The following is a 57,671-nucleotide window of genomic DNA, read 5'->3' on the forward strand; positions in this document are numbered from 1 at the left end:
ACTTCTGGTGTAGAAGGAGCATAGTTTAAATTGTTTTGATAACCGCTTTCTCTTTGAGCAATCAAAGGGATAGAAAGCAACAACATCAAATAAAACGTTAGTTTTTTCATATAAAAGTAATTAGCGACTGATTTTGTTTTTATTGTATTCCAGTAGCAATATTACGGCATCCCAGTTTCGTTTTTCGGGACTGAGAAAAAAAATGAAAGTTTTTTTAGAAAAAAATAAAAATCTGATTTTGAGGAGAGGTAAACACCAGCATAGCGAGGGTAGAATCCATACCAAAAAATAGAGCAGAGATCAATCTGCTCTATTTTAGAATTAATATTACTAATTTGCATTTGACAGGCTAATTGCCAACAATCACGCGTGCCGCCAGATATCCATTATAAAAAGTAGTATGGGTACGTTTAAACTGTTTCATCACTTTATCAATTTTGTTATTAAGCAAGGCAGAGGTTTGATCAAAAAGATCAGACAATGTAGCTGTTGCTTGTTTTTGAGCAATACGATATTGTCTGGGCTCACCGTTAAGTACCAAAAAACTATCAAAACTATTTTTTAGATCTGTGATTTGATCCTGGGTTACTCCATAATCGCCCAGAGGCGTTATGTTTTGATCTAATAATGAGATGGTCTCTGTAACTACAGTTACAAAATCCTGATTGCGAAGACTATATAGGTCAGTAAAACTTTTTGCCGCTTTTTGTTCTAATACTGCATTACCTTCTACAGCTGCATAAGCTTCTAGTGCGTCATTAAGAATGTCTCCTTTTTCTGATACAAACCGTTTTTGAATAGTTTTGTTACTACTTAGATATACTCTAGAGGCCTCCTGAGTATCTTTGTTTTCATTGATTTGTATCAATAACTCATCTAACTCATTTTTAAAAGTTACTAATATCGGTACGCTATTCCATATATTGGTATTGGTGTCCATAAACGTTTGTACGGCCTGGTACATTTCTAATCGATTGATCTGTCTTTGATCCATAAAAATTGGGTTTTAAGTGTATACTAATTTGTATGCTATACTGTATTTAAGCATATGCTCTTAGTATATTTACCTAGTTGTTGTTTTGTTACTCCTCTCCCTTATTTTTTTAGACAGCATAGCAAGTTATTTTCTATATGTAAAATGCTATTTATTAAATTGAAGTATACATTTTTTTAATGCAGATGCTTATTTGTAGAATGTAAGGGTACATTTTTTTGATGTAGATGATCATTTTTTTTAATGAAAGAAAATGTTTTTTGAATGTAGAAAGGTATTTGTTGAGTAGGAGTGTATATTTTCTTACTGTAGCTGGATGTTTTTTTAATGATTTACTGTTTTTTTAAACCTTATCAGGAAGTCCTAATACGTAATTCGGGCAATGTTGTTACGTTACGTTTTTGTATTGTCAGTCTAACATAGAGATCGTGTTTTTTATTAACATAACAATATTGATCATTTGGGTTAAAAAAAATAGCGAGGACAACCATGACATCATCCTCGCTATTACCCAAATCCTGAACTTAACCTAATACCATTTAGTGTAAACTTAAGTGCTAAATGGTATACTTTATTATCGGATTAAAAAACTGCCTTTATATTTTTGTTTGTTATCACTTCTTAAGATGTAATAGTATACACCGGGGATAAGGCTTTTGGTTTCAAAAGTTATACTGTTATTATGTAAAGCCATACGTTCTTGTCGTACTGTTCTTCCTATCATATCGATAACAACCATTTCTATGGTCTTGTGTATGCCCGGTACTCTAATCGTAGTTTTATTTCTAAAAGGATTAGGATAATTAGAAAGTGTAGTCACTACCATTTGCTCATCGGTTTCTACTTGTGCGATTTGATCATCATTATCTTCTTCCTCATCTTCTGTTGCCACAGTTGGTGTTTCTGGATCTAGTTCTGGATCTATTGTTACCGTACTGGTGAATGCCAGATCCGATACTTCTAAATGAAATGGAGTAAAGTTTTGATAATCTCCCTGTACAGAAAATACAATGCTTCTTACTTTTTTGAAGGCTTCATTTTCTTTATTTCCATTTGTAAAATCAGCAAACGAAAGGGTATGAGTTGTCTTTTTATCTGTGGCAGCAATTCTATATCTAAGTCTGTTACTCCAGTTTGTAAGGCCTTCGGTTACTAATATCACCTCGATATCTCTATCGTTATACATTTCGAACTGCACAGCATCGTAGTCAGATACAGCTAGTGTAAGTTCACCTGCCAGGATATTTCTAAAAAGATTTAGCGTTTCTTTTACTTCGCCATATACCAGTGCATTACGTTCTATAGTATATTCACTTTTCTGTGCTGCTACATCATGTGTCGTGACTTCAAAATTCTCGATCACTACGCCTTGTTCCTGGTAATCAATACCCCAGGGGCCATCTGCCAGATATAATGCATCTAATTGGGCAGAGTTTTCTCCTTTGATCGAGAACCCGATATCAAATAAATACCCTGTTTCTATTGTGATTTGCTCATGGTATGCTCCTGATAATGCTACGGTTTCGATCATATTGTGTTCTTTTGATTGTTCGGTCGTTCTAATATTACCATTAAATGTCATATGGTGAGCGCCTAATTTATTGATGATATTAAGAGTTAGTTTTCCATCTGCATATGATCCTTTTTCTACAAATACGGTAGGTACTCTATGGCTCACTTTATGACTACGCATAGGTTTATCGGTTGTAAATGCATCTAAGATATGATTGGCAATATTGGCTACTTGTGGTACCGATCCTCCCCATACCTGGAAATTTAAATAATCTCCATCTGGGTAGTTACCGATATTCCATAAGCTATAGATTTCGTTTTCAGATTCACCTTTCTTAACCGAAAAGGTTAGTGCATATTCAATTTGACCTGTAGCTCTTTCTATTCTGGTACTTACAAGTGTATGATTTTTGATAGTTACCGTTCGTACATCTAATAATTTAGAGCCGTTTAATCGATCACATATTGTTTTTGAATGATCATAAATAGAACCTTTGGTCGACGTTGCCAGTGCTGCTGCTACTCTTTCATTTCCTTTATAGTAATCTACAGAGAATACAGCTTCTGCATTAGTGATCCCCAATAAATCTTCTGGGCTGGATACATAAGTAGACTCGGTACCGAATATTCCTGTGTTAGGGAAATAGATACTTAAATCTTCATTGTTTGCAGATTTGTATGATTTCGTACTAGGCTGAAATCTTTTTTGACTCTTTTTGGTATTAAAAACACTATTCGTTTTTGTTCTGCTAAAGTTACGTTTGGCGATTAAGCTGGCTAAGTCACCGTTACTTTCTAATCCTCCATTATTGGCAGAAGTAACATCGGTTGCAGTATCGATATCTACACAATTATCTGTAGAGATCGCTGTATAAGGACTTGCTGTGATATAGAATAACGCATCGTTAAAATCCTGGTCACAAGAAGCATAATCTCTTCTTATATCTTCGAAGCCTAATATAATTCTTTCGTTATCGGGATCAGATAATAATACATTGTGATATCGTAGGGTAGGGTCTGTTTCTGGATTATAATCCGGATTAGAGTGTAGTTGCCAGTGTCCTGTTCCTACACAACCGTCTGACCATGCATTGGCTAGCAATACCCATCCTATTCCTGTATTAGGAGGAAAAGTTCCTATTTTTACTTTATCACCTACTTCTAATTCGCCACCGCTTCCTACAGCCGATACATTAGGAAAAATGATCGTAATGTCTTCTGGCGCTGGTATTGAAGGTGATGGGTTGTTAATGTCATAGGTATAGAATCCCAGTGTATTTTTATATCCAGCTCCTTCTCCTATAAAAGTAACCCATATATCGGCTTGTTCCTGTACTTCAATATCTGTATCATAACCCGAAGAAATATAGTGAGGGTTAAAATCGGGTACCGGATATCCTTCTGGTAGTGCATTATTTACCAAATCGATAGTTTCCTGGCTCACTACATCCTGCCCGTCTAAATATAAAGGCTTTCCATTAGAAGAAAAATCACCTAAATAATTATATCGGTCACAGATTTCTGGGATAGGAAAACTTGCCGGGGTTTGCCCTCCGTTTTCGGGAGCAAAACTACTTTTTCTTAAATCAAAACTATCATCTAATCCGTCATTATCGTTATCAACTCCAGATAGTGTAGTTTCTGCAATTCCGTCACCATCACTATCATATGCTTCTGTACTATCAGATACGCCATTATTGTCAGAATCAGTATCCAGGTGATCATAAATTCCATCATTGTCTGTATCTACTAATCCATTAATGGTTCCAGCATAATCAGAATCAAAGGCATCATCCATACCATCATTATCGTTATCAATGTTTGATAACCCCTGGTAGTTACCACTATTTTGTCCTTCTATGATATCTACAATTCCATCATTATCAGAATCGATATCATAGCAGTCATAAATGTTATCATTATCAGTATCTATAAGAATAACAGCATTGCCTTGATCAGGATCAAATGCATCTGCTAATCCATCAAGATCGGTATCCAAAAAGTTGCTATCTGATCCATTGTAGACCCCGTCGTTATTCGTGTCTTTATCACCTTGTCCTGCTTCTACGATATCATAGATACCATCGTTATCAGAATCGATATCCAGAAAATCGGGATTACCATCGCTGTCTCTATCAAAAGCGTCTTGTACTACATTGTCTCCGTTACCACTGATATCATTATCCAGATAGTTGTATAAATCATCACCATCATCATCTCCATAAGGATTCATACCGTTACATTCTGTAATATTTGTTATACCATCACCATCACTATCGATATCCATAGAATCTAAAGCACCATCTTGATCTTTATCCAGAGGAGAAATGCCATTGGCACATTTAAATCCATCATTAGAGTTTGTGGTCTCGGTAAGATTAAGGAGTGTGGCTGTTGGGGTATTACTTTCGTAATCATTGATTAAGTATAACCCTCCGTTATTAACAGATAAATACAATCTGTTATTAGCATCGGCATAAGCAGCTCCAAAAGTACCTGTAGGTAGATTGGTTACTGTTTTTTGAGAAAATACAGGGGTTCCTGATGACAGATCCCATTTGTATAGTTTTCCTCTGCTTCCTCCATAAAAGGAACCATTTATATAGGCAATATCTGCACAAGTACTAGGCGAAGCCTGATCTGCTTCTACAACCTCGAAAACGGGAGAAGAAGATCCGTCATAGTCTTTTAAATTTGTTATTTTATGAAATGTTCTCTTATTGTTGTTTTGGAAAACCCAAAGATTTCCGTCTGCATCTACATCTGCTGCATATCCACCACCAAAAACTGTAGTTCCGGCAGGGGTTACAGCACCAAGATCAATCACCATATCCTTGGCAATTCTAAGGAGATGATTGTCACCTTTCTTAATGGCATATAGATAATTATCTTCGGGATTATATCCTCCTGCATTATAGGTGGTAGAGTAGGTGTGTAGTGCATCAGAATATGAACCGGTAATTGGATCATATGCTTTTAAAGATCCAGAGATCACCTGATAGAAATTACCTTCATCACAATCAAAAGGTTGTTGAGCATATCCAGATAAAGCTACTAATATAAATATGAGGGTAGTTATTTTTTTCATTTTGATATAGATTTAGGTTTCTGATGACTAAAATTAATCTATATCAACTCTTTGTATTGGTAGTATTCGATCAGTGGTAATTTGCTGTAGATGAATGGGTTTAGAGAAGAGGTGAATTTTTAAACTGGATTGTCAATGTCTAAGGATAGGATTTAAAACTTCTTGTCAGTCTGAGCCTGTCGAAGACATTTGAAAATACAAATTTGAAAGCACTTCGACAGGCTCAGTGTGACAAATCAATGAGATGTTGCTAATTTAGTTTAAAGCATATTAAGACGCTTCATTAATTCTGGGCGATTAGAACGACTTACAGGGATAACATCTTTTGCAATAAGTACACTGTTGTCTTCTATATCAATAATTTTTTTGATATTAATGATATAAGATCGATGTACTTTTAGGAAAAGATCGGTTGGTAGTTTTTCTTCAACCTTTTTTAATGTAGAATGAACTGTGTAATTTTGCTTTTCGGTTTTAATTAGCACATAATCTCCTTTGGCTTCAATCAAATTAATAGTTGGGATATTGATCTTGATTAACCTTCTGTCGATATTAATATAAAGCTCATTTTCTTCAGAAGAAGAAGTGTTTAGGGAGGATTCTGCTGTTGTCTCGGTTGCACTTTCTGTTGCAGCAACTGTTGTTGCACTTTCTGCCTTTTGTATTGCTTTAAGAAATCTAGGTAAGGTTACTGGTTTCACCAGATAATCTACAATACACTCATACTCAAAAGCTTCTAAAGCAAAATTCTTGTCAGAAGTTGTTAAAATAATCTTAGGCGGATTCTTTAAGGTGTCGATAAAATCAAAACCTGTAAAGTCTGGCATATGAATATCCAGAAATATAAGATCTACTTCTTCTTTATTTAAGAATTTAATAGCCTGAATTGCATTCGGAAAATCTTCAATAACATTTAGTTCATCAACCTGTGAACAAAGTTGTTGAATAATCATTCTTGCGGTTTCTTCATCATCTATAATTATGCAATTCATAATAAGTTGGTTTTTAAAGGATTTTTAAAGCGTTTTTAGAAAATGCTCTATGGATTCTAAAATTAATATAAATTTTGAATATAACGAAGTGTTACTGCTTTTTAGCTCTTCTTCAAAGTCTATGGCAGTTTGATACCCTTCTTCAAAGCCAAACATTCCGATTTTATGTTTTAGTTTATGAACATTTTCTGCTGCTTTAGTATATGCTTTTGAGGTATAATTTTTAAGAAATTCATTTTTTTCATCAGGAAATTCTCGCTGTATAATACCAATTAGTTTTTGTTCAAAAGACTCAGAACCAGCAGCCAGTTCTTTAATATATATGAGATTTGGAGTTTCGTTCATATGTTATTTTTTTAATGTAAAATAGAAAGTAGTTCCTTGTCCCTCTTCAGACTCGATCCAGATTTTACCATTATAAAATTCTACTATTTTTTTTACGATCGATAACCCAATACCTGTTGATTTTTTTTTGTCATCAAGAGTTTGAAATATCTGAAATATCTTGTTGTGATATTTTTCAGAAATTCCTTTTCCATTATCTTTAATCCCGAACTTCCAGAAATGGGGGATTTCTTCATAGATCACGATAACCTCTCCTTTATCTTTATCTATTGCTTGTACAGCGTTATTAATTAAATTCTGAAATATTTGTTTAATTCTTGATACGTCTGCATATATAACAGGAAGTTGATTGTGTATGCTAATTTTTATATGATCAGGAGGATGTATTACATGTGTAATATCTTCGATTAGAGTATTTAAATCAATATCAGATTCGAGATTTCTTGTTTTATCACTAATTATAGAATATTCTAAAATCCCACTGATTAGATTATCCATTTTTTCAATATTCTGATCAATTAAATTCAGATTTTTTAGTATTGGTGCTTCAAGTCCTCCCTGGGTATCTTCTTTTATCCAGTTAATAAGCGTATTAATACTTCGTAATGGAGATTTTAAATCGTGAGATACTACATGGGCATAATCGTTAAGCTCTGTATTACTTTTTTCTAAATCTTTGAGTAGCAATTCTCTTTGTTTTTCTATTTCAGAAATTTGAAAAGCTTGCTCTTCGATCATTACCGCAAGTTCAATTCCTGAGAGTTCATCCCCATTTTTTCCTCCTTTCATATTTTTGAAAGTTATGGATTGAAGAATTCTAGTGGCATCAGTTAAACTGGCAATCACTTTTTTTTGCTGTTCTGCTTCTTGCTGAAGCTTTTGGTTGGCATCAAACAATTCTTTAGAACTTATAGACATTGCTCTTTGTAACATAGCTAGTTGATCTTCAAAATTGTGATAGGATCTATCAATAGCACTTAGAAATTTTTCTGAATACTGAGATTCTTTATGCTCAGTATTCAAATGTTTTTTGATTTGTCTGGTCAATAATGAGTGCATACTATTCACTAAATAAAGTTAAAGTCATTGTTTGATTATGTAGCTCGCAGTTTGAATTTTTTCCTTCAAAAGGGGATAGTTCGCCATATGAATAAAATCCAGCTACGGTAGCTTGAGCACCAATAGAGTCTATAACTTCTTCTACCTCTTCTTCAACACGTTGATCCATGACTAATTTTCTACCGATACAGCTAACCAATAATGCTAGTTCGGGTTTATGCTTTCTGTCTCTCATTCCTATTTCTGCTGCTTGCAATGCTCCATCTACAATATTATCAATATGTCCCATCATTAATTGAACGACGGCTCCTTCTGGTACATCTCCTGCCAGTGTCATCGTATTGGTTTTCTCATCGATGGATAGAATTGTTCTTACAATAGGTTCTTCTTTATCTTTGGATTTAACACTAAGTGGATATAATAATGCAGATTGAGGAAGTTCTGCAGCTTTATCTCCCAAATATTTTTTGTATAAATCCAGGGCAGGTTGGTTATCTAATTCATACAGTACATTATGATCAGATTTTGTAATTATTCGTTCTGGTCCAAAAGCAGTCCATCCTCCATATTGGGCATAACTAATCTCTAAAGATTCACCATAAAAGGCAATTAATATAACTTCTCCTTCTTTAGGGTTTTCATTATAACCCGATATTGTTTTTTCAAATCTCGAATCATCCCCACAGAGTCCACCCGTTATAGCAACATCATCGATCATTGTTTCGAGGCCTTCAATTAACGCCGAACCGTTTACAAAACTTCCTTCAGAAATAATGAAAACATGTTTTAAACCTTCTTTTGGTACTTTTTGAATCAGTTTATTTCCTAGTTGTACTGCATCCTTATTATTGTCGATACTATTTTCGCGAAATATAACATAGGTACTTTTTTCAAATTCTATGGCAGTTAGTGCTATCGAATCATCAAGAACTTTACTCCCAATAATTTCACCGGCAGTAGAGCCGATAACAATTTCTCCATCTGGGAATAGTTTTTTTACGTCATTATAAACTTCGGGGTCTTCTAGTTCATATCGATTTCCGAAAACCAACACTAAAGGGTTTTTTAGTTTTTTTTCTGTTGTTACAACAGCAGTCCATTCTTGATTTTTTCTCTTTTCAAATTGTTCAAATCTCATATGTCCTATTTTTTTAGTGTGAAATAAAAAGTTGTACCCATACCTAATTCACTTTCTAGCCATATATCACCTTCATACAGGTCTATTATTTTTTTAACAATGGCGAGCCCTATTCCCGAAGAATTTTCATTGTCTCCCACAGATTGAAACATCTTAAATATTTTGTCATGATGTTCTTTTTTTATGCCGATACCATTATCTATAATTTTAAAGAGGTAATGGGTCTTTTTATCTTCATAATCGATATCTATTTTTCCTATTTCTTTATCTGTATAAATTACCGCATTACCAATTAGGTTCTGAAAAAGCTGTTGAATTCTGGTAATATCACCATTGATTACAGGTAGTTTATTTTTAATAGAAATTTGCATATGATCAGGAATCAGAATGATGTTTTTTATATCATCTATAAGTATATTAAGATCTATTTCTTTGGTTTGTAGATTTTCTTTATTACTTACACTAGAATAACTAAGGATATTATTGATGAGAGTTTCCATTTTTTCCAGTGTATTTTCGATCATAGTAAAATGGTGTACCCCGGTTTTATCCAGTGTATCAACATGATCTTCCTTAATCCAGTTTACAAGAGCATTAATACTTCTCAAAGGTGATTTTAGGTCATGAGAAACGATATGCGCATAATCTTTAAGTTCCTGATTTGTTTTCTCCAGGTTTTTTACTAATTGATCCCTTTGTTTTTCTACCTTTAATTGTTCTGTTATATCTTCAATAAATGCAACCTGGTATTTAATGTTTCCATCATGATCTCGTACTGCTGCAATATTGGTTTTGGCCCAAAATGAAGAGCCATTGTGTTTTACATATCTTTTGTTTACAGAAAAGCTATCGATGATTCCTGTATTCATCTTTTCTAAATTTTCTGCTACAGCCTCATATTCATCTTTCATAGAAATATCTTTAACTTCTTTTTTCAGGAGTTCTTCTGCGGTATAGCCTAATAGGTTTTGAAATGCCTTATTGGTTTGAACTATTGTACCAAATTGAGCAAGTACAATTCCTAAAGACGAGTTTTCGACAATAACAGATAATTGTTTTTTCTGTTCTTCGAATATTTGTTTCTGCTTAAGTTCTTCGGTAATATCGGTTACAATACCCTGTGCCCCGATAGGAGTCTTGTTTTTATCAAAAATAAGACTGGCATTAATATGAACGGTACGTATTCCATTTTCTTTTGTATATACCCGGGCCTGGTAATCAGAAAAAGAACCTTTGGTAACCAATTCCTGAAAAGAGGTCATGGCATATTTATAATCTTCTTTATAAATAAGTTTTACGACATTTAGTTTTTCTTCGGCGATATCATATCCAAATAAATTTCTAGCGGCATAGTTCATCTCCAGGACATTGCCAAAAATATCCATTCTAACGTAGGCATCAAGTAAATTATCGAATACACCCTGTAATTCGGATTCCTTTGTACCTACCTGTTCTTCTAATTTTTCGTTGGTATCCTTTAATTCCTGAGTAATGAGATAAAGTTCTCGAGATTTATCTTCAAGAATTTTTTCTGCTTGTTTTCGAGCTAATTTCTCTCTTTGTATAGCTCTTTTTAGTATTTCTATATCATCATTACTCATTTGTTTTCACGATACTAAATTTTACTTCCGTTCCATCTGATGTGAGTTTTTCTAGAGTGATTGTTGCGGTAGCATCAAAATGCTCAAAAGTTTTGCGCATTAGTCCAAGCCCAAAGCTGTACATGGCTCTACTGGATTTATAAATCATAACCAGTTTAGAGGCTGTTTTTTCTTGTATTTCAAAAGTGGGTAGTTCTGCATCAGGGTATATTTTTCGAACTTCGACATGAATATGGTTTTCGATAGAAGATAGCATTTCTATAGGATCATTGTATTTATCGATTAAATCAGGGTAGCTACTGGCTAAGACAGAAAAAAAATGTTCGGCATATGTAAGAAGAAGGTCATCGATACTTAGTTTTGTATGCTCGCTAAGATGCTTTAACAATCCCAGCATTTCAGAAAAATCATAGGTACCTATAGCAGTATATGCTCCTTGCGATGGTAGATTAGACTGTTGGATAATTTTGTCAACTACTGCTAACCCGAATTTATCTTCGACTAATTCTAAAAATTCTGTAAATACTATTCCTTTCATTCTTTTAAAAACTTTTTGGTTAGACGCTTTTATACCTCAAAAATACTGTTATATCGTAGTTTCGAATGATTGTGTGTGATTTTAAAAGAAAACGATATAGGGGTAGTCCTCAGTGTTTTGAATTAAATTAATTTAACTCAAACCGATGTTTTCTTTTGGGGTATAAAAACAGATAAGAACTCCTATAATGACAATATATTTACATTAAAAAGAAATTTATTTCATGTCTATATTATTTCTGAAGTTAATAAAGATAACCGTTATACTTTTAAAAGCTCATTAACACTCCAGTATTCAATTAAACATTTTATTTTGTGCGTGTATTCTTCATACTTTAATGGTTTAACAATATAACCAGCGGCTCCAATTTTGTAAGCCTCTTTTAGATCTTGATGATTATTAGATGTACTTAGAATGATCACCGGTATGTATTGTAATGTTGCATTTGACTTTAGCTCCTTTAAAAATTCTAAACCATTCATTTTAGGCATATTTAGATCAAGAAAGATAATATCTGGTTGTTGCTCCTTTTGAGCTAAAATATCTAAAGCTTCTTCACCATTTTTGGCTTCCACAATTTTATGTGGATAGTTATTTTTATCCAAAACTCTAGCAAATTTTAGCCGTTCTATTTCATCATCATCTATTAATAAAAAAGTCAAACTCATTATTTCAGTGTTTTAAGTTAGGTTAAAAATTGTTCTTTAACAACACTAAAGGTCTCCTTTTTAGGGATAATTTTATTATTTCTTTCGTTGAAATGTATTTTTAGTGTAGACGAATGGTAATTTTTTGTAGATAAATGGAGGATAGAAAAAATAACAAAATTAGAGTGTAAAAATGTGAATTTTGTAAGGAAAAGTAGTACTCTGGATAGGTTCATTGATCACTTCTGAAAATATAGTTGTATCATTACAAAACAATTAAAAAAATTAACCTTTCATTTTATTATAAACAATGCGAGACAACTCTCAAGAAACATCAGATCTAAAATTGAAGAATGAAAATGAAATAGATACAATTATTATTGGTTCTGGAGTAGGAGGACTTGCTTCTGCTATTTGTCTTGCTCGAAGTGGTCAACGTGTATTAGTTCTCGAACAGCATGATGTGCCGGGTGGATGGTGTCATAGTTTTTATCTAAATGGGTATCGTTTTACACCAGGAGTACATTATGTGGGGTTATTAGATAAAGGGCAATCTACAAGCGAGCTTTATGAAGGACTGGGGATTGCAAATGATCTGGCTTTTTTTAGAATGAATACACAAGCATACGAACATTGCTGGATTGGTGATGAACGTTTTGATTTTCCTGCTAATTTTGATGAATTATGTGACTCATTATCACAACGTTTTCCTGAAGAAAAGAAGAATATTAAAAAATACCTCACTATGGTTCGTACAGTGAGTAGACAAATACAGTTAATCCCTAAAATAAAAGGTTTTTGGGATCATGTTACTATTCCTTTTCGAACAAAATACATGGGGAAATATGCATTGTTTAGCTTAAAAAAGGTGATCGGTTGGTATCTCAAAAACCCATTACTCAAAACGATACTCAATATACAATATGGTGATCATGGATTACCACCGGGTAAGGCAAGTTTTCCGCTGCATTGTGCAGTAATGGATCATTATTTTGATGGTGGTTTTTATCCCATGGGTGGTGGCGGAGCTATAGTAAAGGCAATGACTAATGCAATCAAAAAACATGGTAGTGAAGTACGTACTGGTCAAAGTGTAAAACGTATTTTATTAGAAGGAGAAAAGAAAAAACGAGCTATTGGAGTCGAACTCGAAAACGGAGAGAAAATTCTTGCCAAAAGGGTAATCTCTAACGCAGATCCGGGGAAAACCTATTTAGATATGGTAGGTCGTGATAATATAAGCCGTAAATTATTAAAGAAACTTAATAAAACAAAATATTCGTGTACATCACTTATGCTGTTTTTGACAGTGGATATGGATCTTCGAAAAGCAGGATTGGATTCTGGTAATATTTGGATGATGCCCAAAAATGCAGATATGGACGAGCAGTTTGCAGAAATGCAAAGAATTGATATTGAAGAAGGGGATGAGTTTGCTGGTCTTTTTATAAGTTGTACAACTCTTAAAGATCCAATAAGTTATGATGGTCGATATCATACTATGGAAGTAATTACTTATATTAATTATAAGGCTTTTGAAAGGTTTGAGAATGAGGATAAAGAACGCTCTCCAGAATATCTGCAATTCAAAGAAAAATTGACTCAAAAGTTTGTGAATAGTCTGGAAAAAGTAGTCCCCAGGATTAGTGATCATATTGTACAAAAAGAATTAGGAACCCCGATTACCAATGAGTATTATATAAATTCTACCGATGGTTGTGTATATGGTACCGAAAAAAGTTTACGCCATATTGGTCCTTTAGCATATAAACCAAAAAGTGAGATCGAAAATTTATACCTCTGTGGTGCTAGTATTGCATCTCATGGTGTGGCAGGAGCAAGTTATTCTGGAGTTCAGACGGCTGCACTAATTCTCAAATGTAGACAAGATGATCTTATTCAGCCAGATGTGGATCTAAATCAGGATGTTCGTATTTATGATGCCGAAGATCCTTCTGATTATCCAGACTGGATGTTACGTAAAATAGAAGTAAAAAAGTCACGTTTGGCTACCGATGATAATAGATTTTCTTCTGTTAAAGAAAAATAATTTCTATTTGATATATTAAAACGTTATCCTATTAGATTATAAAACCTAATTGGGATAACGTTAATACTTTCTTTATTTTTTACTCTTTGTTATAAGGGATATAATTCTCCCAATGCCATGGTGTATACGTATCTGCAATCGATACTTCTAATAGTTCTTTAAAGATACTTTCTCCATTATCACTATTGGTCATTATCATAATACCCTTTTGTGCTTCTGGAAATATAATTGAATAATGCTGAAATCCATTGCCATGACATTCTTTAAATGCTCCAAAACCATAAGGAGTTTTCAAAATGCCCCAACCTAACCCATAACTTAATTCAATGGAATCATTTTGTGTAGAATCTTTAAAAGCAAGTGGTCCAAATTGTTTGATAGAACGAATTCTAAACTGTGGTTTAAACAGTTCTTTCCAAGATTCTATCGTGATAATTTTTTGTTGTAATACAGCTTTAAGAAACTTCGAATAATCTTCTGGCGTAGTTTCTAATGTACTACCTCCTCTTGGCTCATTATCTATATCTTTTTTAAAACGCTCACTTGTGATAGTATGACCGTATGCAAAGTTATCTTCAAATGATGATGACCATTGGTAACTGGAGTGACTCATGTTTAATGGTTTGAAAATTAACTCCTGCGCTAATTCCTCCAGATTTTTTCCCAGTATTTTTTCTAATACGACCTGCAGATAAATAAATCCTTCTCCAGAATAACTATACCTGCTTCCTGGTTCACGGTTTACACGCAGTTGATAATCCGATTCCATCCATCGGGAATTAGCAAAGCCAGTAGTGTGAGTCAAACACATACGAGCCGTTATTTTATGATATAGACTATCGTTTTTTAAGGCAGAAAAATCATCATGCCAACGTGTAAGTGGTTTGTACTCGTGTATTTTTTTAGGTAAATAAGACTCTAAAGCTGTGTCGAGATCAATAACGCCATCTTCTACTAATTTCATTACCAGTACTCCAAAAACTGCTTTACTAAAAGAACCTCCGTAAATATTAGTAGAATCATTTAGAGTCAATTTTTTATCATAATCTTTATACCCAAAAGTCTTCTGATATGTAACCTTATTATCATTAAAAATAGTAACTGCAATCCCAGGGACATTTGCATTTTTGATGAGTCTATTAATTTTAGTTGTTAATGAATCTTTAGTTATTTTGGTTCCATCCAGACGTACAATATTTTGTGCTTTCGCTTGAGTGCAACTTGTGAACCACATAGTGCTTGTCAATAGTAATACTATCATTTTTTTGGATATAGTTTTTTTAGTACTGCTCAGAAACGGAAATGATAATGGATAATAGCATTTTTGCGAATTAACAACTCTTACTATATTAAATAACATACAAATTATACTAAATGGGATTATAGATATAAACAAGAAAAAACCCCATTTTTCAACAGTTACAAGAGCTACTAATGAAAGTATGTATACTATGCTCATCGTTATTTGAAAATTAATAATTTTTATACCATGGCGTTGGTATAGCTCATTATCTTCTCTCTTATGAATCCAAATAAATAAAGGGAAAAGTATATTTGCCAGTGGTATTATAAAACCTAAAAACGGAGTACTATGTAATAAGATAAGCCATTTTTTCTGTATTGTTTCCTCCTTTGGATTTTCTAATATCAATAAATCATTCACCTCAATGTCTAATGCAGTAGCTAACAATTTTACGGTTTGAAGATGTGGAGTTACATCTCCTTTTTCTATACGCTGGATGGTACGAATTGTAACTTGTGTTTTTTCTGATAATTCTTCTTGAGTATACCCTTTTAATTTTCGTTGATACACTAAGTTTTTTGCAATTGATTGGGTTTCCATAATTATATTTTTGTTTGATACAAAGCTATGGAGAGCTCCTTGTTTTTGTAACGACATTTAGATGTCACCTATCTGTCATTTTTATAAGGAATCAAAACACAACGCTTAACTACATAATTATGATTTCATACAGAGTATGTGTAGCCATTACCATTACGAGTATCTTTTTGTTTACCGAAGGTAACTAAAATCAATCTAGAGATTGCAAAGTTTTATATGAGTACTGCTTAAATCAGAAAAGGGATTATTCTATTTCTCTTTTATCAATAACAATTACAGGTTTTCTACTCAGTTTAGGAAATTGAAGTTTCTGAATGTCTTTTTTATCATGAAATTCAATTTTTGGAGATACTCTAAGCTTTGCTCTAAAATGATCTTTTATATCATGCAGTAAATCTTCTGTAGGGGTTTGTGTAACTATTTTGATTAAGATTTCATCTGTACCTATTGCATTATGAAAAATTTCGATGATATAATTCTCTACCTCATTAAAATCATTGAGAATATTATCCATAGCAGGAGGGTACAAGGTTGTTCCTTTATACTTGATCATCTGTTTTTTTCTTCCTACTACCGGACCCAAACGCATTGTATTGCGCCCACATGCACAACTTGAAGTATGTGCCTTGATCATATCTCCTGTTTTAAATCGCAATAAAGGCATTGCTTCTACTCCCAAAGTAGTAACGGTAAGTTCTCCTACCTCACCAGGAGAAACAGGACTATTGTTGTCGTCTAGAATCTCTGCAATAATAAGCTCTGGATGATGATGCCCGCCTTGTTGCTCGCTACACTCTGTAAAAGCGGTATTCATTTCTGTAGATGCATAGGTAGAGTATAATTCGATGTTCCAGGTATCTTTTATGTTTTTTGCCAGTGTGTTTAACGAAAAATCTTGATTTCTAAGAGATTCTCCTATACAAATAGCACCTTTTATCCCAGAAGTATTGAGGTCAATATCGTGTTCTTTTGCATATTTAATTAGTTTCAATAAAAATGAAGGAACTACGATGAGGTAGGTAGGTTTAAATTTTAAAATAGAATCCCATTGTAATTCGGGGATTCCAGCTCCTACACGTATGATTCCTGCTCCTAATTCCCGAGCGCCCAGGAAATAGGCTAGTCCTGCCATAAAACGCCTATCGATAGTTGTCATTAATTGCATTACATCTTCCTTTTGCACACCAGCACAGGCAAAAGAAATTGCTTCGTTATAGGCTAGCCTTTTTAGATCATTATCTGTTAACGCAAAAGTAACAGGTTCTCCCAAGGTTCCCGAGGTAGTAACATAATCTATGATTTCGCTTTTTGGTACGCAGATAAAATCATCATTAAACTGTTGTAATTGCTCTTTGGTAGTAACTGGTATTTTTACTAAGTCCTCTAGAGTATTAATCGTCGAAGGAAGAATATTATGCTTTGCAAAAACACTTTGATAGTAGGTAGAATGGGTATCTAAATAAGATATTAATTTCTTTAATTCTTGCTCTTGTACTTTTTTGATCTGAGCCAGCGATGCTTTTTCTATTTCAGGAATCATTGTTTTAATTTCCTTTTTAATTTTTTAATATACAAATCGATTTCACGTTTGTCGGGAACTGTCGTAATTTCTTTGTCGCTTGCTTCTTCAAAAGCATGTAATGCAGCGGTGTAATATTGTTTTTCGTAATAATATTTACCAATTAAATAATATACTTCCCAATACTCTGGATTGGTCTTCTGAAAAGTTCCGATAAAAGAGGGATCTAATGTTTCTTTGTTGTCAATTGCTATTTGAATCTCCTTACTTAATTGCCTGTAGTTTTCATAATCCTTATATGCCTTGGTAAACTGAAAAGAGTCTTTTTCAATATTTAATTCAGATTGAGATAATGCTGTTTTTGTCGGTTTTTTATTAAAAATATCATTTAGGTTATAGGCAACAAATTCCCCTAATTGATATGGACTTGATGATACCCAAACCATTCGATCTTCTGGTTTAAAAACAATACCATGATGTGCTAATAATTGATTTAAAGCTTTTTCATTACCATATCCAATTTGTTTGTTGTTCAACCCTTCTTTATTTCTTAGAATATCAACAGCAATTTGTGGGGTTACTTTTGGTTGTTGTTGCAATAGCTCCTGCATTCTTTTATAACGATATTGAGAATGACTTTCTGCGATATGTTTTATATTGTTTTGATCATTTGAATAGGCCTCACTTTGAAAATGATTAGAACAAATTAATTGATTAGAGTTAGGAACCTCATAAACGCCAAAATTTTTTGGAGAAACCTCAATAGTAATTGCTTTTTTATCTTTTGCGCTTCCTATAAATATTGATTCAGATACAAAAACTTCTCGTTTTTTTGCTATTGCTATTGCTTCATCTATTGTTGAAGCATATTGTAAAATCTCACGGGCCAAAATTGAAATCGGTGTTTTTGCTAATAAAGGGATTTTGGATTTCCCTGCATTTATAGTTATTGTAAGACCATGTTCGTTCATTCCCGAAACTACACCAATCATTCCTCCCCAGGTTACAGACATAAATTTATGACCTTCTGTTGGACTTACAAAAGCAATGATTTTATCTTTGGCAAAGTCATCACCAGCATAAAAATCAAAATTCCTACCAATGATCAAATCACCGTCTACGGTTTTCTCCCCCCAAGCGGCAAATGAAGAGCACCCTACTAATGCTAAATCTTGCAAAGCATGTCCTATATCATGCGCACCATGAAGGTATAGTATTCTTAGATAGTTCTCTGCTATATGATTATAATCGTTTGATGCATATTTTGAAAGTCCGTATATTTCTGCTTTATACTCTGCAGGAATGTGTAAATACATTTTCCTATTATACCAGGCTACAACTTTTCTTAATAAATATTGTTTTGTTTTTGAAGGTACTAATTCTCCAACCTTTGATAAAAAAGCATGCTCTTGTTTTTTAAATAATTCTTGTGTTAGGCTTCCGGTTTGTAAACCGATTTGCAAAGGATCTCCTTCTACATAAAGTTCCCATAAACCTTGCTTGTTTTTACTAAGAAAGCTATTTCCTATAGTAAAAACAGAGTCCGAAACTTTAATTCTTTCTTCTATTGAAGAAGAATAGGCACTAACATCAGGGATATCCTTTATTGATCTAGAAACGCCACACGACATTAATAGAAAAAGGAGTGCAAAAAAGCACAACCATTTTGTAAAACAAGATGTTTTTAAGAACATACTCCTTTGTTTTTTAGATGCTCGTTATTTTATTTTTTTTCATAGCCTAAATAGTTTTTTGTTCTTTGTTGGCTTCTAGTATTTTGTCAAGTAAATAATCACTACCGATTATTTCTGAGCATGTGATAACTGCACTAATAGTAACTCCTAAAATGCCATGCATATTTAAACTCTGGCCAGTAAACATTAAGTTTTTAATTTTGGTTTTCGGAGATAAAAAAGAGTGCATAGGTTTATTAACATCTTTAACATAGGCATACATTGATCCTTCATTACTACCGATATAATCTCTATAGGATAATGGTGTTGAGGTGTATGTTTCTTGAATGCAATCTTTTATATTAGGGAATTTTTTCTCTAATTCATCTATTATTTTTTGAGCTTTTTGAGCTTTAAATTCTTCATAAGTTTGCCCTCTTTCATTTTTATGAGCTACCGTATTAAATGTATTTTCCCAGGGCTCAACTTCTTCATAACGCATATAGGTCATTACAGCAATACTATCTCCATATTCCTTTGTATTTTTATTAATTCCCATAGATATCATATATCCTTCTGGCCAACTTTCTTGAGTATAACTTTGTGTATCCCAAACCCTATCTGGGTGATTAAAATGGTAGAAATTTTTATTTTGATAGGCAAAAGTGTTTGGCTTTAATACAATATATAATGTAAAAGCTGCTATAGTGCTTTCAATCTTACGTACTCTATTGGCATATGATTTTCTAAATTTATCTTCTCCTGCAAGCTGTAAAGTAAGTTTTGGTTCAATATTAGAAATAAACAAATCTCCTTTTATTTCTTTACCATTTTTGCATATAACAGAACTGATTTTATCGTTTTCAAATTCAAATTTGACAACTTCATGATGTTTATATACTTCACCATCTTGTTCTTTTAATCTCCTGATTAAAGCTTTTGTGATTTGACTTCCTCCATTTATACATCGATATGAACTTTCGATATAAGAATTAATACATAAGGCGTGTACATAAAAAGGGGTGCGATCACTATCTCCGGCATATAAATAATTTGTCCCTGCAAGAACTCCTTGTAGTTTTTTATTATCGGTAAGGGAATTGATATAGGATTTTGCGTTGAGCGAAAAAAGTTCACTATCATCAAAGTAAGGTTTACCCTGTTTTAATTGGTAAAGTGGAAATTTAAGACATGTTTCTTTTAATTTATCACAATAGGTTCTAATGGCTTCTTCCTCTTCTGGGAATTGATCTACCAAAACTTTTATAAAATTGTCATACCCTTGAGCATGCTTATATTCTTTTTCGTCACCTTCAAAAGTTATGATATCAAAACCGTCTTCATCAAGTTTTTTTAATTTTAAATCATCAACGATATTAATGTATTTAAAATATTGATATAGATTTTGCCCTTCAGAAAGTCCACCAATATAGTGTACTCCTGTATCAAAAATAGTTTTGTCTCTTACAAAGGTTTGCAAATTTCCTCCATACTGATTGTTTTTTTCTAACACACATACACTATAGCCCTCTTTGGCTAAAATGATAGCAGAAACCAAACCACCCAAACCACTTCCGATAATTACAATATCATAATGCTCTTTCATTCTTTAATTTTCTTTGTTTTTTAAAATAACCAGATTATTCTTTTGGTGATCGATCTCGAATCCCAAATTAGTAATTATCTGTGTATGTATATTTTGACTTTCTTTTAGTAAAATTAACAGATTAATTTTACTGCTTAGTACCTTTTCTAATTCATTTTGTGTAATCGTAGCTAAATTTATAATAAGAACACTTGCATCATATACCGTTGTTTCTTCTAAATTATCTACACAAATAATTTTACTATGATTATTAGTAATATAGCTGTTTTTAACAACATCCCTAGTGTTTTTGTTTTCTGTATAATTAATAATCTTTCTGTCTGGACTATCTAGAGATAATAGAAAATCTAATTGACCAGAATCTTTTGAAATATGAAGTATAGTTTCTTTTTTACCTACTGTGTCTATAATTGTTTTATAAATTTCTTTATTGGTTTTTAGGTCCTTTAGCACTTCTTTATATAGAGGATCTCCTTTGTATCGATATTCTTCAAGGATGATATTATTAAAATACCCATCATGTTCTATCTCATTCCTAAGTTTTTCAAATTCATTTTTAAAATATGCCCCGATTTGCTTTGTTTTTCTAGCATAGTTTTCGCCAAAACTAGTATCGTTTGCTTTTATTCTATCGAGTATTTTGATAGTTATACTACCATCTTTAATAATAAAACTTCCTTTGGGGAGGACTTCAGAATTTCCATGAATAAGTATTGGAATGATGTCTAATCCAAATTGCTCTGCAAGATAAAATGCTCCTTTGTGAAATCGTTTAATTTTATTAGTATTAGATCTAGTTCCTTCAGGAAAGGCAATAAGTGAGTAGCCTTGATCAACTTTCTTCTTTAAATGGTCTAATCCATTCTCTATACCGCTAGACACTGGATAAAAACCAGCTAATTGAACTGCTTTTCCAAAAACAGGAGAGTTGTACACCCAATCATTTACCAGGAAAATAATTTTTGGATATAACATTCCTATTGCCAAAATGTCTAAGAATGAAGTATGATTAGCAATAATAACCCCTGGTTTATCAAAGGTTTCATTACTTTGATTAATGATTTTTTTATGCACAAATGGGTTTGTATATAGTACCGATCCCATAAATTTTGACATTATTTTATGAAACCATTTCATTTTCATTTTTTTAGGTAACGGGATAATTTTTATCAGAAATACACTAAATAGTGAAAGTAGTAAGCCTCCTATACCATAATAACAAAAAGAAAGAACAGAATGTATAAATAATCTGAGTGTTATCGGTCTTTTTGTCTTACTACCGATAAAAAGCCTAAATAATTGAGGTTGAATTGTAAATGAAATAACAATTGCAGATAATATTCCGATAATAGAAAGTAATGATATCGTATATAACGCAGGATGTTTAGCAAATATTAAAACACCTACTCCCAAAATAGTAGTGATAACAGATAAAATAATAGATGTTTTATGAGTTGCTAATGCTTTTTCCCCAGTTCTATACTCATGTAGTAACCCATTAGTCATAAAAATACTATAGTCAATCCCAAGACCAAAAATAAAAGTTGAAATTATAATATTAAAGATGTTAAACTCTAGTGAAAATAATCCCATTATACCAATTGTTAACAACCATGTGATCGCTATAGGAATGCTTGTTACCAGGGTAAGAGATAAACTTCTATAAAATAATAAGAGGATAAGCAGCACAACAATTAATGAGTAACCTACTAGTTTGTTAAAGTCATTTTTTAGATTCCCTAAAAAGGTTTCATTCATATGTTTTCTGTCGATAACAATAGTTTGAGGTTGATCTTTAAAAATATCGACTATATGTTGCGCATTTTCATCTTTTACTTTAACGAGCGTTGTTGCAGTGATAAAATCATCTTTTGTTGTTATATAATCTGCAATAGAAATCGTTTTTAAGGCGTTATAATCTGTAATTTTAAGAGGCTCGAAATTCGATTCTAATAGGGTATAAAAAGCATTAAAACTATTAGGCTTAAAGCCTAATTTGTTTCCGCTTTCAATAAGATTTGCTTTTGTATTTGCTATTGTATTAGTGTTCCAGAAAGAATTCCATCTCGAAATTCTTTCTTTTTGAGTTTTTTCTGAATAAATTAAAGATCCAATCGAGCTAAAATCGATTACTTTCCCTTCAGCTTTTAATATTTGTAGCTTTTCAAAAATCTTGTCATTTATTTGTAAAGCACCTTGCTCCGAATTTTCATAGGCTGCCAGATAAATTGATTTTGAAGCAATATTAGTTAGAGCATCTAATCTTAATTGTGCATCTTTTAGCTCTTGTGGCTCAAAGTTTAGCTTAGAAATGTCATTATTAAACTGTACTTTATTATAGGTAAACAAGCTTACAATTAGTAACAGCGTTAATACTATAATTGCCCATTTGTTTTTATGTAAAGGATATTGAGCGGCATTATCGATTAATGTTGTTTTTGGCTTTTTTTGAGAAGCGCTTTTATATACTTGAGGTATAAAAATTAATGCAAAAAAAGAGGATCCGACAACACTAATTGCTGCAAAAATACCTAAATCCTGAAGTGCTTGTGATTCTAAAAATAATAAGCATAAGAATGCCAAAGCTGTTGTTAAACTACTCATTAAAACAGGAGTAGTGATTTCTTTGTAAACAGCTTTAATATTAGTGTTACTTCTTATATGTGTTAGAATATGAAGTGAATAATCCAAAGTAACCCCTAGTAGTACAGAGCCAATACCCAGGGATATTGCAGAAATTTTTACGCGAATTAAATACAATAAAGCAATAGCTAATAACCCTCCGAAAATTGTTGGAACAAATAAAATAATCGGAATAGTAATTTTTCTATAAAAGAAGATAAGTATGATTAATAAAATAGTAATAGCAATACTAATGGTTAGTTGGATATCGCGTTTTATTTGTTTAGCATTTGCTACAGCAATTAAAGCACCTCCAAAATATTCACTTTGTACTTTATCTTTAAAAAAACCATTGAGTTGATTGTTTATTTGATAAAGATCTTCTACAAACGAAGCATTCTTGGCCGTTTCGCTAGATTTTAATTTAGGAGTTATAAATAATAGAACATGATTTTGATCTTTACTAAGTAAAAAACCATTGTGTAATGTGAAATCATCACCAAAACTAAGCTGCTGTAATTTTTTTAGGGCAATAAATGATAATCCCAAGGGGTCCTTTAAAATATTATCTTTTGCAATGATTCCGGTTGGAGAAACTAAAGTTTTATAATTACTATTTGTGATAGTTTCGATGCTATCTTTTTGAATTTTATTTTTAATGCCCTTATAATCATTTTCTTGTAAAAAAAGAGGAAGATTTTTGTATACAAAATCCAAAGTATTAAAAATATCTTCTTCTTCGACCTTACCTTGGATTTGGGTAATGTGCTTACCAGATCTTAGAGTAACGCTATCAATAAATTGTGTTGCATACTGAGTGAGATCATCAACCGATCCTCCTGGTTGACGTGTGATATTTACTATGATTTTATCAGCAAAATTTACTGATTTTAGTACTTTTTGAATCTCAGAAGTCTTATCATTTGTAGGAATCAATTTGGTGATATCTTCTTCAAATTGAATTTTTGAAGCTGTAAATAATAAACCCGAAATAATGAGTACAAATATTCCAAAGCTTGCAACTTTTTTGGAAACAATAGATGTATATAAACTATAAAAAAAGCTATCCATTATGATGCATTATTTTTTTTATAAAAAATGATAAGAAATACATATCCTAAAATTCCTATCGTAATAGCAGAAATTATGGCTAAGGTAAAACTACCTACAATATAGGTTTTTAGGCTTTTTATCATTTCAAAATTTTCACCAATATTGGTAAATGATGGTTGAGATTCTCCTAAAACAAAACTACCGACTTTTAAACTCATAAAAACGATAAAAGGAATGAAAGGGGGTAAACTTACATTAGAAAAAGCAAAAGCAATTACCTTATTTAATTTTAAAACGACAGCTAAAAAGAGCACAAGTACTGTGTGAAATCCCCATAGAGGTGAGACCCCTATGAAAACCCCAAGAGCCACCGATAATGCTTTTTTTTGTGGGGAATCCTGACTTTCTAAGAAATCTTCAAAAAAGAAACGTTTTACTCCTTTTTTTTTAACTTTCCGGAATAAATTTCTTGGCTTTATATATAAAAAAGCTACCGTAACCAACCAGGTATTAAGAATACTTATTCGGGTAAAATCTTTAAAAGGCCTAAAATGTGATACCCTTTCGGTTTCATCATATAATACTTGTATTGGAATATTTTTTACAATTACATCTCTCCAGGCTGCTTTTACAATAACTTCTATTTCAAATTCAAATTTTGAGGTATAAAAATTCAATTTTGCTAATTCTTCTAGTGGATATAGTCTATACCCAGATTGTGTGTCCTGAAGTTTTGTACCGGTTTCTACCCAAAACCAGAAGTTTGAAAACTTATTTCCGAAACTACTTTTTTTAGGAACGCTTTCCTGGCTCATATTTCTGGCACCAATGAGTAGGATGTTTTTATTTTCTGATTTTTCTAAAGCTGTAATAAAAACTGGAATATCTTCAGGAAAATGCTGACCATCAGAATCTATCGTAATTGCATACTTAAAACCTTGTTTTTGTGCAGATACAAATCCAACACGTAAAGCGTTACCTTTTCCTTTATTTTTTGGCAGATGGATTTGTTGAACTTGAGGATATTCTTTTAATATCTCCTGAGTAGTATCTGTTGCCCCATCATTTACAACAATAATATTTTTAGTATAAAGTAATACACCATCTATAACCCGTCGTAATGTTTTGCAATTATTATAGGTAGGAATTATTACACATACGTTGAATAGGTCGATTTTTTGTTTTGTAAACTCTTTTATCACTCAATTGAAGTGTTTCAATTTTTAAGGAACTAAAATTACTGCTTTTTCTTCATCACTAAAAGCTTTCGATTGCAAAATATACTCACCGATATGCTTTTTTAAAATTTTGGGTTTTATAGTCTTGTATTGCTTAAGCAGAAATAATTTGTCTTCTTTTATATTGGATTTATATTTTAGCAATTTAGGAGTATTTTCTTGTATTCCTATACGTATAAAACGAGGTTCGATAGCATTTGGCGATTTCTCTATAGCAAATTCTATATATGTAACTCCTTCTATAAACAACCGTCTTTTTTCTTTTATACTTTTTTCATACTTAGCTTGCAATGTGATAGCAGCTCCTTTATAAGCCACTAAAACAATATCATCTTCTTTATTTACCGATGCAAGTTGTTCATTAAGTGCAGCTACTTTTGTTTTGTCATGAGCAGCTTCTTTATACGCGATTCTAATGGTATCCAGATCTATCGATAGAATGGTAAGAGATAATGATATGAAAACAATTAAAAATTTCACACGGTTAGGTTTTGGTAATTATTTGATAATATATTAATTATAAAATTGAGAACGTGCGTAGTCACCACATTCTTTCATTAAAAATTAAAAATATTTTTAATGTTCGTTTTGTATTTAAATTTACTTTGTCTTAAAATTAGCCGTTAATTTTAAAGCAACTGTATCTTCAAATGTAGTTACATTTTTTACTTTATACGTATCATCTGTCTTGGTAATATCTAAAGTTAAAACTAAATCTGGGTTTTTTTCCGGATTTATAATAGCCATGAATTTGATATTACTAGAGGATTGCATAAATAGTTTTTTATCTACAATGCCTTCTGTTAATTCTTTTATTATTTGCATCATACAAACACCTGGTGTTACAGGATTCCCTGGGAAATGTCCTTTGAAAATCTTATGGTTTTTGTTGATGGTAATAGTTGCTGTCGACATATTTTCAACAGTCTCTAATGTATTTGCGGTGTAAAAATCTTTTAGTAACATAAGTAATTAGAAATTAAATCTATACGATAGGCCAATTTGAAAAACACGATTAAATTGATTTTTTTCTTCGTATATCGATTGTGTTGAAAAATCATGGAAATCACCAGAAAATACATCTAGTGTACCATGCTTATATCTAGTTTCTATAGCGATTCCGTTTTTAAATTCGTAACCAAGACCAGCGGCAATAGAAAGATCTACAAAGGTAATGTCATTACCTTCTTCTCTGTTTACAAGACTTACGGGAGTATCATCAAAATCAAAATCAAGACTTGGTGCGATTATTAAATGTAATCCTGTATTTCTAACGAAAAATTTGCTGGTAGCAGATATTGAAACGTAATGAATTTCGAGATCATCTCCATTTGAAAATTTGTTATTACCACCTTGATTAGAGTATCCCACTTCGGGTTGAAGAGCATATAGCTCTGAGAACCTGATTTGTAAAAAAGCTCCTACATAAATACCTGCTTTAGTTTCTAAATTTGCATTAGTAAGATCCGAAATGTTAGCCCCGCCTCTTAATCCAAAAGATGTCTTGCTTTGTGCAGAAACCGTCCCAAAAATACCAAGAAAGGTTATGACCAATAAAAGATTTCTCATTTTTGAATTGATTTTAAATTAATTTTAAGCTTTAAATTCTTGTGCTCAATCATAATTAGATTTGCAATAGTATCACTAATTTCTGAAAATGTAAAAACTACTTTTTCTTTTCTATTTCCAGTTCTTACAATTTTATTTATTTCATTATTTGTATTGTAATAATAATGTTTATCATTATTAATTTTAGCTTCAAAAACAACATCGTTTTGATATGAAAATGTATTTAAAAGCACAGGATTTTCTTCAATCAATGCTTTAAAATCTTTTTTTAAAATGTTTATTAAAATCTTTTTATTGAAATCTTCTAAGATATAATTTACCGTAAAGCTTTCGTTAATAAATGAAAAGTCAAAAATTTTATTTCCCATTTCTGTAGTAAAGACAATACGATGATTTTTATCTTCAATTTTTTTTACAATAAAAATCCCACCAAAATGTTTTTTGTAAACATCAATATTTGCTTTATAGACATAATCTTGCGTCTTATCTGAAAAATATAAATTTCTTATTTCTATATCAGATGTTTCTCTTTTGATGAAATTGTTTTTCTTCGTATAGGAAGCACATCCTATACACATAAAACAAAAACTAATGAGCAAATATCTCATCTGCCAAAGGGGTGTTTAAGACTCTGTTGCTAAATACTATTCTCGTATAATCATTTGAAGGTTCTATCATTTTTACTTCAACAACATCGCCTTTGGAGTTAAATGTTATATGAAATGCTTTAATGAATTTTTCGAATTTTTTGTCCTTTGGACCAAAATGCACCTCGCTATTTCCTTGGTTTTTATAATAACTGATATCAAACTCATCATCATTAAACATATCTCCTTTTACGCTATTAATAATAAGTTTGTTCAATTGCTTAAACTGCTCACTAGACCCAATATCAATATTACTTTTATTGCCTTCATCATTAATGTATAGTGTCTTGTTTTTAAATAACACAGAATATTTAAAAGGTTTTACATATTCCCATTTTACAACATCTGGTGTTTTAAAAGCAAGTTTTCCTGTTGTGATAATATCATTCGATAAAAAATCCAGGTGTTTGTATTGTGTAAAATCACTTGAAATAGTTTTTGTTGTGGCAGCAAGAGCTTTTACTTTTGTTTTTAAGGCATCGGCTTCTATAGTACTCATTTTAGTTTGAGCAGATAGAGTAGTAGCTATAAATAGTATTAAATAAACAATTTTAGGCATATGCTTTTATCTTAAATAAAGAATCTATTGTAACCGATTCTATATTTTGTTGTTGTAAAAATAACAATAACTGTTCCAAAACAATAATTGTTTTTAAACTTGTATCATGAAGTAAAATGACATCTCCTTTGGATAGTTTTTTAGTTATTCGTTTTAGTACTTTATCCGAACTCCTGGATGTTGTATCCAGAGATCTGACATTCCATCCAATAGGTTGTAATCCTGTGGCTTTTAATGCTCTTTTAATTCTTGGATTTGTTACACCAAAAGCAGGTCTGTATAGTCGCATAGCTAGCCCGGTTACTTCTTTTACTATAGCGTTGGTTTGTTGTAGCTCTGAAATTACTTCTCCCGTTTTTAAAAAACCAAAAGAGTTAGGGTGCGAATACGTATGATTACCAATAACATGCCCTTGTTTGATACTTTCTTTAACTAATTCGGGATACATCTCAATGTGTTTGCCAATGCAAAAAAAAGTAGCTTTTGCATTATATTGTTTTAAGAGTTTTAAGATTTGAGGTGTGAATTCTGGGTTTGGTCCATCATCAAAAGTAATAGCAACTTGATTATTTTTTATATCTCTATTTGCATTAAGAGAAGTAAAATGGTAGTTCCATTGTATAAGTCCAGAACCAGCCATAGTAATAAGTAACCATATAAAAGCTAATAGGAAATAAGACCATACCGGTATTTCTATTGAGTAATTGGTTATGTGTAAAACCAAAAAAGCGAGTGCTGTTATTCTATTGACGTATTTAAAATTTAGCATTTACGCAGTAAAGTGAAGCTATGATTCTCTCCTCTATATTGATTGTATAATAAAATAGTAGTAAAGTTTGATATTGATTTTTTATTTAACTTAACTACTTCTGGTAACTCTTGTGTTTTTAAAATTTTTGAAGCCAACCATACCCCAAAAGACGATGCGGTATTAAATTCACCGCATAAATGTTTGTAATATATCTGTTGTGTCTCTTTGAATAGATTTAAACTTAACTCATTGTAAAATGTATCGTATTTTACATCTCCATTATTTCCTAATACAATAGCATCTATATCATCAATAGCTAAGCCATTATCCTTTAAAAATAGTTGAGCTGCATGAGATACTTCGGTTTCTGATAATGTATTATAGGTTTGTACTGCTATAACTTCGGCATAGCTCGAGTCTTGCTTTTTATTTGATACTACAAAGAAATTTGCACCTTCTCCAAATATTGCACCTTCTGTTTTAGAATCTAATACATTAGTAGATTTGGTTTTTTCTAATTTAATGTGATTAATAAGTTTGTGAATGGTAATTGTATGATCACCATGCTCATCAACACCTCCGATTAAAATAGTATCAACCTCATTATTTTCTAGTTGTAATTGGGCATCTAATAATGCCGATTCAAAAGATACACTTGCATGTACATATGTGAAATTGTAGCCTTTACATTGAAGTCCTAAAGCGATTTGCCCACCAACTGTATTATGAGTTGATTGTATAAATGAAGTAGGGGTGAGGTATTGTTCGTCATTGTCTATAATTGCACTAACAAATTTTTCTGAATCTCTAACACATCCCATTCCCGTTCCTGTAATAATCGCATCAACATTTTCTATATTTGCATCTTTCAATGCAATTCTGGATGCAACAACTCCCATTTTAATGCCTTTTGCCATTCTACGTGCAGCAGCAGGTGGGATATACTCTTTATAATTTGGGTTAACCACAGAAATCACATTATCTGTATAGGTGAGGATTTCTCTCAAAAACTCAGTATTGTCAAAAGTTTTTTGAGATGAAATAGATCCGACACCGGTTATATAGACTGCACTCATATCTCTTTAATTAAACAGTTTTTGCATATAGGTTAACCTTTGTTTACAATTTTGCTATTGTTCTTTTGAAAAAATTACTGTAGAACAATTACCTCCGAAACCTAAGGAATTAGACAACACGGTGTGCAATTCTTTTTCTTTGAGCTCTAATTGTGGTGTAATATCAAACTCTTTCATCTGAGTTTTAAAATTGAGATTAGGATAGATGATATTATGTTGAAGGGCTAATACGGCATAAACAGCTTCGATAGCTCCTGCTGCAGCCAAAGTATGTCCTGTATACGCTTTTGTAGAGCTAAAATCGGGAATTTCTTCACCAAAAACTCTTAGAATAGCACGTCCTTCAGATAGGTCATTATTTCCTGTTGCTGTGCCGTGTGCATTAATGTAATCAATATCTTTTGCTGTGTATGCTGCAACTTTTAAAGCTTTTTGCATTGCTAAAGTTGCTCCATCTCCATTTTCAGAAGATGCTGTTTGATGATAGGCATCATTTGCATTGCCATATCCTTTAACATATCCCAATACTTCTTTTTTTTCTGCAGCAATCACTTCATCAGATTCTAGTACTAAGAAAGCGGCAGCTTCACCTAAATTTAAACCTTTTCTATTTTCATCAAAAGGAGTATTGTAGGTGTCAGATAAGATCATTAGAGTTTTAAATCCATTAATGGTAAACTTAGACAAACAATCTGCGCCACCAACAATAACTCTGTCTAGTTTTCCTGATTTAATCAATCGGGCACCGAGCATTATAGCATTTGCAGCAGAAGAACAAGCTGTACTTATTGTAGTTACCAGGCTTTTTTTGATTCCTAACTGCTCTGCGATTTTTTGAGTAGAATCTCCGGCATGGTGACCTTCGATATATTTTTGGGTGCTTTTATTTTCAAGATAATCATAATAGTAAGTTTCTGTCATATCCATCCCACCAACGCTGGTCGCCGAAACTAATCCTGTCTTATAGGTGTTGATATCAGAGATTCCAGCATCTTGTATTGCTTGCTTAGCAGCAATAGCACCTAATAAAGCTGTTCTTGAGTAATTATTATCAGGAGTTAGACCTAATTGTTGTTCTAACTCCAGATTTGTAGATGCGATTTCACCGACCATAATATCATCTTTATGAATGGTATTAATTTTGGAAACCCTGGAGATTCCTTTTTTACCATTAATAAGCGATTGGTAATTTTCTGTGACATTGTTTCCAATAGCAGAAATTATTCCCATTCCAGTTATAGCAACACCTTTACTCATTTAAATACAACTAAAATTTATTTTGTTCTATGCTCAGAAATGTATTTTGCCATTACTTCTATAGATGCAAAAATTTCACGTCCTTCTTTAGGATCGGTTAATTTAATGCCGTAGTTTTTATCTAGCATTACAATTAACTCTAATGCATCAATTGAGTCTAAGCCTAAACCATCACCAAAAAGAATATCGTCATCAGCAATATCTTCAACAGCAATATCTTCAAGATTTAATTGCTCAATAATGTTTTCCTTTAGTTCTTGTTTTAAAACCTCCATATTATGTATTATATAAATTTACTATATTTTGTTTAGTATGTGTTGTGGTTCCTTCTTTAGAAACCAAGTATAAAAATGCGTCATATGCCACTCCATCAAATTCTACCCAACCACAAAGTGCTTCATCAGCTTTGTTTGCTAATAAAAGACTATTTGTATAGTCTGATAAATATTCAGCATTAAAGCTGTCAAAGATAAAAAAACTATTTTCAGAATGAAGTTTATATTTTATACTAATCTCACCAATACAAATATTGGGTAATGTATAAACAAAAACGGCAGGGCTTGGATAGTAATTGTCTTTATTTTGGATAGATTCCTGATGTTTTTCATCAGTATCTAAACTGGATGATTTATTTGAAAATACAATAGCAATGTTATTTTCGTCTTCTATATTTAGTTTTTCTTTTTGTAGGATAAGATCTGATGCCAAAAATGCAAGTTTACTTAACCCATCCATTTTAAAGAATTTAGGATATTTAATATCAAAACTTCTATAAGCTGCTTTAATAAATTCTAAAAAATCTAAAGCATCTTTATCGTCATATATAACAGATCCGTTTAAAGAGACTTTATGATCTTTTATGTGACAGAATGATTTTATATAAAATCCGGACTCCATAAATCGACTACTTTTTTTTACAGACAAACATGGTATGGTATTCTCCTACAACCAAATCTTCTTTTATTATTAATCCTGCCTGATCAATTAGTTTTGTAAAAACAGTAGAAGGATACATTTTACTATTTCCATTTGCCAATACTGTAAAGTATAACGATGTTGCTTCTAGGATAAACTTGGCATTATCAAATTTTTGTCTGTCTGTAAAAGTTTCCATGATTAATAACTCGGTCGTATCATCCATAGAATTAACACAAGTTTTTAAAACTTTAAGGATTTCTTTTTCAGAAAAACAATCTAAAAATTGACTCATCCAAATCGTATCTACTCCATCATTAGGAATCTGTGGGTTTTCTGATAACCAATCTATTTCATGACCAGAAACTCGTTTTTCAAACCCTTTGTTTTTTACATTAGCTAATGCTTTGTTTAATTGACCAGGTAAGTCGATCATTTTTATAGAAACTGTTTCACTAAATTCGCAACTACTTATAGCAAATTTACCTGTGTTGGCTCCAATATCAAATATAGTTTTTGGATTAGTTCTAAAAACAATTTCTAGAGCATCTTGAAATACGTCATCAGAATAATGGTGATCAAATTCAAACCAGGATTTTTGTATTTGTGGATCTAATTGTGATAAGCCTTCATATATGGTATCCCAATTTCCTAATTCTTTTAAGCCTTCGGGTTTCCCTTCTTTAATAGAATCGTTTAAATGATATAGCCCTTTATAGCAGACATCATTGGTGAAATTAATATTAACATCAACCGTTTTATTATACGTCAAAAAATAACCAATTGTAGTAATCTCATATTTGTCATCACTATTTTTACTAACAATATTTGAGCTTTCGGCAATTTCTAATAAAACACCAATGCCATATATGCTAATAGATAATTCTTTAGAAATATCTTTTATAGAAATCCCTCCGTTTTTTCTTCTATCAAAAATAAGATTTAGAACTCCCAGTTTTCTTAGTGAAACTGTGGCTTGAAAAACAAAAGGTGCAAAAGCTATTTTTTGGGCTTCCTGAATTGCGTCTATAGCTTTTATTGTTTGAATTGGCATGTCTTTATAGAATAAATTATTTTACTTTTTGAAATATAACTGCTGTATTACAACCTCCGAATCCGGAGGCGGTTTTTAGAAAAATATTTAATTGTTTTGGGGTGGTTTTTGTGATGATGTTTAAAGGTTTTGATGTCCCAGGTTCTTTGAAACCTAATGAGGTGTATAGTGTGTTATTTTGTAATGAATACATCCCAACAATAGTCTCAACTAACCCTGAAGCTCCTAATGTATGGCCAAAATAGCCTTTTAAACTATTTAGTGGTACTTTGTTTAAATTAAGTCTGTTAAATGCAATTGATTCTGTTTCGTCATTAAACAATGTTGCTGTTCCGTGGGCCGAAATGTAATCAATATCGGTATGGGTGACATTTCCTTCTTTGAAAGCAGATTGTACACTTCGAAATAATCCTTCACCAGTTCGTGAAGGTCCCGAAATATGATTAGCATCGTTACAAGAGCCTTCACCCAAAATAGCAACCGCTTCTTTTGGCAGTCCTTTTTCATTATTAGTAACTAAAATACTGGCAGCTACTTCTCCTATATTAACTCCTGTTCTGTCTTTGTCATAAGGTTTACAGGGTTCATTACTTAACGCTTGAAATGAATTAAAACCAGTTATTATAAATTCACTTACCATATCTCCGCTAACAATAAAAACATCATCATAGGTACCATGGTTAATGTAGCGTTTTGCAATTGCAATAGATAAAATTCCAGAAACACATGCATTAGAAACAACAATAGCATCATTTTTAAATCCTAATGTTTCTTTGACCACTTTTCCTAAGGAGCTTAAATAAGCACGTTCTTTTAGGAATTCATTGTTTTTATTTAAGGCATCAATATTGCCTTTGGTAGTAGATATAATAAGCCCAACACGATTTGTTAAGGGTGTTTTAGATGCTTTAATAACTTTGCTTAGCGAAGAAATCATCATCTGTTCTAAACGTGTGAACTGCCCTTCATTATTTAATTGTTTAAAATCGGCATATAAATCTTCTGTATTTATTATTGAAGAATAAAATGGATCAGGCAACAGATCTTTATCATCAATAAGTCGTAAACCCGAATTCTCGTTATGAATATTCTGTACAACAGTTTGGCTGTCAAAACCAAGCGATGATATTATATTATTATATGAAGCGTAAATCTTACTCATTCAATTTTATAAGGCCTTCTTTTTGTTTCCATTTGATAAAGAAAGATGGAATTGTTAGTGATAAATCACCATTTCCTGTATCTCCAACAAATACCTGTACGGTTTCTCCTGTGCAGACTAATTTATGATTTTGGTTATAAATTTCATATCTAAAAATCATTTTAGCAGCTGGACTATCTACATAAATTGTTTTTATGGTAGCAATATCTCCATATCGTAAAGGTAGTTTGTGTTCTGTACTAGACTTTACGATTGGCGTAGCATAACCAAATTTTTTTTGATCTAAATAAGAAATACCATGATGTCTTCCAAAAGCTTCCCTACCATCCTCAAAATATTGAATATAATTACCATGCCAGACAATTCCTAAGGGGTCAGTTTCTACAAAACGTACTCTAACCTGGCTGGTGAAACTTATTTCTTTGTTATTTTTAGACTGCATTTTTCTTTTCATTATAAACAATAGAAATTAAAGCTGTTATTATAAAAAATAATAAAAGTAATATTATTTCTGGAACAAGTTCTATAAAGCTGGCATTTCGCAAAAATACATCATAGAAGGCATTTAAACCCCAATTCATTGGTGAAATATTAGATAACAGCTGCATGAATTTTGGCATTACAAAAACAGGTACCCAAACACCTCCCAAAGCAGCTAGAATAACCACAAAGGTTGCCCCAAATGGAGCAGATTGTTCTTGTGTTTTTGCAACCGTTCCTAACAATAATCCTAATCCTATCGCAGCTAAACCTGCAAAAAAAGCGACAATAAACAGATTAAATATTCTTCCCGATACGTCTAATGTTGGTAAACCTAATTTAGGAAATAAAAACACTCCTATTGCTAGCATTAAAGTAAATTGTATGAGACAAACAGCCAGATACACTGTTGTTTTTCCTCCTAATACTATTGCATAGGATACAGGATTTGTTCTTAATCGTACAAAAGTTCCTTGATTTTTTTCTTTTACAATATTTATAGATAAAGGTACTATAATAAAAAAGATGGCAAATAAAGTCCAGGCAGGTACATTGTGCTGCGCCGAATTGGGTATGATCTCTTTGTCTCCTTGTTTTGGGACTATTTCTTTAAAACTGATAAAATTATCGGTTTCAAAAATAACTTCTGTATCATCTTCTGATACTTGTTCATGAAAAGCCTTGTAAATAGATTGCGTTTCTATTTTAGAAATCATCTTATCGATACCATTTTTTACAGAACTTTTAAAGGTAAGTTGAGTTGCCGGATCAAAATATAATCTAACCTCTTTGCTTAAAATAGTTTCTTCTGGTTGAATTTCTTTTTCTTCTTCTTCCAAACGAAATTTTGATAAAATCCCTTCTACATTCTGATTGACTTTTTTATCTAAATCTGATGATAATTTTTCTGGAATGATGATCGCTAATTGATAATTTCCTTTAAATACCAGATCTCTGGCTTCTTGCTCTTTATCTTTTTGAATGACCTGAAAAGTATTGGATGCTGTTAAGCTACTAATTATAGTCTCAGAAACACGACCATTATCATTATTTACAAGAAGTATAGGAATCTTGGTGTCGCTAATCGTTTTAAAGCTACTGTCTTGAATTATTGTTATCGTGATGATTAGTACGATAGGCATTATGAACAAAATTGCAATGCCTCCAATATCCCTAGTGAGTAATAAGAATTCTTTATATGTAGAAGCCCATAATTTATGCATGATCTCTTAATGCTTTCCCGGTTAAGGCTAAAAATACATCTTCAAGGTTATTTGCATTTTTTTGATTAGAAATTAATTCTTGTGGTTGTCCTTGAGATATTATTTTTCCATGATCTATAATAGCTACTCTGGTACAAAAATCTTCAGCTTCATTTAAATGATGTGATGTATAAATAATAGTAGCTCCTTTTTTATTTAAGAGTTGTAAGTATTTAATAATTACATTTTTAGATTGTACATCCACCCCAACAGTTGGTTCGTCTAAGAATAATACCTTGGGCTCGTGTAATATACTAGCGATTAAATTAATACGACGTTTCATCCCTCCAGAAAACGTACTCACTTTTTTATTAGCAAACTTAGACAGACCTAATATTTCAATTGCCTGGCTTATTTTAGATTTTAATAACTGTCCTTTTAAACCATACATACTACCAAAATAGGTAAGATTTTCATTAGCAGTTAACGCCGGGTATAAAGCATATTCTTGTGGTACAATACCAATGAGTTGTTTTAATTGATTGGGATTTTTATAGGTTAGACCATCTATAGTAAATGATCCTGATGTAGGTTTTATTAAAGAACATAATAATGAAATTAATGTAGTCTTTCCTGCACCATTTGGACCAAGTAGTCCAAAAATTTCTTTTTCATCGATAAACAAATCTAAATCTGATACAGAATATGCTTCTGCACCTTTATATTTTTTAGATAATTGTTCAATTTTAATCATGCTTTATTTTACTATTAAATAGCTTTCTTCAGTTTTTTAAAGAAAACTTCTTCTCGATTTGCTATATCATCTAGTTGCGAAGCAACATCGTTGTATGCATCATCTTTTGCGCTTCGGTTTTTGTATATACGAGAAGCATCTAAAGCAAAATCTCTCCACGAATCACCAATTGCAGTCATTTCTATAGATAACTCGATTAATGTATCATTCTTTAATACTTTACCTGCTTCCTGTAAGAATGCAGCATAGATATATCTAAATCCACCACCCCCAGTTCCTATTTCTTCTTGCATCCTAACTACTTGTCCCAAATAATGATTGGCCACTTTTGTGCCTTTCTTCTTTGGCCATTTGCGAATTAGTTTAGCAACTGTTCGAATTCCTTTAACTCCAACAATAGGTACTGGAGCAAGCATTTCTCTACAGGTTTGTTTAATTCCTTTAACTATGGCTTTTTCTAAAGCTAATTCCTTAGGAAAATCGATAGGATAATACATATGCCCTTTAGGAGCGAAAGCACCTTTGGCAAAACGTACTTTTTCCAGTTCTTTTGCTGTTAGAGTTGTAACGGTCTCCATTACGGGGTCGCTAATTAAGTACGAATCTTCTTTTTTCCCATAAACAACTAAGTTATGAGCATTAAAATGAAAACGATATTCATCGGGAAAATATACTAGATTATATACCCCAACTTGAAGCCCTACAGGATTATTTTTGTTAAGGTTTTCGTCTAAACGCGCCTTAGCATTCTGAGGGTTTTTAAATTTTTCTCGTTTTATTTTTATTCCAACTCTTTTTGCAAATCGTTTAAAAATAAAGCCAGGCATTGCTCTGTATGTAAGAGCAGGAGCGTGGTTTACCATTAAAAACGGTATGTAACAAAACAACAGGCCTGATCCGATTCCAAAGACCATAGGTTCACTAACATTGAAGCCATTATGCTTCATTAAATTAGACACAACACCATTTTCGCAGTGTGCAGATTGATGGTGTGTAAAATTAATTTCCATGTTCAATGTGTTTTAATTGATCTACAGTGATTTCGAAAATGTCAGCGTATTTTTGTAATATTTTTTGAGATAGTTTATGAAACACTTTTGGTTTAAAGTGCCTTTTAACCCGCCATTTCCATAGACCAACATAACTAGCTAAAATAGTAATGTCCATTTTATGTAGTTCCATATAATATTCTATAGGGCTTGTCTGGTTGTTTAAAACTCTAATTTTTGCTTTTTCTATACGCTCGTTTATTTCCTGTAGCGCATTATTTAACGCAATGGTCTTAGGGGTCCATCCACTGCTACCTGCAGTTGTATACTCTCCATTTTCATTAACGGCATAGCATAACTCTTTAAAGTTTGCAGACTTTAAGCTACCCTTATCTTGTGGAATCTCACTTTTTTTCATAGTACACCTATTTCATTTCCTGAATAAATAAATTCATTTCACAAGATAATAATTCTTTATCTGCTTCATGGATAGTACACTCTAATGTACACATGCTGTATTGTTCGGTGTCGAATCGAGATTTTAAAACAGCCTTAGAAACTATTGTCTCTCCTATACTAGGGCAGCTATGGACTACAACTTTTTTTATTGCACTAATAAAACCAATAAGTTTTGTGCCTTCACCTTCTAGGTCATCTTCTTCAAAATAACTTTTGCCAACGATTGAAGAGCAGGTTTGAGCAGCATTTTCTACCATACCAATTTCACTAAAAATAGTATCGTTAACAAAAATGCAATCTGATTTTATATCAAAAGAGGTTGCTACATGTTCATCATCAATAGATAGCACTTTGTCTACCATTAAAAATGGTGCTCGATGTGGCAGGAATTTAGCGATATCTAATGTTTTGACTTTATCCATTAACTAGCAATAACTGTTTTCATTTGTCCAGAAGCAATCACTTCTTTTTTGGTGTTAAATACTTCAATTTTAACCATAGTAACTCCCATGAATTCATGTAAGATTTCGGCTTCGGTAGTTATAGTCTCATTTAATTTTGGGAGATAAAAAACTTCTACTTTTTTTATTGATCCTATATAGCCTGTGGGAGCGGGTTCGTCTCTAAGAAAATAATCATAACCTGTGTGTAATGCTACAGTTTGTGCCATATTTTCTATAATTCCTGGTTCTAAAAATAGATTGTCTTTTAGAAAAAGGTTGTTTTCTGTGATTTTGAAAGAGGATGCAACACTTGTCTCAGAAAAACCTAACAAAGTATCTACCATTTCGAAAGGCTCTTTTTGAGGTATTAAGTGTTTAATATTTGTAATAGGAAATTTTGTGTTTTTCATTTTAGCAAACGGTTAAAAGTGCCACCGAATATGAAAAACGGGAGCTTTCAGGTACAGAAAGTAAAATTTTATTTCCTTTTTTTAACTTCCCAGTATTCACTAATTCTTCTAGCATAATATAAATAGAACCAGCACCAACATTTCCTACCTTACTTAAATTGATAAACCAATTTTCCCAAGGTATTTCTACACCATTATCTTTCATAGCTTCATATAAGGCGTCTTTAAAATAGTATGAAGAAATGTGTGGTAAATAATACGTGATGTCTTCTGGGTTAATATCATGTTTGTCAAATACTTTAACTAAGGTTTCTACAGCCTTTGTTAGAATATTTTCTGATAGTAATTTAACATCTTGCTTTATCGCGAATAGTGATTTTTGCGCCCATTCTTCTGATGGGTATTCACTCCATGGTTTGAGTTCTCCATTGTCTAGCTTATCTCCTCCCGCATACATGCATGCTTCTATTTCATGAGCATAAGAATATGCATCCATCCATTCAATTTTTAAAGGAAGATGACCATTCGGTTTATCTTCTAAAAGAAAAGCTCCGGCGCCATCAGATAACATCCAACGTAAGAAATCTTTATTAAAAGCTAGGATTGGTGTTTCTTCTAACTTTTTTAAATGCTCTATTTCATTTTTAAAAACATCTGATTTCATCCACGAAGATGCACGCTCAGATCCTGTGCAAACTGCATTAGTATTTTGCCCTGATTTGATTGCAAGGTAACCAAATTTTAAAGCACTCATACCAGAACAACAGGCTCCCGAAGGGGAATTGATTTCTACATTTCCATTTTTTAAAAACCCATGAACCATAGCAGCATGTGATGGTAATATTTGATCAGGACTACCTGTGCCACAAGATAATAATTCAATATTTTCTGCAGTAAAACTTTCATCACATAAAAGCTCTACAGCTTCTTTAGTAAGCTGAGCATTATTATGTGTTATATTTCCGTCATTATCAATCGCATAATATCTGGTTTTTATTTGATTATTTCGTAAAACAATTCTTCGGCCTTTTGATACTTTTCCATCTAGAATGCCCAATCTCTCTTCCATCTGATCATTATCGATCGGGTCGTTAGGTAAAAACTTTGATATTCTGGTAATGTATACGTCTTTCATTAATTATTTTTTGTATCAACAGATGAATAATATTTTTTTTCTCTGCTAATTTTTTTATACATAAAAATATAAGCAGTCAAAAATACAATAAAAACTAGTGGTGCTATAATCCAAATAGCAAATAACAAGTAATAATTAAAAAAAATAAGGAGATTTTCACGTCCAGTCTTACTTGTTTTTCCTTTTTTGTATGCTAAGTTGGCTAATTTTGAAAATATAATATTGCCTCGCTTATCTACAATAACTAGAAACGGTTTGATTTTTACCGCACCTAATTGTACCAATTTTTTTTGTAATCCTGAAAAATTACTAGCAAGTAATGCGTCCTTTATAGAAGGAGTGAATTTTGCTACATTCTTTATGTCTTTATCAGAAACTCCTGGTTTAGGGAAAAAACCTAAAAATCGACTTTTTTTTCCTTTAAACATCCAGTGCTTTATGGTTAATACACTTATGTGATTAATGTGTCTATCTACTAAAGCAATATTCCCTACTAGTTTTGCATTACAAGATGCTAAAAGAATTTTCATTTTCTCCTGTGCTTGAATCCATAAATTTCTACATCCGATTACTGTAATCACAGGTGTGTTATCCAATATTTTTTTAGCACTTTCTGACTTTAAAAAAGAATTGATAGGGATAGAAGGGGTTAGATACCAGATTTGATAGCCAAGTATCACTAAATCGTATTTTTGATTTGTTATTTCTGAAGGAATTGGTTTGATTTTTTCTGGAATCTGAAGAAATGCTTCTGGGAAAACACCAAAAAAAGCTTTTTTATTCCATGGAAAAGGATAAGGTTTTTCCATTTCAATTTTATGATGTGTTACTTTTATTTCTTCAGAGGAAGCCATAGGAGAAACTATGTTTTTAACAATTTCTGACAATTGTCCGGATTGCGAATAATGGATCACTAAAACATGTTTCATTTTATTTGTTGTTTCCATTCCAAAAGTCGAAATAGTTAAACCATTGTAATGGATATTTATCTAACATCCATTTTACACTTTCTGTATATTCTTTTAATAGTTCTTTGGCATCTCTGTGTTTTGCTTTGGCCTTTCTTGCATAAAGGTGGTAATGAGTATTTGTTTCTTTCATTACATATACAAAAAGCACAGGTACTTTTAATCTAGAGGCTAACATAAAAGGCCCAGAAGGAAACTTGGCTTCTTGTCCTAATAAATCTTGTGTTAAATATTTAGAACCTTCTAGATAACGATCTCCTGTAATACATACGATTTCATTTCTAGCCAAAGCGGCGTTAATTTGAAAAATATGAGAAAGATCTTCTTTGATGAAAATAAATTTAATATTAGATTTTGAAGTAACACTATCAAGGTAATTCTTAATTGCAGTATGCTCTATGTCTGTGGTTAGAAGACTAATTGCGGCATTCTCCTCTAGCTCACCAAAAAAATGCTCAGCAATCTCAAAATTACCAAGATGAGCACTAATAAGAATACCTCCTTTTTTTTGCTTTAAGGTTTCGTTTATTAGTTCTACACCATCAAACTCGTACGTAAATTTATTTCTAAGACCCGATGATATGGCAACTTTATCTATAATAGTCTGGCCAAAAACATAATAGCTTTGGAATATCTTTAAAAAACTTTTAAATCTAGGGTATTTAAGTCTCTTGTTTAAATAGTAATATATAGATCTACTACTAGATAAGGCAAAAAAACAAAAATATATAGCAACAAAGTATAAAATAAAATAGGCAGAGCCTAAGCCAACTTTTTTAATAAAGAAAACAAATATTTTATACCCAAGTACTGTACCTCTGGACTTTCCTTTCCATTCAGTAGTCATATATGTTTATAGCGATTTTATTTTATTTTCTATAAGGTCATAAAAATTTTGAAGTGTTACAACATTTATAAAATCTTCGCCTATTAATTTTACACCAAAATTGGATTCTACAGCTACTACAAGATCGACAAAATCTAAGCTATCTAGCTCAAGAGTTTCTTTTAAGTTTGCTTCTGGTGAAATATTTTCCCCTTCTACTTCAAACTCATCAATAAGAAAGTCGTTTATCTTTTCAATAATAACTTCTTTATCCATATTCTATTTATTAAATTTTTTTATTATTAACGCGGAATTTGTTCCCCCAAATCCAAAAGAATTAGACAAAAATACATCAATTTTTTTATCTAGGGTTTTATTAACCAAATTTAGTTTAGCAGCATCTTCATCTGGATGCTCCAAATTTATATTTGGTGCAATAAAAGAATGTTGCATCATGAGCATAGAATAGATCACTTCACTAGCTCCTGCCATCCAGCATTCATGCCCTGTCATAGATTTTGTAGAGCTCACATGAGGTCCGTTTTCTCCAAAAACATTAAAGATAGCTTTTGCTTCATTGGCATCTCCAACAGGAGTTGAGGTTGCATGAGCATTTACATAATCTATAGCCGATGTTTGGATATTTGCTTGTTGGAGTGCTTTTTTCATAGCTCTGGATGGACCATCAACATTAGGAGTAGAGATATGTTCCCCGTTTGAGGAAAATCCATACCCTATTATTTCTCCCAGAATTGTTGCTCCTCTTTTGATTGCAGATTCATAACTCTCTACAATAAGAGTAGCAGATCCGCCACTGGGTACTAATCCATCTCGATTAGTATCAAATGGGCGAGAGGCTTTTTCTGGATGTTCTGTATTTGTAGAGAATACACCTAGGCCATCAAAACTTCCCATGGCAAGTTGGTTTATTTCTTGAGCTCCTCCACAAACAATACAATCTTGTAATCCGGTTTTTATAAATTGATATGCCATTCCGATAGCATGAGACCCACTGGCACAAGCTGCGCTAATCGTAAAGTTGATCCCTCTAAGTTTAAAAATTGTAGAAAGGTTCATAGTTACAGAAGAGTTCATTCCTCTAAAAATAGCTCCCGAACCTACCAATGTGGTGTCTTTTTTTTCTTTGATCTTTTCTACAGATTCAATAACCGACTGTGCAGTACTATCATTTCCATAAAGTATGCCTACTTCGTTTTGATCAAGGAAAGATTGATCTATATTTGCATTTTTTAAAGCTTCGAGTGTAGCTATATAAGCATATGTTCCTTCTTGCCCTAAACTAATACGTTGTCTTCGGGAAAGTAATTTGTTTAATTCTGGTTCTGCTACCATTCCTGTTAAACAAGAGCGATATCCGAACTCTTTTCTTTTTTCGTCAAAAACAATTCCAGATGTTCCGTTGTATAATGACGTTTTTACTTCTTCTAGGTTTTTACCAATACAAGAATATATACCCATTCCTGTGATTACAACTCTTCTCATATATTCTAAATTAATTTACGAGTAAATTCCACCATTTATATTAATCACTTCACCAGTAATGTATGAAGCTTTTTTGGAGGCTAAAAACGATACGATATGTGCTACTTCTTCAGCTTCTCCAAATCTATTGGCTGGAATTAATTTTTTAAGTTCTTTTTCGTCCAACTCATTGGTCATGTCAGTTTTAATAAACCCCGGAGCAACAGCATTTACTGTGATATTTCTTTTTGCAATTTCTTGTGCCAGAGCTTTAGTAGCTCCAATTATTGCGCCTTTGGCAGCAGAATAGTTAGTTTGCCCAGCTGTTCCCTTAACTCCAGATACAGAAGCAATATTTATAACTCTACCGTATCTGTTTCGTAGTAATTTTTGAATTAAATGATTTGTTACATTATAAAAACCATCAAGAGAAGTATTAATAACATTTTGCCAATCATTTTGGGTCATCCACATAAATAAGTTGTCCTTCGTGATTCCTGCATTATTTACGATGACTTCAATAATAGCATCTTTATTATTCTCTTGCCAGGTGTCTAACTTTGTTTTTACCTGATCAGCATCAACTACATTAAATTGAATAATTTCTGCAGTTCCACCATTAGCTTCTATTTCTGTAAGAGTTTGCTTTGCAGCAGTTTCGTTACTATTGTAATTAATTAATATATGATAGTCGGTATCTTTAGCGAGTTGTACGCAAATTGCTTTTCCAATTCCTCTTGAGCCACCTGTAATTAAAGCACACTTCATTTATTTTAGATATCGTTTTTTGGGTAAGATGTAATAGTTATTTCAATCGATTAATGATTAAGATTAATAATTTTACTAATTAAATAACTCTAAGTTTTCAAACCACATGTTTTTAAGTATTTCTCCTTTAGTGTTTAGAAAACACCAAGATTTTTTTTGTTTAACTCTTGCTAAGCCATTTACAAAACCTTTTTGCGCATTTTTTTTGAAAATAGAAAAACCACCAGCTGTAATTTCATATTTCTCTTCTATGACCAGTTCTCCTTTTGTATTTATAAATCCCCAAAGTTTTTTAGATTTAACAGGTGCTAATCCATCTGCACTAAATATTTCTGCGTCTCTAAATTTAAAAGGAATTACAGTTTCGCCACTGGTATTAATGTATCCCCATTTACCATCTTTAAGCACAGGCGCTAATCCGTTATTAAAAGCTCTTACTTTGTCGTAGGTGGGTTCAACTATCCATTCTCCATTTTTATTGATAAAACCAATTTTATCATTTTTTTTAGCGTAAGTGTATTCTCCATTTACAGAGAAATCCCAGATTTTTTGAGCTCCTGATATTTCTTTAAACTCTCCGTTAATAATCAATCCATGGCGAAGACCTTGGGTAGCTACAATTGCGTTATGATATACATTACTAACGCCGTCATAGGTTGTTTTTACAAAATAATTGCCAGAAGGATCTATTAATCCCCATTTTTCATCTTCTCTTACTTTAGCATATCCATTTTCAAAATTGAAGGCTTTCGAAAATTTCGGAGCTACTGTAGTCTCTCCTTTTGTATTGATAAAGCCTATTTTATCTCCTTTTCTTAGGATAGCAAAACCGTCTTTAAAATCATAAATTTTATCAGAATCAACATTGGTAAGGGTTTTCTCCCCTTTGGTGTTGATATAAAACCATTCTTTGTTTTTTAAAACAACTGCTATACCAGAATTAAAAGCTTTAACTTTATCGAAACCAGGCTCTATGGCCCATTCTCCTTTTCTATTTATAAACCCCCAAAGTTTACCTTTTCTTGCGGCAGCTAGATCTTCAGAAAAGTTTTTTGCAACGTCAAAGGTTGCAGGTATTTTCCAATCACCTGATTTTGTTAGATAACCAAATTTACCTTCGAATTTTGCTAATGCTAGTTCTTGGGCAGATCCTGCCAGCAAACAAAAAGAAAATACAAAAATTAAAAAATGTTTAGTTTTCATCACGCTTCTATGGTTTCATTATTAATAATAAAATCTTTTACTTGATTCACATAGGGGTACATAACAACATCTTCTGTAAAGATAGGAACTATATTTCGTATGGCATCATACATCTTTTTTGTATTCGTAGAAACCTGATCTTTCACCTCTAAATACTCTATTGCCTGAACAACGGTTATTAGTTCTATAGCAATAACTTCAAAAGCATTTTCTATAACCTTTTTTGTGATCAAGGCAGCATTTGTTCCCATGCTTACAATATCTTGATTGTCATTGTTGTTAGGGATACTATGCACATACATAGGATTTGATAGCATTTGATTTTCTGCAGTAGTAGATGTCGCTGTAAATTGAACTCCTTGCATTCCAAAGTTTAAACCTAGTTTGGCAAGGTTTACAAAAGGAGGAAGTATATCGTTTAATTTAGAGTTTAATAAGTAATTTAATTGACGTTCTGCCAGCATTGACAATTTGGTAACTACAATTTTTAACTTATCCATTTCTAAAGAAACATAATCCCCGTGAAAATTACCTCCATGGTATACGTGTTTTTCCTTAACATCTATAATAGGATTGTCATTGGCAGAATTAACTTCTTCTATTAGAATTTTTTCAATATTGTTTAAGGTGTCTAAGACTGGACCTAGTATTTGAGGAACACAACGCAATGAATAGTATTCTTGAACCTTCTCTTTAAAGACAGTTACTTCAGTTTGATCGGTATATAGATACTCTTCTCTTTTTCTGATTAAAGAACTACTTTCTAAATGCTCTCGCATCTGCTTAGCAATTTGTTGTTGTCCAACATGTTTTTTTGCATGGTTTAATTCTTGTGATAAATGGTCATCATATGCTTGTACAATTTCATTTATTGCACATGAAGCGGTAATCATCCAGTTTAATAACCTTCTTGTGTAAATAGTATTCACTAGTCCCACTCCAGTCATTACAGATGTTCCGTTCATTAAGCCAAGCCCTTCTCGTAAAGCAATCGTAATGGGACTAATATTTTCTTGTTCAAAAACCTCTTTAGTGTTTTTTCGTTCTCCTTCATGAAATACTTCTCCTTCACCAATAAGAGTTAAGGCTAAATGTGCTAATTGAACCAAATCTCCACTAGCACCAACACCACCATGTTCGTAAATAAGAGGAGTAATATCTTTATTAATCAAAGAAGTCATAACATCTATAACAGATTTATGAACACCAGAATACCCTAGACACAGGGTGTTTAAACGCGCTAACATAGCTGCTTTTACATACATAGGAGGAATTGGATTTCCTGTTCCCGAAGCATGACTTCTTATTAAATTGTATTGTAGTTGATTTCTTTCTTTATCGTTTATTTTGTATTGTGCCATTGGCCCAAAACCAGTATTTACACCATAAATGATTTTGTTTTCAGAAAATTCTTTTAAAAAATTAAAACTTTCTTCTACAGTTGCTAGAACACTTTCGTCTATTGCAATCGATTCTTCTTTAAATATAATGTCAAAAAAGTCCTGTATTTCTATTTTCCCTTTTAGTGTTAGCATCTATATTTTGCTCAAAATTTTAATGAATAATATTTTAATAACCAAAAATAAAACAGTTATTTTGGTTTGCAAATTTATAATAATTAAGGAATTAATAAGTACAATAGTGCTATGAATGATGAAAATATTGATGTTTTAGTAGTGGGAGCGGGACCTTCGGGATGTGTTGCAGCCTCTTATTTACATAATAATGGTTATAATGTGAAAGTAGTTGAAAAGAGCCTTTTTCCAAGATTTGTGATCGGAGAAAGTCTTTTGCCAAGATGTATGGATCATTTTGAAGAAGTAGGATTGTTGGATTGTTTAAAAGCATGTGATTTCGAAGTAAAATCAGGAGCACGATTTATTAAAGGAGAGAAGGTTTGTAATTTTGATTTTAGTAAGAAACATACAGAAGGTTGGGATTGGACATGGCAGGTACCTCGTGCAGATTTTGATTCAGCCCTTACAAAAGAACTTATTAATAGAGGAGTAGATATCAGTTTTGAAGAAGAAGTTGTTGCCGTAGATTTTGAGGGAGAAATTTCAAAAACCACTGTAAAAGATAAAGAAGGGAAACACCGTGTTATTACTGCAAAATATGTCATAGATTCTAGCGGTTATGGAAGAGTATTACCCAGGCTTTTAGATTTAGAACAACCTTCAGAATTGCCAAAACACTCTTCGATTTTCACTCATGTTAAGGATGTTAATAGGCCAGAAGGGAATGAAGGAACACTGATCACATTTGATGTAATAGATACTGAAACCTGGTTATGGGTAATCCCTTTTTCTAACGGAGTTACTAGTATAGGGTATGTAGGGCCAACTGAATTTCTGGATTCATTTGAAGGTAATGCTACAGAAAAATTAACGCAAATGTTACAACGTTCGGACTATTTTTATAAGCGTTTTGAAAATGTTGATTTTATGTTTGATCCTATATCAATTAAAAATTATTCAAAATCTGTAAAACAATTGTACGGCAAAGGATATGTGTTAACAGGAAATAGCGCAGAGTTTTTAGATCCTGTGTTTTCTTCTGGAGTTACATTTGCTACCGAATCAGCACTGTTAGCGGCAAAACTTGTCGCTAAAGAGTTGCAAGATGAAGCTGTAGATTGGGAACAAGAATATACTGGGTATATTAAAGGAGGCGTTAATGTTTTTGCATCCTATGTAAAAGAATGGTATACGGGAAATCTTCAAAAGTTATTTTTCCATCGGCCAGAAAACCCACAAATCAAGAGGCAAATATGTGCAGTTTTAGCTGGTTACGTATGGGATGAAACAAATCCTTTTGTTACCAAACATAACAGATTGATTAAAACGGTTGCACACATGATAGATATAGAAAACGAAGTTTAATGAGATAATCTTTAGACTCTATAGATCTTTACCTATGCAATCGATCTAGGATTTCCATTACTTCTATTTTTTTTCGTACCGAAACGGGGATGTTTTCTCCGTTTTTTAGCATAAGATATCCTCCATCGGTTTTGATAAAGGCACTAATGCATTGTAGATTAACCAAGTGACTTTGATGTACTCGCAGAAATTGATAATTCTTAAGCATGTCAGAAAAATATTTCAATGTTTTAGTTACAAAAATTTTCTGTCCGTCCTGAAGATAGAAAATGGTGTTATTGCTATCAGATTCACAACGTATGATATCGTCCAGGTTTACGATGATAATTTTATCAAGAGTATGAAGTGAGATTTTATCAGGTTTTTGCTCTGGTGCAGATAACGTATCTTTTAGAATGTTAAGACGTTCTTTGTTAGGTTGAATCTGTTCTTTGGCACGGGCAATAGCTTGAGCTAACTCTTCATTTGAGTATGGTTTTAATACATAATCAATAGCTGCAAATTTAAAAGCTCTGATGGCAAACTCATCACTGGCGGTAACAAAGATGATCTTTGATTTTAGCTCGGGAAATATTTCTAGTATATCAAATCCAGTACCATCGCCTAACATAATATCTAAAAAAAGAATATCGGGTTGCGTGTTGCGTAATGATTTTGCTGCCTCAACTACGCTTTGGGCAGTATCAACTACTTTTATTTCTGGATGATTCACTTTTAGATCACTTTTTAAAAGTTGAAGTGCATCAGGCATGTCTTCTACGATAATCGCTGTAAGCATAATTGTTTTAATAGTCGGTTTCTAATGGTATTTTAAATGTAATCTCGGTTCCTGCTACAGAATTACCGTTTAAGAGAATTTCTTTTATATGTAAAGAATCCTTTCCCGAAATTGATTCAAGCCGCTCTCGGGTTACTGTAAGTGCCATAGATTGATGATCTGTCTTAGTTTTGTTTTTTTGTGATTGAAAAATACCTTGTCCATTATCTAATATAGTGCAATGTAAAAAATCTTCAGTAGTATGAAATAATACTTTTAATTCACCATCACGACTACCTTTTAAGATACCATGTCTAACAGCGTTTTCTACAAAGGGTTGAATTAGCATTGGTGGAATAAGGATTTCTTCGGGATCAAAATCAGAATCTATAGAAATATCATAGATAAACGGTTTGCTAGCCATTAATTGTTCTATCTCTATATAATGTTTTAAAGTCTGTATTTCCTGATCCAGAGTTATATGATCTTTTCTAGAGTTATATAATGTTTCTCTTAATAAAGTAGCAAATGTATTTATCGTAGTATTCATACGATTAGGATTATTAGTTCCCATTGCTTTTATACCATTAAGCGCATTAAATATAAAATGAGGATTCATTTGTAAACGCAATGCTTTTTGTTCTAATGATAGTAAATGATTCTGCATTTGTAAGCGATTACGTTCTTCCTTATTTTTTCGTTTTACTCTTCTAATGTAAGATAAAGCATATCCCCCTAAAATTAGTACAATTATTGCTAAGACAGCTAATTGAAACCAGGCTTTTTCATAAATAGGACTATCAATAAAAAACTGAAACATAATAGGGTCACTTTCTTCCCATCTGTAGTTTCTGGATTGCGCAGAGAAGTAATGAGGTCCATAAGCTAGTCCTGCAAGATTTTGTTTGTTGTCTGATGACCAGGGACTCCATTCAGAATTGTTTAACCTCCAGCGATACTCTACATCATTAGGGTGATCAAGATCAATAGTTTTGTAGCTAAACGATAATTCTGTTTGATTTGGTGTTAGTTTTAAAACATTGTTGCTGTTTGCCCATGCGCCTAATTGAATAGAATCTACACTACGATAGGCAACTTCTACATCTTCAAAATATAGACTGGGTTTAATTGTAGCTTTGGTAGTTCCTGTAGGTTGATATTTGGTTAGCCCATATATCGCACCAAACCAGAGATTTCCCTCATTGTCTTTGGTGACAGCATTAAGACAGGTTTCAATTCCTAAAAAACCATCATTTCTTCCAAAATGAAAAATATCTACAATATCATTTGATTGGTTTAATTCAATTCTATCAACTCCTCGTTCACTTCCTGCCCATAGATTGTTTTTGTCATCAAATATCATTTGATAAATATTGTCTGAATAGGGTTTTTTTCTGCCTTTTAGTTTTTTGAAGGCGATATTTCCATCAAGATTAGACCACCAGATTCCTCTTCCTGCTGTTCCAAGGTATAGTATGTTTTTGTGAAAAAGTAATGTGCTAATTGCTGTCTTTTGTTTTAGAACATTGCCTAAGTGTGTAACTTTATTCCTCTCGATATATCCTAGATGCCCATTTTGAGTAGCATACCAGATTTTGCCGAGAGAATCTTTTTTCATGTCTCTAATTTGCACATCTTGAATACCACTCTTTCTGGTGAATTTCTTTAGAGATGTTATACGTTTCTTTTTTGGATCGTATATAAATTTTGAAATACCTGCCGAATAAGATGCGACCCAAATAGTATTATCTACAACTTGTACAGTTCTTATCCAATCTGATAGCAAACCTTTATCGGTATCAATGATGTGATTTTCGCTAACCGTTATTGCAATAGTGTCGGTTGTAATAATTGGATCCGAATTTAACTCTTTACCATAGGTAGTATCTACAGCGATACTATCAATTTGTTTAATCTCTTTAAAAAGAATTCCTTTACCTTCGGTACCTGCCCAAATATTTCCAGAATTATCACTGGTTATGGTTTTAATCTTAACTTCAGATAAGCGTTCTTCCTGTGGGATATGATGAATCCCCAGAGAATCGATCTGTACCAGCCCAACTTCAGAATTAGATGCCCAGATACTGTTTTTTGTGTTATGAACAGCATATACGCGATTACCTTTTAATCCTGTATTTTGGTCATAGTGTGTGAAATTATTCTGAAAATACTTATAAAATCCTCCTCCCGATGTGGCGATCCAAATATTGGATTGACGATCTAAGATGCTTTTTCTGGTATGAGAGACAGATAGCCCATTTTTTCGATTGATTTTCTTTTTTTCGGTATACTTTTCGAAATCGAGGATTGTGATACCATCATTATCAGTAGCAAACCATAATTCGTTATTGTTGTGTACAGAAATATCTGTTACTCTTACGGGTCTTTGAATCCAACGATTACCATAGGTTTTTGCATTAGTATTTAAAACCAGAATCCCTTGGTTGAAAGCAGCAGCAAATACCTTATTGTTATGAAAGATGGCAGCAGTAAAATCATATGCACTATGTCTTTCTATAATGCTTGTTTCCTGTTTTATATTATTTAATTTCCAGAGCCCTTTATTGGTGGCTACCCAGTATAATTTACCGTCAAAGACAATGTCATTAATTATACTAGTGTTAATCTTGGAATTAAGATTAATCTTAATTAAACCTAGATTTTTACGATATTGATAAATACCAATATTAGTGGCCAGATATGTTTTGTTGGCTATTTGACATATTTTATTAATCCGAGGACCTTCTAGGTTAGTGAATTTATTCTTAACCTTAATACTTAATCCATTTTTAGTACCAATAAAAAGGCTGTCATTTACAAAAGCAAGTGAATGAATGTAATTAGACTGTAATCCATCATTTTCGTTCCAGACCTTAAACTCTTCCCCATTAAACCTGGAGAGCCCACCTCCTTGAGTACCTAGCCATAAGTAGCCTATTTTATCTTGTGCGATATCATAAACCTGTGATTGAGGTAGTCCATCTTCTAATGTATATGCTCTAAGTTGATTGTTTTGTGCTGATAATGAACCGATAATACTCAATATCAGGAATGAAACAAGATAGATGGTTTTATAATTTAAGTTCACAAGAGGTTTGTCTGGTTGGTAACAAATATAATCAAACTGAATTTCGGTCCGGGTCATAATCAAAAAAAACCGACACCACCTGTTAGGGTGGGTCGGTATAATAAACAAAAGTTTCCCCCTTTTTGTTTATTAGATTGAGATTACTGTTAGGATTAATTAGTACCCAGTGATAGCAGTTGTCTTTGAATCCTCAAAAACGCCATCGTTCCAGGTAAAGCTTTGTTTTAGGTTTACATATTTAGTATTAGTTGTTGCTCCTTGATAAAATGTTTGTGTTTGTAATATATTACCTTCTATACCGTATTCCTGATTTGGAAATATGTACTGAAAATCGGAGTCAGAATTTTCACAATACACATTATTAAGTTCAGGCAACGCTACAATAGTGTTATCTTCTTTAAGCATGTAATAATACGACTCTACATGAGCACAGCATGCTAAGTATTCAACTTCCATCTTAATCACCTTAGAGACCCCTTCTAGTCCAGGGTTCTCTAAGGCGGTTATAAAGATATCCTCAAAAAGCTCTGTGTCTTCAATAGTAAGAGTCGATATTTTATCTGAATTTTTCTCTCCCGAACGAACCAGGTTTATAACATATGAGGGGTGTTTTTCTCCTCGGTCCATAATTTCGGTAGTAACCAAAAACTCTTGTGTATCGGCAAAAACTTTTTGTGCATGGATACCTTGAAAACTTTGAAACAGAATAATGATTATGGCAACATTTTTCATAACAGCTTATTTTGAGGTTGGCTATTTGATATAAAAGTAGTTCCTTATCTTATTCTTTAGGATGTACTTTTAGTATTCGTAATGATTCAACTAGAATTCGTTTTTGGCAAAATAAAATATCTTTTTCCTGTTTTATATTCTAGTGCTTTAGAAGATAGGAGGTGAGGACTTATTGATAACCTGTATAGTAAATCATGTAATGAATTTTTTTTTAGGTTATATAGTTTTTTACTGCTTTTGATTTATGCTATTTATCATGAAATAAATCATAAGTGCTTGAAAATATGTGATATGGTAAGGTTGAAGTTGATTTTGAAATTATGCCCTTAGGATACTATTTTTTGTATCTTCACAAGAATTACCCTTACGAAGTTTAGATTTTAAACATCTTTTTAAAAGTAGATCATCTCTTATGATTTTACAAAGGTGTGCATGTTTATCTATTAGTATTTATAGAAAATAAAAATCGATATACCAGATATTCAGTTTTTACTAAATATGTTTAGAGAATTTTGCGTTTAGTTATAGACTATTTGATATTTACCTTCTGTTTTAAAATAGAAGTTGACCCAATACAAAAATCTATAAAATATAAACAAATGAAAACAATACGTTACCGTTCGAACGGACAGGATGTTCATTTTTTGGAAGAAATTTTAACCACACTGGGATATCAAGTATATGTGTCTAATTTTTTTGGAAAGGATACGGATGCAGCCGTCAGAGATTTTCAGACTAGACATAATCTTGTAATAGATGGTATAGTAGGACTTAAAACCTGGTCCAAACTTATCGAAGTCAAAAATGACTTTATTGCATTTAACGATAAGCTCCTGTCCGAACAAGATGTGAAGGATTTTGCAGATCAGTTTGAATTAGAATTAGCAATGGTAAAGGCGGTTAATGAAGTAGAAAGTAATGGAAAAGGGTTTTTGGTGTCTGGTAGACCAAGAATTTTGTTTGAAGGCCATATTTTTTGGAAAGAATTGGATAAACGAGGAGTGAATCCATCTCAGTATGTTTCAGAATATACCAAAAACGTGCTATATGAAAAATGGACCAAAGCATACTATAAAGGAGGAGCTGGGGAGTATGATCGTTTAGAAAAAGCTGCGGGAATGTCTGATGAACCAGCTTTTCATGAAGCAGCATATAGCTCGGCATCATGGGGAGCTTTCCAAATCATGGGGTTTCATTATGCGAACTTAGGTTTTTCTTCTGTAGATCATTTTGTTTCAGAAATGTATGATCATGAAAGAGAACATCTTAAAGCTTTTGGTAAATTTATAGAAGCTACATCTTTTAAAGGTGAAAAACTACTGGATTGGATAAAAGAAAAGAACTGGGCAAGATTTGCCGAAGGATATAATGGATCGGGTTATAAGAAAAATAAGTATGATACTAGACTAAAAAATGCTTACATAAAATACAGCAATAGTTAGTTGTGATTGTATATTAGAATTAAATTTATTTTAGTTTAGGTTTTGGTTCTTCAACTATATCTCAGTTTTTCTATTTTTGCCCTATGATTGATAATTTCGAGAATGAATTTTTTGGGATCGGTATTCAAAATGGTAAAACACCAGAGAATCTAGGTGTATTATGGCGTTCTGCACAAAACATGGGTGCTAGTTTTATTTTTACGATAGGCAATCGATATGCAAAACAAGCAAGTGATACTCATAATGCGGTAAAAGCCATGCCGTATTTTCATTATGATACTTTTGAAGATTTTTATCGACACTTACCTAAAGGAGCAATGTTGATAGGAATAGAATTAACAGATAATGCACAATCTCTCGAAACTTTTAACCATCCGAAACGTTGTGTATATTTACTAGGAGCCGAAGACCACGGGTTGTCCAAAAAAGCTATTGAGAAATCACAGTTTTTAGTCAAATTTAAATCAGAACTAAGTATTAATGTTGCTGTAGCGGGAAGTATTATTATGTATGATCGTGGAGTCGATAAACCTAGGTTTATAAGAACGTAGGTCCTGTAATTTTTAAAATGAAGGTATCATATATAATTTTTGTCACTACATTTATAATCACTATCCTTATTGTTTATGTTTAAAATAGTAGAAGATTTTATTGCTGGTTTTAGCTCCTGGGTATGGGATTGGCCTTTATTGGTATTGCTTATTGGTGGAGGAGTATTTTTTCTTATTTATTCTAGGTTTACGCCTTTTTTTTATTTTAAACACGCGATCAATGTGTTGCGAGGTAAATATGATAATGAGCATGCGCCAGGAGAACTTAGTCATTTTCAGGCCTTGTCTTCTGCTATTGCCGCAACAGTGGGTATGGGTAATATTAGTGGTGTAGCTGTGGCAATTGTTGCTGGTGGCCCAGGAGCTGTTTTCTGGATGTGGATCAGTGCTTTAATCGGTATGGCAACCAAATTTTATACCTGTTCATTAGCGGTAATGTACCGATCAGAGGATGAGGGAGGATCTTTACTTAGTGGTCCTATGTATGTCATCACCAAAGGTTTGGGTACTCAATGGAAGCCTCTAGCTGTACTTTTTGCCTTGGCAGGATTGGTAGGCACACTCCCTGCGTTTACGGCAAACCAACTCACTCAAACATTAGTAGATGTTTTAGATTGGAATGATGATTATAAATGGTATATCGGGATTGTATTAGCAGGATTCGCTTCGCTAGTCATTATGGGAGGAATAAAAAGAATTGGTGTTGTGGCTAGTAGACTGGTTCCTTTTATGGTGGTGTTATATTTTATCACAGTGATTACTATTCTGGTATTACAAATAGAAAAAATACCAGATATGTTTATGTTAATTTTCTCGGATGCATTTTCTGGAAAAGCAGCGGCAGGAGGAGCTTTAGGATATTTGATTAAAACAGGAGTAAAAAGAGCCGCCTTTTCTAACGAAGCAGGTATAGGAACTGCGCCAATGATGCATGGTACAGCAAAAACTAATGAGCCTATTAGAGAAGGGCTAGTGGCAATGATTGGTCCTGCAATAGATACATTACTGGTATGCACATTAACCGCTTTGGCAATACTTTCTACTGGGGTGTGGCAAAACTCTAATGATAATGGGATATCTCTTACTTTAGAAGCTTTTAATTCTGTTCTACCATATGGATTAGGAGATATTGTAGTGGTTGTTATGGTTTTGGTATTTGGGCTTTCGACACTGTTTTCATATTCGCATTATGGTACTACATGTTTAGGATTTTTAACAAAGCCGAAGTATGGTAAATATTATAACTATTTATATATAGTATCGATTATAATTGCTGCAGTAGTAAAAATAGAATTTGCAATTAATCTTATTGACAGTGCTTTTGCTATAATGGCAATACCTACAGTAGTTTCTGGGTTATTACTAGCTCCTAGAGTAAATGCCAGAGCTAAAATGTATTTTGAAAAATATAAAGTCTAATACCATTTTTTATGTGTTTTATTAGATCAGATTTTTGCTTTACTTTATTTCTACAATGATAAATTCACTTCTTCTGTTTTCCTGATGCTCTTCCTCTGTGCAATCTATCCCATCAGCACATTTATTGATTAATCTTCTTTCTCCGTATGCTTTGCCAGGTATGCGTTGCCAATCAATATTGCCTTTTCGCACGATATATCTTATTGTAGCCCTCATTCTTTTTACACTTAACTTTTTGTTATACCAATGACTGGATCTACTATCGGTATGTGAGCGAACTTCAATCTTTAATTCTGGATATTTGTTCATCGCCGAAATTATTTTTTGGAGTTCTACTTCGGCATTTGGACTAATCTCATAATCATCCAGACCAAAATAAATAGGTTCTACTTGTAAAATTTTCCCCAGATCATCACCAATAGTAACCTCTACTCTAGTGGATAATAATTTTTGAGCTGCCACTCCTTCTAATGCAAAAGGGATATCATGAATGAATTCGAAAACATCTGTAGTCTCTAGTGTAACCTCTTTTGGGATATACTCATTTAACGCTGCTCGTATCACATATGATTCACTACAAGGAACTTTGATTTTGTATTTCCCTTTTAAATCAGAAACAGCCTGATCTACCATGTTTTCATTTTTATCCAATACTATAATATCTGCCCTTATAAGTGGCTCACCGGTTGCATTATCTGTAACTGTTCCTTCTACATATTGCATACAAGAAGTGATCAACTCTTCGACTTGCTTAAAACTGTAGATATCATCATTACCTTTACCTCCTTTTCTGTTACTGGCAAAATATCCTATTTTGGTATCTTCATTTAATACGAAGGTAAAGTCGTCTTTAGAACTATTTACAGGTTTACCAATATTAAAAGCATTAGAAAAACCAGATTCGTTAGGTACAGAAACAAAAATATCTAACCCTCCCAAGCCTACATGACCATCACTAGAAAAGTATAGTCTTCCACTGTCACTGATATAAGGAAAAGTTTCTCTGCCTTCTGTATTTATGTTACCTCCTAAGTTTTTTGGTTCGCCATATTTTCCACCTCCTAATACATCTACCACAAACAGGTCAGATTGTCCCAAAGTACCAGGCATGTCACTAGCGAAATAGAGTTTAGCCCCATCAGCGCTTAAGGAAGGATGAGACACAGAATATTC

52 protein-coding genes (1 of these 52 running past the window's edge) are annotated in these 57,671 nt (G+C 32.5%); 5 read left to right on the forward strand and 47 right to left on the reverse strand.

The window, feature by feature from the left end; genetic code table 11:
* Positions 1-349: 349 nt before the first annotated feature.
* The 10 genes from DG435_RS04450 to DG435_RS04495 form a co-directional block, all read right to left on the reverse strand.
* Complete coding sequence (locus tag DG435_RS04450) at positions 350-994, reverse strand: hypothetical protein (protein WP_106792080.1); 645 nt, start codon at positions 992-994, stop codon at positions 350-352.
* Positions 995-1,347: 353 nt separating this feature from the next.
* Positions 1,348-1,485: an alpha amylase N-terminal ig-like domain-containing protein gene (locus tag DG435_RS26065; protein WP_108840561.1), complete on the reverse strand. Its 138-nt coding sequence runs from the start codon at positions 1,483-1,485 to the stop codon at positions 1,348-1,350.
* An 83-nt stretch (positions 1,486-1,568) separates the two neighbouring features.
* A complete protein-coding gene (locus DG435_RS04460) occupies positions 1,569-5,594 on the reverse strand; it encodes a DUF4114 domain-containing protein (RefSeq protein WP_106792078.1) in 4,026 nt (1,341 codons plus the stop codon).
* Positions 5,595-5,854: 260 nt separating this feature from the next.
* Positions 5,855-6,586, reverse strand: coding sequence for a LytTR family DNA-binding domain-containing protein (locus tag DG435_RS04465; RefSeq protein ID WP_106792077.1), 732 nt, complete (start codon positions 6,584-6,586; stop codon positions 5,855-5,857).
* A 24-nt stretch (positions 6,587-6,610) separates the two neighbouring features.
* On the reverse strand, positions 6,611-6,931 hold the full coding sequence (locus DG435_RS04470; RefSeq protein ID WP_106792076.1) for an Hpt domain-containing protein: 321 nt from the start codon (positions 6,929-6,931) through the stop codon (positions 6,611-6,613).
* Between the two features lie 3 nt (positions 6,932-6,934).
* A complete protein-coding gene (locus DG435_RS04475) occupies positions 6,935-7,954 on the reverse strand; it encodes an ATP-binding protein (protein ID WP_234387071.1) in 1,020 nt (339 codons plus the stop codon).
* A 37-nt stretch (positions 7,955-7,991) separates the two neighbouring features.
* Positions 7,992-9,128, reverse strand: a complete 1,137-nt coding sequence (locus DG435_RS04480; RefSeq protein ID WP_106792074.1) for an FIST signal transduction protein — start codon at positions 9,126-9,128, stop codon at positions 7,992-7,994.
* Between the two features lie 5 nt (positions 9,129-9,133).
* Positions 9,134-10,729: a PAS domain S-box protein gene (locus DG435_RS04485; RefSeq protein ID WP_106792073.1), complete on the reverse strand. Its 1,596-nt coding sequence runs from the start codon at positions 10,727-10,729 to the stop codon at positions 9,134-9,136.
* Positions 10,722-11,267, reverse strand: coding sequence for a heme NO-binding domain-containing protein (locus DG435_RS04490; RefSeq protein WP_106792072.1), 546 nt, complete (start codon positions 11,265-11,267; stop codon positions 10,722-10,724). Before DG435_RS04490 ends, DG435_RS04485 begins: the two co-directional genes overlap by 8 nt.
* A 260-nt stretch (positions 11,268-11,527) precedes the next feature.
* Positions 11,528-11,935 carry a response regulator gene (locus tag DG435_RS04495; protein ID WP_106792071.1) on the reverse strand — a complete coding sequence of 136 codons (408 nt, stop codon included), beginning with the start codon at positions 11,933-11,935 and terminating at the stop codon, positions 11,528-11,530.
* Between the two features lie 289 nt (positions 11,936-12,224).
* Between DG435_RS04495 and DG435_RS04500 the strand changes: the two genes are divergently transcribed.
* Positions 12,225-13,964 carry an NAD(P)/FAD-dependent oxidoreductase gene (locus DG435_RS04500; protein WP_106792070.1) on the forward strand — a complete coding sequence of 580 codons (1,740 nt, stop codon included), beginning with the start codon at positions 12,225-12,227 and terminating at the stop codon, positions 13,962-13,964.
* Between the two features lie 79 nt (positions 13,965-14,043).
* Here the strand turns inward: DG435_RS04500 and DG435_RS04505 are convergent, their stop codons facing one another.
* The 33 genes from DG435_RS04505 to hutH all read right to left on the reverse strand — a co-directional run bounded on the left by DG435_RS04505 (position 14,044) and on the right by hutH (position 47,162).
* Positions 14,044-15,807 (reverse strand): serine hydrolase, encoded by a 1,764-nt coding sequence (locus DG435_RS04505; RefSeq protein ID WP_106792090.1) that lies wholly within the window; start codon positions 15,805-15,807, stop codon positions 14,044-14,046.
* Between the two features lie 244 nt (positions 15,808-16,051).
* Positions 16,052-17,347, reverse strand: coding sequence for a phenylacetate--CoA ligase family protein (locus tag DG435_RS04510; protein WP_106792069.1), 1,296 nt, complete (start codon positions 17,345-17,347; stop codon positions 16,052-16,054).
* Positions 17,344-19,020 (reverse strand): C45 family peptidase, encoded by a 1,677-nt coding sequence (locus DG435_RS04515; RefSeq protein WP_106792068.1) that lies wholly within the window; start codon positions 19,018-19,020, stop codon positions 17,344-17,346. Before DG435_RS04515 ends, DG435_RS04510 begins: the two co-directional genes overlap by 4 nt.
* Positions 19,021-19,066: 46 nt before the next feature.
* On the reverse strand, positions 19,067-20,605 hold the full coding sequence (locus tag DG435_RS04520; RefSeq protein ID WP_106792067.1) for an NAD(P)/FAD-dependent oxidoreductase: 1,539 nt from the start codon (positions 20,603-20,605) through the stop codon (positions 19,067-19,069).
* A gap of 3 nt (positions 20,606-20,608) precedes the next feature.
* Complete coding sequence (locus DG435_RS04525) at positions 20,609-24,298, reverse strand: MMPL family transporter (protein ID WP_106792066.1); 3,690 nt, start codon at positions 24,296-24,298, stop codon at positions 20,609-20,611.
* Positions 24,298-25,482: a DUF2062 domain-containing protein gene (locus DG435_RS04530; RefSeq protein ID WP_106792065.1), complete on the reverse strand. Its 1,185-nt coding sequence runs from the start codon at positions 25,480-25,482 to the stop codon at positions 24,298-24,300. Before DG435_RS04530 ends, DG435_RS04525 begins: the two co-directional genes overlap by 1 nt.
* Before the next feature lie 21 nt (positions 25,483-25,503).
* A complete protein-coding gene (locus DG435_RS04535; protein WP_106792064.1) occupies positions 25,504-25,998 on the reverse strand; it encodes a hypothetical protein in 495 nt (164 codons plus the stop codon).
* Positions 25,999-26,118: 120 nt separating this feature from the next.
* The gene (locus DG435_RS04540) at positions 26,119-26,484 is read right to left on the reverse strand and encodes a 3-hydroxyacyl-ACP dehydratase (RefSeq protein ID WP_024771978.1); all 366 of its coding nucleotides are present in this window, start codon (positions 26,482-26,484) and stop codon (positions 26,119-26,121) included.
* A 6-nt stretch (positions 26,485-26,490) separates the two neighbouring features.
* Positions 26,491-27,087: a porin family protein gene (locus tag DG435_RS04545; protein ID WP_106792063.1), complete on the reverse strand. Its 597-nt coding sequence runs from the start codon at positions 27,085-27,087 to the stop codon at positions 26,491-26,493.
* Positions 27,084-27,695: a hypothetical protein gene (locus DG435_RS04550; RefSeq protein WP_106792062.1), complete on the reverse strand. Its 612-nt coding sequence runs from the start codon at positions 27,693-27,695 to the stop codon at positions 27,084-27,086. The genes DG435_RS04545 and DG435_RS04550 overlap by 4 nt, the downstream gene beginning before the upstream one ends.
* Positions 27,676-28,293 (reverse strand): outer membrane lipoprotein carrier protein LolA, encoded by a 618-nt coding sequence (locus DG435_RS04555; protein ID WP_106792061.1) that lies wholly within the window; start codon positions 28,291-28,293, stop codon positions 27,676-27,678. The genes DG435_RS04550 and DG435_RS04555 overlap by 20 nt, the downstream gene beginning before the upstream one ends.
* The gene (locus tag DG435_RS04560; RefSeq protein WP_106792060.1) at positions 28,286-29,062 is read right to left on the reverse strand and encodes a polysaccharide deacetylase family protein; all 777 of its coding nucleotides are present in this window, start codon (positions 29,060-29,062) and stop codon (positions 28,286-28,288) included. The genes DG435_RS04555 and DG435_RS04560 overlap by 8 nt, the downstream gene beginning before the upstream one ends.
* Complete coding sequence (locus DG435_RS04565) at positions 29,056-30,120, reverse strand: beta-ketoacyl synthase N-terminal-like domain-containing protein (RefSeq protein WP_106792059.1); 1,065 nt, start codon at positions 30,118-30,120, stop codon at positions 29,056-29,058. Before DG435_RS04565 ends, DG435_RS04560 begins: the two co-directional genes overlap by 7 nt.
* A gap of 54 nt (positions 30,121-30,174) precedes the next feature.
* Positions 30,175-31,377: a beta-ketoacyl synthase gene (locus DG435_RS04570; RefSeq protein ID WP_106792058.1), complete on the reverse strand. Its 1,203-nt coding sequence runs from the start codon at positions 31,375-31,377 to the stop codon at positions 30,175-30,177.
* Between the two features lie 17 nt (positions 31,378-31,394).
* Positions 31,395-31,652 carry a phosphopantetheine-binding protein gene (locus DG435_RS04575; RefSeq protein WP_024771985.1) on the reverse strand — a complete coding sequence of 86 codons (258 nt, stop codon included), beginning with the start codon at positions 31,650-31,652 and terminating at the stop codon, positions 31,395-31,397.
* A 1-nt stretch (position 31,653) separates the two neighbouring features.
* Complete coding sequence (locus DG435_RS04580) at positions 31,654-32,274, reverse strand: 3-oxoacyl-ACP synthase (protein WP_106792089.1); 621 nt, start codon at positions 32,272-32,274, stop codon at positions 31,654-31,656.
* A gap of 7 nt (positions 32,275-32,281) precedes the next feature.
* Entirely contained in the window at positions 32,282-33,346 is a 1,065-nt protein-coding gene (locus tag DG435_RS04585) for a methyltransferase (protein ID WP_106792057.1), read from the reverse strand.
* A 16-nt stretch (positions 33,347-33,362) separates the two neighbouring features.
* Positions 33,363-34,508: a beta-ketoacyl synthase N-terminal-like domain-containing protein gene (locus DG435_RS04590; RefSeq protein ID WP_106792056.1), complete on the reverse strand. Its 1,146-nt coding sequence runs from the start codon at positions 34,506-34,508 to the stop codon at positions 33,363-33,365.
* The gene (locus DG435_RS04595) at positions 34,501-34,950 is read right to left on the reverse strand and encodes a thioesterase family protein (RefSeq protein WP_234387070.1); all 450 of its coding nucleotides are present in this window, start codon (positions 34,948-34,950) and stop codon (positions 34,501-34,503) included. Before DG435_RS04595 ends, DG435_RS04590 begins: the two co-directional genes overlap by 8 nt.
* Positions 34,940-36,211 (reverse strand): ABC transporter permease, encoded by a 1,272-nt coding sequence (locus DG435_RS04600; protein WP_108840562.1) that lies wholly within the window; start codon positions 36,209-36,211, stop codon positions 34,940-34,942. Before DG435_RS04600 ends, DG435_RS04595 begins: the two co-directional genes overlap by 11 nt.
* A complete protein-coding gene (locus DG435_RS04605; RefSeq protein WP_106792053.1) occupies positions 36,204-36,944 on the reverse strand; it encodes an ABC transporter ATP-binding protein in 741 nt (246 codons plus the stop codon). The genes DG435_RS04600 and DG435_RS04605 overlap by 8 nt, the downstream gene beginning before the upstream one ends.
* Before the next feature lie 14 nt (positions 36,945-36,958).
* Positions 36,959-37,954: a BtrH N-terminal domain-containing protein gene (locus DG435_RS04610; RefSeq protein WP_106792052.1), complete on the reverse strand. Its 996-nt coding sequence runs from the start codon at positions 37,952-37,954 to the stop codon at positions 36,959-36,961.
* On the reverse strand, positions 37,944-38,351 hold the full coding sequence (locus DG435_RS04615; RefSeq protein WP_106792051.1) for a hypothetical protein: 408 nt from the start codon (positions 38,349-38,351) through the stop codon (positions 37,944-37,946). The genes DG435_RS04610 and DG435_RS04615 overlap by 11 nt, the downstream gene beginning before the upstream one ends.
* A gap of 7 nt (positions 38,352-38,358) precedes the next feature.
* Positions 38,359-38,814, reverse strand: a complete 456-nt coding sequence (locus DG435_RS04620; protein WP_106792050.1) for an ABC transporter permease — start codon at positions 38,812-38,814, stop codon at positions 38,359-38,361.
* Complete coding sequence (locus DG435_RS04625; RefSeq protein WP_106792049.1) at positions 38,814-39,245, reverse strand: hypothetical protein; 432 nt, start codon at positions 39,243-39,245, stop codon at positions 38,814-38,816. Before DG435_RS04625 ends, DG435_RS04620 begins: the two co-directional genes overlap by 1 nt.
* Before the next feature lies 1 nt (position 39,246).
* A complete protein-coding gene (locus DG435_RS04630; protein ID WP_106792048.1) occupies positions 39,247-40,380 on the reverse strand; it encodes a beta-ketoacyl-ACP synthase III in 1,134 nt (377 codons plus the stop codon).
* Positions 40,380-41,309, reverse strand: coding sequence for a hypothetical protein (locus DG435_RS04635; RefSeq protein WP_106792088.1), 930 nt, complete (start codon positions 41,307-41,309; stop codon positions 40,380-40,382). The genes DG435_RS04630 and DG435_RS04635 overlap by 1 nt, the downstream gene beginning before the upstream one ends.
* 1 nt (position 41,310) lies before the next feature.
* On the reverse strand, positions 41,311-42,195 hold the full coding sequence (locus DG435_RS04640; RefSeq protein ID WP_106792047.1) for a lipid A biosynthesis acyltransferase: 885 nt from the start codon (positions 42,193-42,195) through the stop codon (positions 41,311-41,313).
* A gap of 6 nt (positions 42,196-42,201) precedes the next feature.
* Positions 42,202-42,450 (reverse strand): phosphopantetheine-binding protein, encoded by a 249-nt coding sequence (locus DG435_RS04645; protein WP_024771999.1) that lies wholly within the window; start codon positions 42,448-42,450, stop codon positions 42,202-42,204.
* 3 nt (positions 42,451-42,453) lie between these two features.
* Positions 42,454-43,677 (reverse strand): beta-ketoacyl synthase, encoded by a 1,224-nt coding sequence (locus DG435_RS04650; protein WP_106792046.1) that lies wholly within the window; start codon positions 43,675-43,677, stop codon positions 42,454-42,456.
* Between the two features lie 15 nt (positions 43,678-43,692).
* Positions 43,693-44,424 carry a 3-oxoacyl-ACP reductase FabG gene (fabG, locus tag DG435_RS04655; protein ID WP_106792045.1) on the reverse strand — a complete coding sequence of 244 codons (732 nt, stop codon included), beginning with the start codon at positions 44,422-44,424 and terminating at the stop codon, positions 43,693-43,695.
* A gap of 75 nt (positions 44,425-44,499) precedes the next feature.
* Positions 44,500-45,627 carry a WG repeat-containing protein gene (locus DG435_RS04660; protein ID WP_106792044.1) on the reverse strand — a complete coding sequence of 376 codons (1,128 nt, stop codon included), beginning with the start codon at positions 45,625-45,627 and terminating at the stop codon, positions 44,500-44,502.
* On the reverse strand, positions 45,627-47,162 hold the full coding sequence (hutH, locus tag DG435_RS04665) for a histidine ammonia-lyase (protein WP_106792043.1): 1,536 nt from the start codon (positions 47,160-47,162) through the stop codon (positions 45,627-45,629). The genes DG435_RS04660 and hutH overlap by 1 nt, the downstream gene beginning before the upstream one ends.
* A 111-nt stretch (positions 47,163-47,273) precedes the next feature.
* On the opposite strand from hutH, the gene DG435_RS04670 reads away from it, so the two are divergent.
* Entirely contained in the window at positions 47,274-48,509 is a 1,236-nt protein-coding gene (locus tag DG435_RS04670) for an NAD(P)/FAD-dependent oxidoreductase (protein WP_106792042.1), read from the forward strand.
* A gap of 28 nt (positions 48,510-48,537) precedes the next feature.
* Here the strand turns inward: DG435_RS04670 and DG435_RS04675 are convergent, their stop codons facing one another.
* From DG435_RS04675 to DG435_RS04685, 3 genes are all read right to left on the reverse strand, one after another.
* Positions 48,538-49,287, reverse strand: coding sequence for a LytTR family DNA-binding domain-containing protein (locus DG435_RS04675; protein ID WP_035092955.1), 750 nt, complete (start codon positions 49,285-49,287; stop codon positions 48,538-48,540).
* Positions 49,288-49,294: 7 nt separating this feature from the next.
* A complete protein-coding gene (locus DG435_RS04680) occupies positions 49,295-52,411 on the reverse strand; it encodes a two-component regulator propeller domain-containing protein (RefSeq protein WP_106792041.1) in 3,117 nt (1,038 codons plus the stop codon).
* A gap of 99 nt (positions 52,412-52,510) precedes the next feature.
* On the reverse strand, positions 52,511-53,086 hold the full coding sequence (locus DG435_RS04685; RefSeq protein ID WP_106792040.1) for a hypothetical protein: 576 nt from the start codon (positions 53,084-53,086) through the stop codon (positions 52,511-52,513).
* Positions 53,087-53,685: 599 nt separating this feature from the next.
* Between DG435_RS04685 and DG435_RS04690 the strand changes: the two genes are divergently transcribed.
* The 3 genes from DG435_RS04690 to DG435_RS04700 all read left to right on the forward strand — a co-directional run bounded on the left by DG435_RS04690 (position 53,686) and on the right by DG435_RS04700 (position 56,498).
* Positions 53,686-54,528, forward strand: a complete 843-nt coding sequence (locus tag DG435_RS04690) for an N-acetylmuramidase family protein (RefSeq protein ID WP_106792087.1) — start codon at positions 53,686-53,688, stop codon at positions 54,526-54,528.
* Between the two features lie 83 nt (positions 54,529-54,611).
* Complete coding sequence (locus DG435_RS04695) at positions 54,612-55,079, forward strand: RNA methyltransferase (RefSeq protein ID WP_106792039.1); 468 nt, start codon at positions 54,612-54,614, stop codon at positions 55,077-55,079.
* A gap of 75 nt (positions 55,080-55,154) precedes the next feature.
* Complete coding sequence (locus DG435_RS04700; RefSeq protein ID WP_106792038.1) at positions 55,155-56,498, forward strand: sodium:alanine symporter family protein; 1,344 nt, start codon at positions 55,155-55,157, stop codon at positions 56,496-56,498.
* A gap of 39 nt (positions 56,499-56,537) precedes the next feature.
* On the opposite strand, the gene DG435_RS04705 is transcribed toward DG435_RS04700, so the two are convergent.
* On the reverse strand, positions 56,538-57,671 hold the 3' portion of the coding sequence (locus DG435_RS04705; protein WP_106792037.1) for an OmpA family protein. It continues 945 nt past the right edge of the window; the window shows 1,134 of its 2,079 coding nt (coding positions 946-2,079); its start codon lies beyond the right edge, outside the window; it ends in the stop codon at positions 56,538-56,540.

The organism is Aquimarina sp. Aq78, from assembly GCF_900299525.1.
Taxonomy (GTDB): Bacteria; Bacteroidota; Bacteroidia; order Flavobacteriales; family Flavobacteriaceae; genus Aquimarina.

Coding starts and splice junctions, on each gene's coding strand:
- DG435_RS04450 (WP_106792080.1), bottom strand. CDS start 994: ATGGATCAAAGACAGATCAATCGATTAGAAATGTACCAGGCCGTACAA.
- DG435_RS26065 (WP_108840561.1), bottom strand. CDS start 1,485: ATGGTTGTCCTCGCTATTTTTTTTAACCCAAATGATCAATATTGTTAT.
- DG435_RS04460 (WP_106792078.1), bottom strand. CDS start 5,594: ATGAAAAAAATAACTACCCTCATATTTATATTAGTAGCTTTATCTGGA.
- DG435_RS04465 (WP_106792077.1), bottom strand. CDS start 6,586: ATGAATTGCATAATTATAGATGATGAAGAAACCGCAAGAATGATTATT.
- DG435_RS04470 (WP_106792076.1), bottom strand. CDS start 6,931: ATGAACGAAACTCCAAATCTCATATATATTAAAGAACTGGCTGCTGGT.
- DG435_RS04480 (WP_106792074.1), bottom strand. CDS start 9,128: ATGAGATTTGAACAATTTGAAAAGAGAAAAAATCAAGAATGGACTGCT.
- DG435_RS04485 (WP_106792073.1), bottom strand. CDS start 10,729: ATGAGTAATGATGATATAGAAATACTAAAAAGAGCTATACAAAGAGAG.
- DG435_RS04490 (WP_106792072.1), bottom strand. CDS start 11,267: ATGAAAGGAATAGTATTTACAGAATTTTTAGAATTAGTCGAAGATAAA.
- DG435_RS04495 (WP_106792071.1), bottom strand. CDS start 11,935: ATGAGTTTGACTTTTTTATTAATAGATGATGATGAAATAGAACGGCTA.
- DG435_RS04500 (WP_106792070.1), top strand. CDS start 12,225: ATGCGAGACAACTCTCAAGAAACATCAGATCTAAAATTGAAGAATGAA.
- DG435_RS04505 (WP_106792090.1), bottom strand. CDS start 15,807: ATGGAAACCCAATCAATTGCAAAAAACTTAGTGTATCAACGAAAATTA.
- DG435_RS04510 (WP_106792069.1), bottom strand. CDS start 17,347: ATGATTCCTGAAATAGAAAAAGCATCGCTGGCTCAGATCAAAAAAGTA.
- DG435_RS04515 (WP_106792068.1), bottom strand. CDS start 19,020: ATGTTCTTAAAAACATCTTGTTTTACAAAATGGTTGTGCTTTTTTGCA.
- DG435_RS04520 (WP_106792067.1), bottom strand. CDS start 20,605: ATGAAAGAGCATTATGATATTGTAATTATCGGAAGTGGTTTGGGTGGT.
- DG435_RS04525 (WP_106792066.1), bottom strand. CDS start 24,298: ATGGATAGCTTTTTTTATAGTTTATATACATCTATTGTTTCCAAAAAA.
- DG435_RS04540 (WP_024771978.1), bottom strand. CDS start 26,484: ATGTTACTAAAAGATTTTTACACCGCAAATACATTAGAGACTGTTGAA.
- DG435_RS04545 (WP_106792063.1), bottom strand. CDS start 27,087: ATGAGAAATCTTTTATTGGTCATAACCTTTCTTGGTATTTTTGGGACG.
- DG435_RS04550 (WP_106792062.1), bottom strand. CDS start 27,695: ATGAGATATTTGCTCATTAGTTTTTGTTTTATGTGTATAGGATGTGCT.
- DG435_RS04555 (WP_106792061.1), bottom strand. CDS start 28,293: ATGCCTAAAATTGTTTATTTAATACTATTTATAGCTACTACTCTATCT.
- DG435_RS04560 (WP_106792060.1), bottom strand. CDS start 29,062: ATGCTAAATTTTAAATACGTCAATAGAATAACAGCACTCGCTTTTTTG.
- DG435_RS04565 (WP_106792059.1), bottom strand. CDS start 30,120: ATGAGTGCAGTCTATATAACCGGTGTCGGATCTATTTCATCTCAAAAA.
- DG435_RS04570 (WP_106792058.1), bottom strand. CDS start 31,377: ATGAGTAAAGGTGTTGCTATAACTGGAATGGGAATAATTTCTGCTATT.
- DG435_RS04575 (WP_024771985.1), bottom strand. CDS start 31,652: ATGGAGGTTTTAAAACAAGAACTAAAGGAAAACATTATTGAGCAATTA.
- DG435_RS04580 (WP_106792089.1), bottom strand. CDS start 32,274: ATGGAGTCCGGATTTTATATAAAATCATTCTGTCACATAAAAGATCAT.
- DG435_RS04585 (WP_106792057.1), bottom strand. CDS start 33,346: ATGCCAATTCAAACAATAAAAGCTATAGACGCAATTCAGGAAGCCCAA.
- DG435_RS04590 (WP_106792056.1), bottom strand. CDS start 34,508: ATGAGTAAGATTTACGCTTCATATAATAATATAATATCATCGCTTGGT.
- DG435_RS04595 (WP_234387070.1), bottom strand. CDS start 34,950: ATGCAGTCTAAAAATAACAAAGAAATAAGTTTCACCAGCCAGGTTAGA.
- DG435_RS04600 (WP_108840562.1), bottom strand. CDS start 36,211: ATGCATAAATTATGGGCTTCTACATATAAAGAATTCTTATTACTCACT.
- DG435_RS04605 (WP_106792053.1), bottom strand. CDS start 36,944: ATGATTAAAATTGAACAATTATCTAAAAAATATAAAGGTGCAGAAGCA.
- DG435_RS04610 (WP_106792052.1), bottom strand. CDS start 37,954: ATGGAAATTAATTTTACACACCATCAATCTGCACACTGCGAAAATGGT.
- DG435_RS04615 (WP_106792051.1), bottom strand. CDS start 38,351: ATGAAAAAAAGTGAGATTCCACAAGATAAGGGTAGCTTAAAGTCTGCA.
- DG435_RS04620 (WP_106792050.1), bottom strand. CDS start 38,814: ATGGATAAAGTCAAAACATTAGATATCGCTAAATTCCTGCCACATCGA.
- DG435_RS04625 (WP_106792049.1), bottom strand. CDS start 39,245: ATGAAAAACACAAAATTTCCTATTACAAATATTAAACACTTAATACCT.
- DG435_RS04630 (WP_106792048.1), bottom strand. CDS start 40,380: ATGAAAGACGTATACATTACCAGAATATCAAAGTTTTTACCTAACGAC.
- DG435_RS04635 (WP_106792088.1), bottom strand. CDS start 41,309: ATGAAACATGTTTTAGTGATCCATTATTCGCAATCCGGACAATTGTCA.
- DG435_RS04640 (WP_106792047.1), bottom strand. CDS start 42,195: ATGACTACTGAATGGAAAGGAAAGTCCAGAGGTACAGTACTTGGGTAT.
- DG435_RS04645 (WP_024771999.1), bottom strand. CDS start 42,450: ATGGATAAAGAAGTTATTATTGAAAAGATAAACGACTTTCTTATTGAT.
- DG435_RS04650 (WP_106792046.1), bottom strand. CDS start 43,677: ATGAGAAGAGTTGTAATCACAGGAATGGGTATATATTCTTGTATTGGT.
- fabG (WP_106792045.1), bottom strand. CDS start 44,424: ATGAAGTGTGCTTTAATTACAGGTGGCTCAAGAGGAATTGGAAAAGCA.
- DG435_RS04660 (WP_106792044.1), bottom strand. CDS start 45,627: ATGAAAACTAAACATTTTTTAATTTTTGTATTTTCTTTTTGTTTGCTG.
- hutH (WP_106792043.1), bottom strand. CDS start 47,162: ATGCTAACACTAAAAGGGAAAATAGAAATACAGGACTTTTTTGACATT.
- DG435_RS04670 (WP_106792042.1), top strand. CDS start 47,274: ATGAATGATGAAAATATTGATGTTTTAGTAGTGGGAGCGGGACCTTCG.
- DG435_RS04675 (WP_035092955.1), bottom strand. CDS start 49,287: ATGCTTACAGCGATTATCGTAGAAGACATGCCTGATGCACTTCAACTT.
- DG435_RS04680 (WP_106792041.1), bottom strand. CDS start 52,411: ATGACCCGGACCGAAATTCAGTTTGATTATATTTGTTACCAACCAGAC.
- DG435_RS04685 (WP_106792040.1), bottom strand. CDS start 53,086: ATGAAAAATGTTGCCATAATCATTATTCTGTTTCAAAGTTTTCAAGGT.
- DG435_RS04690 (WP_106792087.1), top strand. CDS start 53,686: ATGAAAACAATACGTTACCGTTCGAACGGACAGGATGTTCATTTTTTG.
- DG435_RS04695 (WP_106792039.1), top strand. CDS start 54,612: ATGATTGATAATTTCGAGAATGAATTTTTTGGGATCGGTATTCAAAAT.
- DG435_RS04700 (WP_106792038.1), top strand. CDS start 55,155: ATGTTTAAAATAGTAGAAGATTTTATTGCTGGTTTTAGCTCCTGGGTA.